Below are 55,617 nucleotides of genomic sequence, written 5' to 3'. Positions count from 1 at the left end.
ACCCTTGACGCGCGCGGCGCGACCTCGCGCGCGCCACCGGCTCAGGCCCCGCCCGCGCGGGGTGATCCGCGACGCGTCGACGCGAGTTCGCGTTCCGGCTCACCGCGCGGCAGCCGCAAGGTGAACAGCGATCCCTCCCCGTAGGTGCTCTCGGCGGTGACGGAGCCGCCGTGGGCGTGCGCGAGGTTGCGGACGATGGCGAGGCCGAGGCCGCTGCCGCCCGTGCCGCGGTTGCGGGACTTCTCGGCCCGCCAGAAGCGGTCGAAGACCCGGGGCAGGTCCTCGGGCCGGATGCCGCCTCCCGTGTCGGCCACGGCGATGAGCACCGCGTCGTCTTCCGGGCGTGCCGTGACCGTGACCGTGCCGCCGGGCGGGGTGTGGCGGACCGCGTTGGACACGAGGTTCGCCACGGCCTGACGGAGGCGTACGGGGTCGGCGACGACGCTGCCGATGCCGTCGGCGGCGACGTCGACGGAGAGGGCGACACCGGCGTGGTCGGCGCGTCCGCCGTGCGCGGTGGCGACCTGCCGGAGGAGTTCGCCGACCTCGCACGGCACCTTGTGCAGGCGCAGCGCCCCGGCGTCCGAGGCGGCGAGGTCCTGCAGGTCGTCGACGATGTGCTGGAGGAGCAGCGCCTCTTCGAGCAGCGAGCCGACGAGTGCGCGGTCGGCCGGGACGACACCGTCGTCGGCGGCCTCGAGCCAGCCGCGGATGTTGCTCAGCGGGGTGCGGAGTTCGTGGGCGATGTCGCCCACCATCTCGGTGCGCTGCCGTTCGAGATTCGCGCGCTCCTGGGACATCTCGTTGAACACCTCGGCGAGGCGCCCGATCTCGTCCTTGCCCGTCACCTGGACGCGCGCGGCGACGTCCCCGGCTTTCACGCGCTGGGCGGCCGCCGTGAGGGCACGCAGCGGCCTGACCAGTTGCAGGCCCAGGCCCACGGTCACCACGACGGTGAGCAGGAGCACGCCGGCGACGACCCCCGCCATGCGGAGGCGGTTGGGCGCGGAGAGGTCGAACGGGGACGCGGCGGCGTTCTCCGGGGAGCCGATGAACAGCAGCGCGGCCGGGGCGACGTACGGGGCGAGCTGCTCGCGGCGGGCGCTGTCCAGGCACGACGCGACGAGCCCCTCGTCCGCCGGTTCGCGGCTTCGCGACGCGGGTGTCCATGTCAGGTCCGGCGCGAGCCGTACGGGTCCGCTGCCCCGCCTGCTGAGGCACGCGTCGACCAGGGCGCCGAGCCGGGCGAGGGCACGGGACTCGGTGCGGGTGGGCCGGTCCAGCGCGTCCTCGGCGCAGCGGGTGCCGCTGTAGCCCGGCGTGGTCACCCGGGGCCGTCCGCCGGGTTCGGTGACGGCGGTGGCGTCGATGCCGATGTCGCGCAGGCAGGTGACCTGGCGCTGCGCGAGGGCGGTCAGCCGTGTCCGTTCCGCCTGCGGCAGACGGAAGGGGCCGGCGGCGCGGGAGTCGATACGGTCGCCGCCTCCGGACCCCGCGAGCGCGGCGTCGACGGCGAGCGGGTCGACGGTCGCCGAGGCCCGGTCCGGCAGCGGGGTGCGGTGGCCGGCGTCGGCGGAGTCGGCGATGGGCCGGCGGTCCTGGGTGGTGAGGACGACGCGGTGCCCGGTCTCGCGGGCGAGGCGGTCCACGAGCGGCCGCACACCCTCCCAGCCCGCGTGCGTGGCGGCCCGGCCGAGGAGGGCTTCGTAGATCCGGGCGTCGTCGGAGATGGCCTGGCCCTGCTCCTGCCGGATCGCCCGGGTGGTCGTACGGACCGCGAGCCAGGCGGTGGCCGCGATCGAGCACACGGAGACCAGCACCGACAGCGCGAGCAGCCGCACCACCAGGCTGCTGTGGAAGCGGCGGCTCATGCGGTGTCTGACAGGACGTAGCCCACGCCGTAGACGGTGAGCAGCCGTACCGGACGGGCGGGATCGGGTTCGATCTTCCGGCGCAGGTTCATCACGTGGGTGTCCACCGTCCGCACGGTGAAGTAGCGGCCCGTGCCGTGGAGCTGCCCGAGGATCTGCTCGCGGGTGAAGACCCGGCCCGGCTGGGCGGCGAGCGTCTCCAGCAGCCGGAACTCCCCGGGGGTGCAGTCCACGCTGGTGCCGTCGCAGATGACCTCGTGGCGGGAGGGGTCGACGCTCAGCCCGCCGACGGTGAGCGTCGGGTCGGCCTCCGCGGCGGGCGGCGCGGCGGGCCGGGCGCGGCGCAGCAGGGTGCGGACCCGGGCGGTCAGCTCCCGCGGGCTGTACGGCTTCGACATGTAGTCGTCTGCGCCCAGGTCCAGGCCGAGCAGGAGGTCGTCCTCGGTGCAGCGGGCGGTGACCATGAGCACCGGCAGGTCGGATTCACGGCGCAGGATGCGGCAGACGTCGAGTCCGTCGACCTTCGGCATCATCAGGTCCAGCACGAGCAGGTGCGGCGGGTCGCGGCGCAGCTCCTCCAGGGCGGCGCGTCCGTCGTGGACGACGGTGACCGAGTGCCCTTCGTGCTCGAGGTACACCCGCAGCAGCTGCGCCTGCTTCTCGTCGTCCTCCGCCACCAGTATGTGTGCGCTCATGGCCGGGAGTATAAGTACGCCAAGTGTCGTATTTGCGGTGTCGGGGCTCTGTCCGCGGGGGACCACGGTATGCCCATCGCTTCCTGACAGGTTTCCGACATTCACCGGCCACGATCAGTCGGCATGACCCACCCACACCTCCCTCACCGCGCACTCGGCGCGGCCGCCGCGGTCGTCTGCGCCGTCCTGCTCACCGGCTGCGGCGGCTCGGCCGGGGACACCGGCACGGCGTCCGGCACGCAGTCAGGTCAGCGGTCCGGGGAACAGGACGTCGCCTCGGTGGCGACCGGCACCCCCTCGGCCTCGCCGTCGTCGCCGTCCGGGGCGCCCGCCGCCGGCAGCGAGCAGGGCCGCCCGCAGCTCCGCCTCGACAGCTCCGACGCCGAACGCGACCGCTACTGGAACGCCTACGCCACCTGCCTGAAGGACCACGGCCACAAGATGATCCTGGCCCGAGGCCCCTACTCCATCGACCAGAACGACAACAGCCCCACCGCCAAGGCCGCTCAGAAGACGTGCGCCGGCAAACTCCCCCTCCAGCCGCCCGAGTTGCGCCGCGACTCGAACCCGCACTACGACGACGACTACCGCGCCTACATCAAGTGCCTGAACTCCCGCGGGCTCAAGGTCGTCGCGCTGCCCGACAACTCCGGCTGGACCTTCGACGGCCAGAGCACGATGAGCGACACCGAGCAGACCAAGGTGGACAAGAACTGCACGATGGAGGCCTTCGGTGGCAAGAACCGCTGAGCACCGCCTCCCCAGGCGGCGTCGGCGCCGGTTCACCGTGGCCCTGGCCGTCCTCCTGACGGCCGGCGGTGCCGGAGGCGCGACCGCCGCCTGGAACACGCGGCAGGGCAGCCCGCAGACGGCGCCGGAGCACCCGGTCGAGCTCGACACCGTCAAGGTCGCCAGGACCGACCTGTCCACCGACAGGACCCTGCCCGGCACACTCGGCTTCGGCCCGCTGCGCACCCTCAAGGGCACGGGCGCCGGAGTGCTGACCGAGCTGCCGCCGCCCGGCGCGGAGGCCGTACGGGGCAAGCCCCTGTACCGGGTGGACGACCGGCCCGTCACCGTCTTCTTCGGCGACACCCCGTTCTTCAGGGCCCTGGACAAGCCGGGGCTGCGGGGGCGGGACGTGACCGTACTGGCGGACAACCTGCGAGCCCTCGGCTACGACATCGGGCACACCGCGAACCGCGCGCCCACACGCACGGGGACCGGCGGCACCGAGTTCACACCCGAGCTGAGCGCGGCCCTGAAGCGGTGGCAGGGCGACACCGGCCAGGAGGCGACCGGGACCCTCACACCGGGCCGCGCGCTCGTACTGCCCGGGCCGGCGAGGGTCAACACCGTCACCGCCGCTCCCGGCGACCCGGTCGAAGGGGAGGTGCTGACGTACACCACCACCGCGAAGTCGGTGGCACTGACCGTGGACGCCGCCGGGGTCGGCGCCCTCCGCACCGGGCAGAGCGTCACGATCACCCTGCCCGACAGCCGGGAGGTCCCCGGTACGGTCACCGCCGTCGCGCGCGCCGTCCAGGGCGATTCCGCCGACGACCAGAGCGGACAGACGGGACCTCCCACGGTCGCCGTCACCGTCACACCGCGGCACGCCGGCGACGTGAAGGGGCTGGACTCCGCCTCCGTCCAGGTCCGCTTCACTGCCACCGACCGCAAGGGCGTCCTCGCCGTCCCGGTCACCGCGCTCCTCGCCCTGAGCGAAGGCGGCTACGCGCTGCAGCGCCCCGACTCCTCCCTGGTCGCGGTGGAGACGGGCATGTTCGCCGACGGAATGGTGGAAGTCAGCGGGGCGGGCGTCAGCGAGGGCATGACGGTGGTGACCGCCTCGTGAACACCACCGGGCGCCCGGCCCCCGCCCTCGCCGTGCACGAGGTGACCAAGACCTACGCGGGCGACGTCACCGCCCTGAACGAGGTGTCGCTCACCGTGGAGGAAGGGGAACTTTTGGCCATCCTGGGACCCTCAGGCTCCGGGAAGTCCACGCTGCTGCACATCATGGGCACCCTCGACCGGCCGACCAGCGGGACCGTCGAGATCGCCGGCCACGCCGCCGCCGGACTGTCCGACCGGCGGCTGTCCGCACTGCGGGCGCGACTGCTGGGCTTCGTCTTCCAGCACTTCCATCTCACCGACGGCCTCGACGCCACGGAGAACGTCGCGACCGGCCTGCTCTACGCGGGCGTGCCGCGACGGCAACGCCGGCCCCGCGCCGAGGAGGCGCTCGCCCGGGTCGGCCTGGCGCACCGCACCCGCCACCTGCCCCAGCAGCTGTCCGGCGGCGAACGGCAACGCGTCGCCATCGCCAGGGCCCTGGTCAACGAGCCCGCGCTCGTCCTCGCCGACGAGCCGACCGGAGCCCTCGACAGCGCCAACGGGCGCGCCGTACTCGACCTGCTCACCGGACTGAACCAGGAGGGCACCACCATCGCGGTCATCACCCACGACCGGGACATCGCCGCCCTTCTGCCACGCAGGATCCAGCTGCGCGACGGCCGGATCGCCTCGGACAGCGCCACCCGCGCGGACGCCTGGAGCCCGGCATGAACCGACCGATCAGACTCTCCCCCCTCGACGTCCTGCGGCTCGGCCTGCTGGGCCTGCGCACCCGCAGGACCCGCGCCGCGCTGTCCGCACTGGGCATCGCGATCGGCATCGCCACACTCGTCGTCGTCACCGGCATCCCCGCCTCCAGCCAGCGGGCCCTCATGGACGAACTGTCGGCGCTCGGCACCAACATGCTGCGCGCACAGCCGCAACCCGACGCCGAGCAGAAGGCCCTGCTCCCCGAGGCCGCCGACGCGATGGCGGCACGCATCGGTCCGGTCACCAGCGCCACGGCGGTGGCCAACACCCATGCCACGGTGCGGCGTTCCGACCTGGCCGACCCCAACGACTCGATCGGGCTCAGCGTGCTCGCCGCCAGGACCGACCTGCTGGCCACGATCGGCGGCACGGTCCGCTCCGGCCGGTTCCTCGACCGCGCCACCGAGCGCTTCCCGACGGCCGTCCTCGGCCGGCGCTCCGCGAAGCGGCTCGGCATCGACCGCGTCGTCCCGGGACGGGAGCCCCTGGTGACCATCGGCACGCACCACTTCTCCGTGGTCGGCGTCCTCGGGCCGATGCCGCTCACACCGGACCTGGAGAGCTCCGTACTCGTCGGCTGGGACGCCGCACGCGACGTGCTCGACTTCGACGGCCACCCCACCGTGGTCTACGTCAAGGCACGGGAGTCGCGGATCGAGGCGGTACGCGACGTCCTGCCCGGCACCGTCAATCCCGAACTGCCCGGACTCGTCCAGGTCAGCCGCCCCTCCGACGCCCTGGCCGCCAAACGCGCCACCGAACACACCTTCTCCGCCCTGTTCCTGGGGCTCGCCGGGGTGGCCCTGCTGGTCGGCGGCATCGGCGTGGCCAACACCATGTTCGTCTCCGTACTGGAACGACGCCGCGAGATCGGCCTGCGACGCGCCCTCGGCGCCAACCGCCGGCAGATACGCGGGCAGTTCCTGACGGAGTCCGTGATGCTGTCCGTCCTGGGCGGGCTGAGCGGGACCGTGCTCGGCGCGGCGGGCACGGCCGGTTACGCGCTCTCGCAGTCGTGGCCGCCCGTCCTGCCACCTCTCGCGCTCGGGACCGGTCTGGCCGGCGCGATCGTCGTGGGCGCCGTCGCAGGCGTCTACCCGGCCCTGCGCGCCTCGCGGCTGCCCCCGACGGAGGCCCTGTCCGCGGTCTGACGCCGGCCCCGCGGCGCCGGGAACGACCCCGGATGAAGCGGCGACCGGTCAGGACGGGCTCGGGCTCACCTGGATTATTCAGTGTGCGGACCCCGACGCGGTGTGCGGCGTGCCCTGTCCCTCCCCACCGTCTTCCTGCTCTCCGGGCCATGCACAGAGCAACTATCCAAGGCCTCATCGGAGTTGCCGCCGCTCTGGTGGTGGTGGCCGGCTTCACCGGGTTCGCCGACGACCGTCCCGCGGCGGGCATCGGCCTCGCCGCCGGCCGGAGCGGGAACGGCACCTCGTACATCTTCGGAGGCCCGGGACGGTCCGGGAGCACGGCCGCCGTCCGCGCCTACCGGGACGTGCTCGACCACGGCTCGAACCCCAAGATCCTCACCGTCGCGCACCGGGGCCAGTGGCGGGACGCCGGAGGTGAGTGGCTGACGTACGACGTGGACGTCCCGCGCTCCGGTACGTACGCGCTGTCGGCCCGGGTGTCGTCGCCGTACACGCCCGCGGGCACCGCTCGAGCCGGTTCGCCGCTGACCCGCGCCCGGCCGGGCCCCGGGGAAGGGCCGGCCGGGACCGGGCACCGGAACGTCCGAAGTGAGCTGCCGGTGACCGGCGTCCGTCCCCTCCGTGCCGGATGGCCGCGCGGACCGGCGTCGGCTACTGGAGGGCCAGGGCTCGATGGGCGTGTTGCGCACGTACTGGTAGTCCGCAGTGCCCTCTTCGAGGGCCTGCAGCCGGGTGAACATCGCCTTGGAGACCTGTCGGATGTCGAGCGGCGTCATGCTGTCCACCGTCTCGGGCGGCACCATCGCGGAGCCCGATTCCCGCTCCGCCGTGACACTCTCACCGGCCACTGCGATCCCCATGTCAGCAACCCTCCACGTAGCCGCGTTCACCAGCGCCTTCGGCGCAGCGGTCCGCCTACCCTCGCTGGACCCGGTCACTCCACATCTGCGTGCCGCGGCCGTCGGGTGTTTGGGACACGGCCCAGCGGTCAGACGTAGTCACGGAACATGATCTCGATGGCAGGAAGGTGATCAGCATGGCCGCGGACGAGAAGGCCAAGGCGAAGACCGAGCAGGCCGTCGGCAAGGCCAAGAAGACCGCCGGGGAGGCCGTGGGCAACGAGCGGCTGACCGCCGAGGGTCGCATGGAGCAGGCCAAGGGCGACGCCCGCCAGGCCAAGGAGAAGATCAAGGACATCGGCCGGGACTGACCACCGGCATCCGGACGGTTCAGCGTGTGGGGCGGCCTTTTCGGGGCTGCCCCACACGCGTGCCGAGAGCGGATCGAGCAGCGCACACCGACCCTGACGCACTGGGTCGCCAAGGTCGACGGCGTCACGCGCGAGTTCGACGCCCGGATCAGCGAGCAGATCCCCGACGAGAGGGTCGCCTGGGCCACGGTCGGCGGTGACGTGCACCAGGCGGGGGTGGTCACCTTCCACCGCCTGGACGACCGGCACACCAAGGTGATGCTGCAGCTCGACCACGAGCCGCACGGCGTGGCCGNNACNGTGGCCGACAAGCTCGGCGTCGTCAGGCGCCAGGCCAAGGGCGACCTCAAGCGCTTCAAGGCGTACATCGAGGCCCGCGGCATGGAAAGCGGTTCCTGGCGCGGCGAGGTGTAGGGGACACTCCCGACCCGCAGGTCCCGGACACCGTCGGGTGTCCGGGACCTCAGCATGACGCGGCAGCTCCTTTCCCAGTTAAGGCCGCTCCGGGTTCCCCATGATCACGGGAGCCGTGGCGGACGACCAGCCGCGGTAGTTCGACGCCACATCCCCGCAGAAGGTCACGCATGGCGACGAGTCGCCGGGGCAGACGCGTGGTCAGGAGGTAAACACAATGGTCCCCTTGCTTTTGGTCCTGTTGCTGGCGCTGATCCTCTTCGGTGCGGGGTTCGCCCTCAAGGCGCTGTGGTGGATCGCCATCATCGTGCTGGTGGTGTGGCTCCTCGGGTTCGTCTTCCGAGCGGCCGAAGGCGGCGGGCGCCGTCGTTGGTACCGATGGTGAGCTGATACCTCCCACCAGCCAGGGTGGGGTTCGCGATGCGGCCGCGGACCCCACCCTTCGCGCTGTCCGGCCGCGTTGCGGGTAGACGTACCGGAGGCGGCTCGCCGGTATCGCGTTCGGAATCAGCGCGGACCTCCCCGGCGAGCCGTCCCCCCGAGGCACTTCACCGCCGGCCCGGTTCAGGGCTCGGGGGACAGCTGTTCGGTCGCCATGGCCACGGACCTTACTCGGCGGCCCGTTCCGGCCGGCGTCCCGCGACACCGCATGAAGCTCGGGGACCAGACGCCCGCCCCACCGCCGTGGGGCGGGCGCCCGGCGGCTCCGCTGGGGGCGGCCGCGGCCCACGAGACGCGGACCCCAAGGCCCCCGTGCCCGGGTGCAGGCCGACCGGGCACCGGCACGGACTTCCGGCTCCGGGCCGGCCTGCGTACGTTGAGACCGGACAGCTCACGGTTCTGTGACGGCCGCCGAGGTCGTCGGGCCCTGCGGCGGCGGTGTGAAGCGGGGCGCGGGACGGTGACCGCGCTCCCGCGCCCGACCACGACACGGCTCCCGTAGTGCTCGGACAGTGTGCCCTTCGGTCTCCACGGGAACTGGTTCGCCGACGACGAGATCGGTCCCAGCTGACCGGTCGGTCGCAGAACGCAGGGGGACGGCTTCCGGTGGATTCCCCTGCGAGGGGAACAGGCACTCTCCGTGATGTGACCCAGTGCTCGCCGCACCGCGTTGCCTGCGGCGAGGACTCCGCACTAGATTCTCGGTAGAAAGAACGTTCTTTCTGCATCCTGAGTCCACCGCTGCGCCCGCATCACCGTTGGAGAATCGATGTCCCACCGCCGCCCCGTCCGCCGTGTCCGTCTCGCCGTCGTCGGCGCGGTAGGCCTCGCCCTGGCCGCCGGACTGGCCACGACCGCGTCCGCCACCCAGGAGCGGCACACGAAGCCGGCGGGCAAGCCCGCGCCCAAGCCGACCGTCGTCCTCGTCCACGGCGCCTGGGCGGACTCCGCCGGCTGGACCGGTGTCGCCAAGCGCCTGCAGGCCGACGGGTACCCGGTCGCCGCCCCCGCGACACCCCTGCGCGGCCTGGCCGGCGACGCCGCCTACCTGGCCGACTACCTCAGGACGATCAAGGGCCCGGTGGTCCTGGTCGGCCACTCCTACGGCGGCGCCGTCATCACCGGTGCGGCCACCGGCAACGCCGACGTCAAGGCCCTCGTCTACGTCGCCGCATTCGCTCCCGACAAGGGCGAGAGCATCGCCGACCTGGTGGGCAGGTTCCCCGGCAGCCACCTCAGCGACGACCCGAACGCCCCCGTGCCGACCGCCCTGAACGCCGTCCCCTTCACGCAGGCGGACGGCGGCACGGGCGTCGACCTCTACATCAAGCCCGACAAGTTCCGCGACGTCTTCCTGAGCGACCGCGTCAGCAGGAGCAAGGCCGCCGTGCTCGCCGTCACGCAGCGCCCCATCACCGCACAGGCGGTCGGCGAGCCCGCCGCGCAGGCCCCGGCCTGGAAGACCATCCCCTCCTGGTACCTCGTCGCCCGCGGCGACCGGACGATACCCGCGGCGGCCGAGCGGTTCATGGCGGCGCGCGCCCGCGCCCGCACCTCCGAGGTCGACGGCCCGCACGCCGTCCACGTGACCGACCCCGGGGTCGTGACGCGCCTCATCGAGAAGGCCGCGGCGGCCACGCGCTGACCCACCCGCTGTCCCGGTGTCCTTCCTATGGGGGAGGCCGGGACGCCTCGCGCGGTGCGGAACCATGCGGCGGCCATGAGCGCGGCGACGCCGTGCTCATGGCCGCGATCGGGGCGGATCAGGGCGCCGGTGAAGGTGCGTGCGGATCCCGAACGCACACAGCCGTCGTCCCGTCGTCCTTTCACCGGCGCTGTCTACGGTGTCCCCCCGGGCCGGCCGATGTTCATGACCGGCCCGGGGCAACGCCGGCTACTTCGGCATCAGGACGGTGTCGACGATGTAGACGGTGGCGTTGGCGGTGGGGACGTTGCCGCACACCACACGCGAGGTGTCGTTGACGGTGTAGTCCTCACCGGTGCCGGAGGTGGTGACCTTGCCCTTCTCCAGGGTCGCGAAAGAGCCGTTCGCCAGTTGGGCGGGCGCGAGCTTCTGCCCGACGACGTGGTAGGTCAGGATCTTTGTGAGGGTGGCCTTGTCATTGAGGACCTTGTCGAGGTCGGCCTTGGGGATCTTCGCGAAGGCATCGTTGGTGGGCGCGAAGACGGTGATGCCTTGGGCGTTGTTCAGGGTGTCCACCAGACCGGCCTTCTTCACGGCCGCCACCAGTGTGGACAGTACCGGGTTGTTGGACGCGGCCGTCGCCACGGGGTCCTTGGCCATTCCGTCGAAGCTGCCGGCGCCGTCCTCGGGCACCGCGGAACACGCGGTCCCGAAGGGCTTGTCCATGGCCGTCGAGTCGCCAGGGTCCGCACCTGCGGAGCCGTCCTCGGCGGCGTTGGACGGAGCGGCGCTGGACGAGGCGCCGGAGGCGTTGTCCTTGCCGTCGTCGCCGCAGGCGGTAAGTGCGAACGGCAGTACGGCGGCAGCGGTCGCCGCGATGGCGGCACGGCGAAGGCGCAGGGTGTTCATCAGGTTTCTCCTTGGCTGCTTCTGCTTCTGCTTCTGGGGAATGCCGGCTCGGCGAGCCGACGGGTTGCCGGGCGGGCGTCAACGGCCACTTGGTCAGTCCACGTTGATCACCACCGAATGCCGGCCGCTGGCCCCGTCGGGGACGGTGCGGGCACGATCCGCGGTCTGGACCCGGCCGGCGCCGTCAGTGGCGCGGACGGTGAGAGTGTGGGGTCCCGGCGCGGCCTTCCAGGACCAGGACCACAGGCGCCATGTGTCCGGACCGGCCTGCGCGGCGAGGTCGGCGTCCTTCCACGGTCCGTCGTCGACCTGAATCTCGACGCGGTCGATGCCCCGGTGCTGAGCCCAGGCGACGCCCGCGACGTTCACCGTCCCGGCCTTTGGGCGGGCGAACGGCTTGGGCGTGTCGATGCGGGCCTGGGTCTTGACGGGGGCTTGGCGTGCCCAGTTCCGTTTCACCCAGTACGGGTCGTAGGCCTCGAAGGTGGTCAGTTCGATGTCCTGGATCCATTTGCACGCCGAGACGTATCCGTACAGGCCGGGAACGACCATGCGGACCGGGAAGCCGTGCTCGAGCGGCAGCGGTTCACCGTTCATGCCGACCGCGAGCATCGCGTCGCGGCCGTCCATGACATCCTCGACCGGCGTCCCGATGGTCATCCCGTCCACCGACCGGGACACCAGCTGATCCGCCGGACCGCCCTGTGACGGCGGCCGCACACCCGCCTCACGCAGCAGGTCGTGCAAACGCACTCCGATCCACCGGGCATTGCCGACGTACGGGCCGCCGACCTCGTTGGAGACGCAGGTCAGCGTGATGTCCCGCTCGATCAGCTCCCGTCGCAACAAATCCCGGAAGGTCAGGTCCAGGGGCGCGACGACGCTCTTCCCGTGGATGCGCAACCGCCACCGGTCGGCGTCCACCTTCGGCACGACCAGCGCGGTGTCCACCCGGTAGAAGGACTCGTTGGACGTGACGAACGGACTGACGCCGGGGAAGCGCAGTGTCGCCCCACGCGGCACCGGGGTTGCGGGCGACGCCGGCGCGGGCAGTGCGACGGCCGCGCGGGAAGCCACCGCCTCCCTGCCGTCGGACGACGTCAGACCGCGCCCGAGCGCTCCTGCGGCTGTGGAGGTGGCGGCAGCGGCAGCCGCGGCCGTCAGGAAACCACGCCGGTCCCAGCCGGGAGCCTCCGCCGTATCCGGCGCAGGGCCGGACGCGAGGGCCAGGCGCCCGGTGAGGACGTACAGCAGCAAGCCCCCGACTGCCGCTCCCGCCAAGGACGGCAGTACATCCGGCACACCGCCGGTGTCCGGCCGGGTCAGTGCTGCCACCGCACCGACGACACCGGACAGGAGAACGCCGATCGCTCCCGCCGACCGGTGCCGAAGGCTCAGCAAACCCAAGGCGACGGCCAGGGCGACCAGGACGAGGAGGATGCCCAGTTGCAGCACCAGCTTGTCGTCGCTGCCGAACGACCGGATCGCCCAGTCCTTCACGGCGGCGGGGGTACGGTCGATCGCCGCCCCGCCCACCGCGAGCACCGGCCCGGCCTGCGGCCGCCCCACCCCGGCGACCACCTCCGCCACCGCGAGGGCGGCGAACGCAGCCAACAGACCGGACACCGCGCCGAGTCCACCGCGTGTCAGTCGCTGCTTGCTGAAGTTCTTCACGTGAGGTATTCGCCGCCAGGGCGGCCCCAGATTGGTGCATCACCCAGAAGAGTGAAGACCCCGCGCCGACGGACGGGGGAGGGCCTGGCCGAGACGCACTGGAAGAAGGGCTCGTGCTCGTCGAGACGTCTCGACTCGGTTTCGAGGTACCTCAGTCGTGCAGTCGGCGCCCGCCGGCATACGCCCGGACGGCACGCCCCCTCGGGCGCCCCGTCCGGGTGCGACGGCCGCGCGGGTCAGTCCCGGGCGGGTCGGTCCCGGGCGATTCAGCCCCGGGCGGCCCCGTGGCGCCGCTGGGTCCAGGCCAGGTGCCATGTGTCCGGCGGCGCCGCGGAGTTCAGCTCCAGGCCTGGCACCGGCGCCAGCCGTCCCTCGCGCAGTTCGGACAGAAGGCGCTGGGCATCGAGGGAGGGGTACTTCCGGGTAGCCGCGATCGTCACCACCGAAGAAGGCGGGCCGCAGCGCCTCGCGCGGCTCCGCGTCGCGGGCAAGGCGCTCGGGCAGGTCGGGGTTGGCGATGAAGTCGCGCCCGAAGCCCACGGCGTCGACGCTTCCGCTCTCGCCGGCGCGCAGGGCCTCCTCGCGTCCGTAGCGGCCGGTCGCGATCAGGCGGCCCGGGTAGCGCTTGCGGGCCCCCAGGCGCTGTCGATGTCGTCGTCCGGCCGCCGCTCGGCGGTGTGCGCGTCGCCGATCTCCAGCAGCAGGCGTGCGCGGTTCTCGACGCCGCCTCGTGGGGGAGGGCGGAGCGGAGGTGTGACCGCCGCGCCCGACCCGAGCCGGAAGGCACCCCGGGGGTTGTCGCACGCGAGGCGGCGGGGCGGTGAACGGACGGAGGCGGGGGAGGGGCGGCAGGGGGCCGATGTCCCCAGGACGTCACGGAAGAGCAACCACCCCATCCGCGGGCCCGGAAGATGCTGGTGAGGGGCCACATCATGGAACCGGCGAAGAACGACAAAGGGGGGGTTCGGCGCAATGGAGTTCACGGTCGGGCGCACGCTGCGAAGACGAGGGAAGCGGTGGACGTTCTGGGGGCTCGTCGTCCTGGCGGGCGCACTCGTCTGGCTGCTCGGGCCACGCGGCGGCGAAGTCATCGGCCCGGTGTCCGTGGGGGCCCTGGCCGTGGTGGCGGTCTGGCACGGGTGGAGGGACCTGCGTGATGCACGGCGGCCGTTCCGGCTGCGGATCGACGAGTTCGGGATCACCTTGCACGACGCCGAGCTGTCCTGGGAGCAGATCGACGCGGCAGCCCTGTGGCACTATGCCGCACCGAACAGTGAGAGCGCGGCGCCCGAGCCGCGGCTGATGCTCTGGACGGCGCCGGGCGTGACACTGCCGCGCCGGCGCGACCGCACCGCGGACGCGCGGACCCGCTACACCCTGGTGAAGTGCGCGGACCTGGACCAGAGCGTCCGGGAGCTCACCGCCGCGCTCGCCGAGCACGGCGGCGCCCACTTCGAGACGGCGCCGCGCGCCGTGCGAGCGCCGATCCCGGTGGCCGTCGAGGGCCCCCGGCCCGGCGTGCCCGGCGGGGAGCGGGTCTTCACCGCCGACGACGGCGCCGGCCGCCGGACGGCCACCTGGGCGTTGTCGGCGCTGGCGTGCAGCGCGGTGTTCGGCTCGCTCGTGCTGTACCTGGTCCTCCACCCCGAGCAGGCCGACTACGACGCGGGGACCGGGATCCCCGTCACGGTGGCGTTGCTCGCGGCGATCGTCTGCTGGATTCAGACCGCTTCCTCTCATGTCCGACTGCGCAAGCCGCTTCGGCTGCGGATCGGACCCAGCGGCATCGGCATGCGCGAGGTGGCCGGTGAGGAGAGCTACTTCCGGTGGGCGCAGATAGCCACCGTCACGGTCGGGTCGCATCCGAGCGGCCTCGACCCCCGTCCCTGCCTGACGGTGTGGCCGTTGCCGGGCGCCTACGGGCAGGAGGAGCCCAGCCTCCTGGTCGACGGCCACCGGGCCTACGTCCTGGACCGGGTGGACCGGCTGCCGGGCGGCGCGGAGGCGGTCGTGCCGGTGCTGCGGGCGTTCGCCGGGGAGCGGTACGCCGGGACGGCCTGACCGCCCCCGGTCGCGGTGGGGAACCGGCCGCTCAACCGCCGGCTGCTTCCGACCTTGCCTCACCTATCGAGATTCGATAGATTCCCATCGTAACTCGATGTAGGGATGGGGTCATGGGAAAGCTGACAGTGTGGGCGTTGCGTGCCGTCCTCGTGGTGGTGCTCGCCGGCACCGTGTTCGTACAGGTGGGGATGGTGTGGGCGCTGGCGAACGACCCGGAGGACGGGTCGCTCCCGCTGACCCCGCTGCGCCTGGTCACGATCCTGGGCATGGTGTCGGCCCAGGTCGCCCTGGTCTGCGTATGGCGGCTGGTGACGATGGTGCGACGCGGCACCGTGTTCTCCCACGCCGCCTTCCGGTACGTGGACGTCGTGATCGGCGCGATCGTCACGGCCGCCCTCGTGTGGTTCGCGGTCACGGCCATCAACGCGCCCGGCCAGAGTGAAGACCCGGGCGTCACCGTCATCATGGCCGGCATCGGCGTGGCCATCCTGGGGGTCGCGCTCCTCGTGCTCGTGCTGCGGATGCTGCTCGCCCAGGCCGTCGCGCGCGACGTCGAGGCGTCGCAGCTGCGGGCCGAGCTGGACGAGGTGATCTGATGCCGATCGCCGTCGACATCGACGTGATGCTGGCCAGGCGGAAGATGTCCGTGGGCGAACTCGCGGACCGCGTCGGGATCACCCCCGCCAACCTGGCGGTGCTCAAGAACGGCCGCGCCAAGGCGGTGCGCTTCGCGACGCTCGCGGCGCTCTGCGAGGTCCTGGAGTGCCAGCCGGGCGACCTGCTGCGCTGGGAGAGCGAGGGCGGCACCGTGGAGGGATGACGTGCCCGAGGGCGGGCGTGAGGTCGCCTGGCGACCGCGATCGGCACCCCGCGGACGGGTCGCACCGGTGGCCCGGCCGCGGGCCACCGCCGGAACGACACGCGGGACGCGCCCGTAATCACTGGCGCCGGGGGTGGGTTATCGGGTAAGTAAAGCCGGGGCCCAGCAAAGGGGTCCGACGGCGCACCAGGCGGTGCGCCGGCATCAGCAGCATGTGAGGGACGAACACAGTGGCATCTGGCGTCGTGAAGTGGTTCAACTCGGAGAAGGGCTTCGGCTTCATCGCACAGGACGGGGGCGGGCCGGACGTCTTCGCCCACTACTCCAACATCTCGGGCAACGGCTACCGCGAGCTGCAGGAGGGTGAGCACGTCACGTTCGACGTGACCCAGGGGCAGAAGGGCCCGCAGGCGGAGAACATCGTCCGCGGCTGACCGACGCAAACGCAGGCGTGATCCCGCCGTCGCACCCAGCGACGGCGGCTGCTTGCAGGCCCGAGGGCGGTACCGATCGCGATCGGTACCGCCCTCGGGCCCTCGGACCAGGCCCGGGATCCGGAACTCGGCCGCCGTCGGTGGGAGCGCTCGCAGCAGCTGACCCGGCGTCCGCCGGAGCGACGCCTAGGAGTTGTGCGCGCCGGCAGGCCTCAGGCACGGCCTCCCGTCAGCCTTCCGGCCGCGCCTGGGCGTGCGAGATCTCCCGTTCGCCGGTGGAGGAGGTGACGGACACGGGGCGGTGCTTCCGGTGCCCGAGGCGGGCGAGGCGTTTGCCGGGGTCGGGGAAGGTCGGGATCATGTGCCGTCCCCAGGTCGTGTTGATCACACCGGCGAAGGACGCGTACAGGGCGAGGGCCGCGGTGACGAGTCCGGTGGCCCCGCCGATCCGCCTCGCGGGGTCGGAGTCCACGAACTCGGCGATGGTGAGGACGGTGAGCGTCGTCGTGGCGCTCCCGAAGAGGGCGAGCAGGACGCCGGTGGTCCGCAGGGTCGCGACGGTCAGGTAGAAGGAGATGATCGTCCAGGGCAGCGCGAACATCCCCGTGGCCAGGTGTGCTTGGCCGGGCGGCAACGTCGGTTCGACGAAGTGGCCGTAGACGGCGTAGGCCATCCAGAACGCGCCGAAGGCGGAGAACGCCGTGCCGCCGAAGGTTCCCCCCTGTTTGAGTTCGAAGACGCCGGCCACCAGCTGGATGACGCCGCCGAAGAGGAAGGCGGTCGGGAAGACCGCGGCGGCCAGCTCCGGCCGGACTCCGGCGTTGAACAAGCTGACCATCAGGGTCGTGGCCCCGAAGGCGGCCAGTCCCAGCGGAGCGGGGTCGGCGACGGCACGGGCGGGGGGTGCGGACATGGCGACTCCTGTGTAGGCGACCTCGGCAGGATGGCACCGGCGATCAGGGAACCGCGCTCGCTCCTTCGCGTGGCGCATCGCTCCAGTCCTGATGGCCCAAAGGCGCTCGGCGGCACCGTCGCGGTCACTGGCGGTCGGTGTCCGGGCGGCGCCTCGTCCGGTGCGGGATCGCACCCCCGCGGAGCCGAGGGCACCATGGAGAGCGGGGCCGGTCCGAGCCGGCACCTCGCGGACGGGAGGCACGCGCATGCTCACGCACCAGCCCGGACAGGAGGTGTTCAGGTCGATCCTTCCTCAGGACCTCGACTGGCAGCCGTTTCCGGCGTTCCCGCCGGCGGCGCGCCTGGCCGTCGTCGTGGGGAACCCGTCCGAGCCCGCTCCCTATGTCGTCAGGGTCAAGCTGCCCTCGGGCGAGAGGCTGATGCCTCACCGGCACACGGAGGACCGGGTCTACCTGGTCGTCTCGGGCGTCTTCTACGTCGGCCTCGGCGACGCCTTCGACGAGGAGAGGCTGCGGGCGTATCCGCCCGGGGCCGTCATCGTGCTGCCGGGCGGGACCTCGCACTTCCACTGGGCGAAGTCCGGCCAGTACGTCACGCAGGTCACGGCGATCGGTCCGATCTCCCTGGAGTACGTCGACCCCGCGGACGATCCGCGGGCGGCCTGAGCGCCCACGTCGCGCCGACCCCGTCGGCATCAGCCGTTCAGCCGGCGCCGCGCGATGGCACGCCGCACATCGCCCGCCCTTGCCGTGTCGAGGGAGGGCGTACCGGCCGCGCGTGCCATCGCCGCCAGACGTGCGAACTGCTCGCCCATGCCCTTCGTTCCGTCCAACGGGGTCCGGGCGTGCGGCCACAGGGTCCTGGCCAGAGCGACGTGACGGGCACCGCCGAGGACGACGACGGGGTCGAGTCCGGTGATCCGCAGATCGGCCGCCTGCGTGTGGAGGAGGGCGGCGGTCACCGCTTCGGCGTGTCCGTGCGGGGTGTCGTAGGGCTCGATCTCGTCGTCGAGGTCCAGCAGGCCGTAGTGGGCGGAGAGGATCATGAGCCGGTCGGGGTGCAGTGCCTCGGCCGCCCTTCGGCACGCCCGGTGGTAGCTGCCCGTGTACATGTCGGCCGCCCTGGCCCGGTGGTCAAGTTTGCGAACGCCGCAGGGGACGACGACCAGTTCCGGTCGGAGGCCGCTGGTGTTCCGTGTCGAAGTCATGTGGTTCCTTCCGGGGCGTGTGGCGGTCCTGTCCGTGAAGGTGGAACGCGGCCGGGGACGGCCCCCGTGGCGGCATCGGAGGACATCGAGCCCTCAGATGTGGACGTGCCGTCGAGTGGACGGGAGGGCACCATGCGGCGGACGGTCCGTCAACCGGGCTGCTCTGGTGGCGAGTTCGGCCCCGGTGCCATCGCTCCGGAGTCAGGTTCGCCTTCCGCTTTCCTTAGGCGACCGGTCGTATAGTCGGCGTCATGGGACACACCAGTGATGCCGGAGAGAAGATTCTGCGCGCTGCCCACTCGCTGTTCGACCAGCGCGGATACTCGGCGCTGGGTCTGGCGGAGATCTGCAGGGCCGCCGGGGTGCCCAGGGGCAGTTTCCACTACTTCTTCGCCTCCAAGGAGGCACTCGCGCTCAGCGTCCTCGACGCGCACTGGGCCGCGCAACGGCGCGTCTGGCTCCGCCTTCTCGGCAGCGGCGCGGAGCCCCTGCCGCGCCTGCGGGCGCTGTTCGAGGCCACGGGCGTCCCGCAGCGTGACGGACGACCGGATCGCGGCACCGTCGCGGGCTGCATGTTCGCCAACCTCGCGGTGGAGACGGGTGAACAGACCGAAGCCGTCCGTCAACGGTTGCGCGAGATCTTCGAGGCACAGGTCGGCATGGTCGAGTCGGTCGTCAGCGAGGCCCGGCGGCGGGGTGAGGTGAGCGTCTCGGACCCGCGCGAGGCCGCCCGGTCCGTGATGGCCCAGCTCGAGGGACGGGTCCTGTTCGCCAAGCTGTACGACGACGCGGCGCGACTCGGCCCCTTGTGGGTCAACTGCCTTGCCCTGCTGGGTGCCCGCTGCCCGCAGGCGTCCGGCGCGGGAGACCTCGTACCCGCGGTGCCGGTGTGACGACTGGGAGGTTCAGCCTCTCAGGAGGGAGCCGGCCGGTCGTGGCATCGGAGCCGGCGGCGGGCGCACGATGAGGGGTGGAGGGCCGGGGAGCGGCCCTGGGTCCGGTGTGGCTCGGGGGATTGGGGTGACGCGCCGCGGCGAGCGTTCGCGCGCCGCACGACCGAGAGGTGGCTGATGGTGCACAAGCGCCCTGGAGCGGGTCCGCTCACGGTGAGGGTGTTCGTCTTCCCGGGGGTGCGCCTGCTCGATGTGACGGGCCCCATCGAGGTCTTCGCGTCGGCGAACGAATGGGGCGGAGCGTATCGGGTGCAGGTCGTGTCCGAGGACGGTGCGGAGGTGGTCACCGCCGCCGGGACGCGTCTCGGCGTCGACCTGTCCCTCGACGACGTACGTGACTCCTGCGACGTCCTGGTGATCCCGGGCGGCCCGGAGTGGGAGACCGTGATCAAGGACGACGCGCTGCTCGACACCGTACGGGAACTGAGCGGGAAGGCCCACTGCACGGCATCGGTCTGCACGGGCGCCTTCCTGCTGGCCGCGGCCGGGCTCCTGGACGGCCGGCGGGCGGCGACCCACTGGCGGCAGACGCGCGAACTGGGCCTGCGCTACCCGTCCGTGGACGTCGACCCCGACGCCATTTTCGTGCGCGACGGGAAGATGATGACCTCGGCCGGAGTCACCGCCGGAATCGACCTGTCGCTGGCCCTCGTCGAGGAGCACCACGGGGCGGAGGTCGCCCGCGCGGTGGCCAAGGACATGGTCGTCTTCATGCAACGACCGGGCGGCCAGTCCCAGTTCAGCGCCCGGTCGAGGCTTCCGCAGCCGCGTCAGGAGATGCTCCGCGGGGTCCTGGACTCGGTCGCGGAGAACCCCGGGGACAACCACTCGCTGTCGGCGATGGCCCGCCGGGCGGGCGTCAGCGTGCGGCACGTCACGCGGCTCTTCTACGACGAGGTGGGCACGAGTCCCGGCCGGTACGTGGAGGAGGTCAGGCTGGAGGCCGCGCAGGCGATGCTGGAGACCGGTGACGACCCCATGGCCGTCGTGGCGCGGCGCGCGGGCTTCGGCTCACCCGAGTCGCTGCGCAGGGCGTTCGTACGCCACCTGGGTGTGACGCCGGCAGCGTTCCGGGCCGGCTTCCGGACGACCGGCCCGGGCACCTCGGGCGTGCGGGAGTCCGAGACCGTGCCGGCACGTCACTCCTCCTGAGGGGGCGGGCCACCCAAGCGGACGAGCACGCCGGGGCCCCGGCATCGATGGCGTCGCCCTGCCGACCCGGCAAAGGTCCGGCCCGGATCGGACCGCGATGCCGGTCACCGCCGATGAGGAAGTGGCGCGGCGCGCGTCGCCGTGGCCCGCGGTGCGGCTGCGCCGCCGCTGCGCGGACGAGCAGATCGGCGCCGTGCACACCACGCCGAGCCGCCGGAGACCGCGGCCGATCCGGTGGTGGTGCCCGCGGCGCAGGAAGAGGTGGCGGCCGGTGCGGTCCACGGTGTCGTCTGCGACCGACGCCCTGCGGCAGCCGGCGCCGGGACGAGATGGCCGGCGCTCCACGCGCGCTCCGCCACGTTCCGGCCCGCGCCGTGCCGATCGGCCTCGCGACGCCCGCACCGTGCGCTCTCACCAGTGACGGCCGCCGGGGCGGGACCCGGCGGGGGGATCCCGTGCTGGACAGGGCGGCCCCGATCCGCCGGGCACCCCGCCGAGCCGGCCACACTCTTCTCATCGCCCCCATCACCGATGGGGCGCTCCCGGCGGTCCAGGTCCTGGGACCCGAACCGGCCCCGACCACCGCCATCCTCCGCAACATCCTGCGGGCCTGACCGGCCCGATCGCTCTCGGCGCCGTGCTGTGCGGGGCACACCACGCATGGACGCCGCCGACCACACGGGCTCGGTTCCGCCCTCCGCTTCCGAGAGCGGTCCAAGGAGCGGGAGGGCGAAACCGACCGGACTCGAACCGGCGTCCTCGCGATTGTGGAGACCGCGCGCGACTGCCTCTGCGCTACGGCTCCCCGTCCGGTGCGACATGGTAGCCCCGGACGGGGAGCCGGCCATCAGCGGAAGGCCGCCTCCACGAGTTCCCGCTGCTCTGCGGCGTGCCGCCGTGCGGAGCCCACCGCCGGGGCCGAGGCGGACGGCCGGCTGATCCGCCCGAGCGGGCGGTCCGCCAGGTGCTCCACCCGGTGCCTGACGAAGGACCACGCGCCCTGGTTCTCGGCCTCCTCCTGCACCCACCGCACCTCGGCGTCGGCGGGGAACCGGGCGAGCTCCGCGCCGAGTTCGGCGTCCGGGAACGGATACAGGCGCTCCAGCCGCACGATCGCCGTGTCCCGCAAGCCGGCGTCCCTCCGGTACGCGTCCAGGTCGTAGAACACCTTCCCCGAGCACAGCAGTACGCGCCGGACCCCGGCAGCGTCGACCGCCCCGTCCGGCAGGACCGGACGGAAGGAGCCGGTGGTGAAGTCCGCCAGCGCGGAGGTGGCCTCCTTCAGCCGCAGCATCGACTTGGGGGTGAACACGACCAGCGGCCTCCTGCGCTCCCCGAGCGCCTGCTGCCTGAGCAGATGGAAGTAGTTGCCGGGCAGCGTCGGGACGGCGACGGTCATGTTGCCCTGCGCGCACAGCTGGAGGAACCGCTCGATCCTGCCCGAGGAGTGGTCGGGTCCCTGCCCCTCCAGACCGTGCGGCAGCAGCAGAGTGACCCCGGAGCGCTCGCCCCACTTCTGTTCGGACGACGCGATGTACTCGTCGACGACGCTCTGCGCGCCGTTGGCGAAGTCGCCGAACTGGGCCTCCCACAGCACCAGCGCGTCGGGCCGCTCCAGCGAGTATCCGTACTCGAAGGCCAGGGCCGCCATCTCGGACAGCATCGAGTCGTAGGGGGAGAAGCCCGCGGCGCCCGGGCCGAGGGCGTTCAGCGGGGTGTGCTCCGCGCCGGTGCGCCGGTCGGTGAGCACCGCGTGCCGCTGGCCGAACGTGCCGCGGCGGGAGTCCTGTCCCAACAGCCGCACCGGCACCCCCTCCATCAGCAGGGAGCCGATCGCCAGGGTTTCGGCCGTGGCCCAGTCGATGGTGCCGGCGTCCGGCATCGCGGTGCGCCTGCGGAGCTGCGGCAGGACGCGCGGGTGCACGGTGAAGTCCGGGGGCTGCGCCGTCTGGGAGGCGATGACGTGCCGCGCGGCCGCCTCCGTGACGGCGGTCGGCACAGGAGGGGGCGTGCCGTCCCGCGGGACGGCCGCGGGGCCGGCGGGCTTCCGCGGGCCGGGCACCGGCAGGGCGCGCGTCTCGGCGAAGGCCCGGTCCAGCCGCTCCCGGTAGTCCCGCAGGGCGCCCTCCACCTGCCGTTCGTCGATTTCCCCGCGGTCCACCAGCGACTGGGCGTACAGCTTGCGCACCGAGGGCCGTGCGTCGATGCGGTCGTACATGGCCGGCTGGGTGATGGACGGGTCGTCGACCTCGCTGTGCCCGTGGCGCCGGTAGCAGACCAGGTCGATGACGACGTCCTTGTGGAACGTCCGGCGGTAGTCGAAGGCCAGCCGCGCGATCCGGACGACCGCCTCGGGGTCGTCCGCGTTGACGTGGAAGATCGGTGCCTCGACCGTCCGCGCCACGGCGGTGGCGTAGGTGCCGGAACGGCCGCTGGCGGGCGCGGTCGTGAAACCGAGCTGGTTGTTGATGACGACGTGCACCGTGCCGCCGGTGCGGTAGCCGGGCAGCTGCGACATGTTCAGCGTCTCGGCGACCACTCCCTGCCCGGCGAAGGCGGCATCGCCGTGGACGACGACCGGCAGGACGGAGAACACCTCGCCGCCCTCGCCGTCGGCCAGGTCCTGCTTGGCCCGCACGACGCCCTCGGCCACCGGCCCGACGATCTCCAGGTGCGAGGGGTTCGCCACCACGGAGACGGGGATCGCGCCGCCGTCCAGGGTGCGGTACGTCCCCTCCGCGCCGAGGTGGTACTTCACGTCGCCGGAGCCCTGCGCCGACAGGATGTCCGCGGCGTCCTCGAACTCGTGGAAGACGTCGCGGTACGACTTGCCGACGATGTTGGCCAGCACGTTCAGCCGGCCGCGGTGCGCCATCCCGATGACCGCCTCCCCCACCCCGTGCCCGACGCAGCGCTGCAGCAGGGCGTCGAGCAGCACGATCGCCGACTCGCCGCCTTCCAGCGAGTACCGCTTCTGGCCGACGTACTTGGTCTGCAGGAACGTCTCGAAGGCCTCCGCCGCTCCCAGCCGGTAGAGGACCTGCAACTGGTCGGCCCGGTCCAGCCGCCGCGAGGGCGCCTCGATCCGTTCCTGCACCCAGCGGCGCTCCTCGAAGGCCTGGATGTGCATGTACTCGGCGCCCACCGTCCCGCGGTAGGCGGTACGCAGGACGTCCAGCACGCCGCGCAGGGTCATCGTGGACCGCCCGGCGAAGCCGTCGACGGCGAACTCCGCCTCCAGGTCCTCCTCGCCCAGCCCGAAGGCCGTGATGTCGAGCTCCGGATGACCGGACCCCGGCGCGGCGGAGAGCGGGTCGATGTCGGCCGCCAAGTGCCCGCGGACGCGGTGGGCATGGATGAGCGCGGCCACGCGGACGGCCTTGATCGCGGCCTCCCGCGGGTTCGTGTCCGAGGCCGGTGCGCCCGGGTGCTCCTGCCGGCCCGCCGCGGAAGCCGGGGAGACGAAGAAGTCCCTCCACTCCTCGTCGACCGATCCGGGATCGTGCAGGTAGCGTTCGTACTGCTCGTCCACGAGCCATTCGTTGAGTCCGAACTCAGGCCCGTGCAGTGCGGGCCCTTCGGCGCTGGATGTCGACGCCACTGGGTGGATCGCCTTCTTTCCTCGTTCGGGGCAGCCGATGGAGGGCGCGGTCGCAAGGGCCTCGTCGTCCGGCGCATCGCTCCCGGCGGGGGAGCGTCCCCTCCACGAGTCGGAGGGGGCAGCGCACCGCTGACCGTGTGGCACCTTCGACGCTAGGCCGGTGCGGGCCCGAAGCGGAGGGCGGGACATGCCGGGCAGGCGTCATATCAGGACCTTTCACCGCGCCCTCCGCCTGCCCCGCCCCGGATTCCGCCCCGGCGCGAGAGGCCGGGGTCCTGATGTGAGGGCGGCGTGGCACACGCTGTGATGCCGTGGGAGCCGGGCGGCACCGTAACGTCGTAGGGCCAACGAGCCGACGGCTTCGGCCGCGGTCCGTGAGCTGACGGGCGGGCGTGCCGGTCTGCCGATGCCGCGGTGCACACCGATCCGAGGAAGAAGCGTTCTCCGCCGTGACACCCCACCCCAGCGACACCCGGACCCTCCTGCCCCGAAGGGAGCCGGGACCTCGGCACGCCATGCACGTGCGTCAGCGGCGGCCCGCGACGACCGGGACGCGGCGTCCGCACCTGACGCCCGGCTGGTTCGCCGCCGTCATGGGTACCGGGATCGTCGCCAACGCCGCCGCGACGCTGCCGCGCAGCTCGCCGTGGCTGCGCGACGCGGCCACCGTGGTCTGGGCGGGTGCGGCGCTGCTCCTGGTGCTCCTCGCCGGCGCGTACGTCCGGCAGCGGTCGCTGCGCTCGCACGCGACCGACCCGACGCAGGCGCAGTTCCTCGGCGCCCTGCCGATGGCGCTGCTCACCGTGGGCGCCGGGGCACTGCTGCTCGGCGGGCGGGTGCTCGGCGACCGCACGGCCCTGACCGTCGACTGGGTGCTGTGGTCACTGGGCACCGCACTCGGCCTCGCCACGGCCTGCGCGGTGCCGTACCTGATGGTCACCCGCCACCGCTTCGCCCCTGACGCAGCCTTCGGCGGCTGGCTGCTGCCGGTGGTGCCGCCGCTGGTCTCCGCCGCGACGGGCGCACTGCTCGTCCCGCACGCCCCCGCCGGCCAGCCGCGGCTGGCCCTGCTGCTCGCCTGCTACGCGATGCTCGGGCTCGGCCTGGTGGCGGTCCTGCTGGTGCTGGCGATGGTCTACAGCCGCCTGGTCCACCACGACGCACCCACGGGGGCCGTGGTGCCCACGGTGTGGATCGGCCTGGGCGCGATCGACCAGGCGGTGACGGCGATGGGCACCCTGGCGACGGCGGCGCCGAGCGCGCTGCCCGCACCGTCCGCGCGGGGCGCGGCGGCCTTCGCGCTGCTGGGCGGGATCGGGCTGTGGGGCTTCGCGACGCTGTGGCTGGTGCTCGCCGCGGCGCTCACCGTACGGCAGTTGCGGTCGGGCCTGCCGTTCGCGCCCAGCTGGTGGTCCTTCATCTTCCCGCTGGGCGCGTGCGTCACCGGGACCGGTGTCCTCGCCACCCGAACCGGGTCCCAGCTCTTCGTCTGGACCGCCGTCGCGCTCTACGTCCTGCTCGTCGCGGCCTGGGCGGTGGTGACCTGGCGCTCGCTGCGCCACAGCGCGGTACACCTCGGCAGGCGGTGAGCCCGGACGCGGGAAGGGCCCGGGGAGGCGCCGGTCCCGGGGCGGGCGCGCGGCCTCCAGGCGGAGGATCCCTGGGGTCCCGGCCGTGAGGCGTTCGCAGCCCCCGGGTCGGTCTGCCGGGCGTAGGGATCCGGCGTGCCGCAGCGGGCAGGGGGCGCCGGTCAGGTGGACGCCCTGGCGGAAGAGCTGCCCAAGCCGGTGGGTGCGTGCCCCCTCGACGTGAGAGGCGCGGCCCCCGGCCGCCTGCACGGTTCCCTCTTCCCGCCGAGTGGTCGCTCGGCCCTCGCCGTCCGACACTGGACTGAGGGATCTGCCTGCCCTCGCGTGGCGCACATCGGACAAGGCGGATGACAGCGTGGCTTCCTTCTCACCCGGATTCCGCGGCAGGGCTCACCCCCTGTCGGACCGGCTGCCGCCGGGCCAGTACCCGACCGAGTCGTTCCCCGTGCTCTCGACCGGCCCCACTCCCCGGATTCCGCCCGAGGAATGGACCTTCACCCTCACCACGGAACAGGGCGAAAAGCGGTCCTGGACGTGGGACGAGATGATGGCAATGCCGCAGGACGACATCACGACCGACATCCACTGCGTGACCCGCTGGTCGAAGTTCGACACCCGGTGGCGCGGGGTGCCGATCGAGGCGTTCCTCGAGAACGTGGACACGACCGGCCACTACGCGAGAGCGCACTCCTATGGTGGCTACAGCGCCAACTTTCCCCTGGAGGACCTTCTCAACGCGTGGATCGTCCACACCTATGAGGGCTACGCGCTGGCACCTGAACACGGCGGTCCTGCCCGCCTGCTGATGCCGCACCTGTACCTCTGGAAGTCGGCCAAGTGGGTACGCGGCCTGGACCTGACCACCCATGACGAGCCGGGCTTCTGGGAATCCGGGGGTTACCACAACTACGGTGACCCCTGGCGTGAGCAGCGCCGGTGGAACGACCCACCGTAGCCCCCTGCGTCTGTTCGGCCAGGACTGGACGCGGTCGCTCAGGTCGAGTTCGACGAGGGGCGCCCGGAGTCGCCGGTGCTCCGGGAGGGCAGGGTCGCTGGCACCAGGCCGAGGCGGACGCGGCTCAGGTGCCGGCGCTCCGCACGAGGGGTTCTACCGGACCATACTGCGCGGCTGCGACGCTGCAGGCGGCGCGCACGAAGGCGGCGACGGCCGGTGAGCGTGCGTCCTGCGGCCAGGCGACGGCCAGGGTGGCGTCCGGGAGGTCGCTGACCGGCCGATAGGAGATGCCGGGTCGCGGGTGCCGCCGGGCTACCGAGGCGGGTGCGAAGAACACGATGCTGCCGGTCTCGACGAGACTGAAGATCTCCGACAGGTTCGTCGCCGGCCGTGTCGCCCCGGGCTGAGGGGTGTGCTCGGTGGGTCGGCCGTGCCCGGCCGGGGAGCCGTCGGGGAGCTTGCGGCCGGCCAGGTCGTCCAGGCACAGCCTGGTCCGGGCGGCCAACGGGTCGGCGGCGGCCAGGGCGACCAGGACCGGCTCTGTCAGCAGCGGCTCGCTGTCCAGGCCGCGGCTGTCGAAGGGGCAGAGCACGAGTCCCACGTCAGCGAGGCCGTCGCGCAGTGCCTGCGGCTGCTCGCCGAACCCTCCGAGGACCAGCTCGGGCGGCAAGGACGCGTCGTCGGCGCTGTAGGTGTCCAGGACTTGCGGCAGCAGTCCGCCGTCGACGTCGGCCTTGAGAGCGACCCGCAGCCGCGGCGACGTACGGCCCGCCTGCCGGGCCCGGTGGGCGGCGGCGGTGACCGCTTCCAGGGCGGTGCGGGCATCGCGCAGCAGGACCTGCCCGGCCGCGGTGAGCTCTACCTGCCGGGTGGTCCGTCGGAACAGCGCCACACCGAGCTGCCGCTCGGTCTCCCTGATGGCCCGGGACAGCGGGGGCTGCGCCATGCCCAACCTCGCGGCGGCGCGCCCGAAGTGCAGCTCCTCCGCGACCGCGACGAAGTACCGCAGCTGCCGCACCTCAAGATCATTCATACCTCCAGGGTATCAATGGCGCCCGGATCGGTCCTTCACCCGCACCTTCGCGCCAGGTTGACTCGGAGGCGATCGGAAAGCCCCCCGGGCTTCCGCCGCCGACCGTCTTCCGTGGAGGAATTCATGATCGTCATCACCACACCGACCGGTGATATCGGCCGACAGGTCGTGGGCCGCGTCCTGGATCGCGGCGAGGCGGTCCGTGTGATCGTCCGTGACCCGTCCCGGCTGTCGGCGCAGGTGCGCGCGCAGGCCGAGGTGGTGCAGGGCTCCCACGGCGACGCCGACACGATCACGAAGGCGCTCGATGGCGCCGACCGGCTGTTCTGGCTCGTGCCCCCGGCCGGATTTCGCGATGCCGACAACGCCAGGCGCTACTACCTGGAGTTCACCCGGTCCGCCTGCCGGGAAGCCGCGAGCCGGGGCGTGCGGGTGGTGGGCGTCACCTCCCTGGGCCGCGGATACCAGGGCGAGGCGGGACTGCTGTCGGCCGCGCTGGCCATGGACGAGCTGTTCGAAGCCGGAGGCGTTCCCTACCGGGCGCTGGCGCTGCCGTTCTTCATGGAGAACCTGCTCCTCCAGGCTTCGACGATCAAGGAACACGGGACGTTCTCCATGGCGAACGCCGCAGACCGGACGCTGCCGACCGTCGCCACCCGGGACGCCGCCGCCGCCGCGGCCGCGCTCCTCCTGGACACCTCCTGGAGCGGGCAGGCCCGCGTTCCCCTGGCCGGACCCGACCGTCTGACCCCCGACGCCATGGCCGAGGTCATCTCCGACACGGTGGGCCGCACCGTCCGCTATCACCAGGTCCCGCTCGCGGACTTCCGGGCCGCGATGATGCGGCGCGGCGCGAGCCCGGCGCTGGCGCAGGACATGGCGGACATGGTCGAGGCGCAGAACAACGGGATCTACGACGCCGAACCCGGCAACCCGGGCTCTGTCACCGTCACCGGCTTCCGCCAGTGGTGCCAGGACAACCTCGAGCCGGCCGTCCGGTCCTGACGTCGCGCTGATCGGCCTCCGGCGTAGCGCGCGAGCGCAGCGGTCCGTACGGCGAAGGTGGCGGTCTGCGTGTCCACCGCCTGGTTGTCCGCTCCGGGACCAGGGTCTCAGGGCATCGACGGCAGGGCCGGAGCCGTCCAGGGGGTGGACGACTGGCGTTGCCGGAGACCCGCACACCTAGGGCTTCCGGCACCCCGGGTAACTCCTGCCCGTACCGCTGTATCCCCGACCGCACCGGGGCTGCGGCCGCTCGCGCGGCCGCGCCCGTGAGTCGGCCGGTGGCTCTGTACGCCGTCGCGCCAGTGCTGTTCGGCGGACGGGGGCGACCCGGCCCGTCGGGAGGGTGTCACGTTGCGCGGGACCGCCACCGCGGCCCCCGGGCCTCAGGCGGCGCCGCTGCCCTGTGGCTCGGCCGCCCGCGGCGGCGGCGCAGGCGGCAGGAGTTGGCGACGGGCCAGCGCCACCAGGGTCCGCAGGGCGATGCCGCCGATGAGTACGGTGATCGCGGCGAGGAGCGCATAGGTGTAGGCGCCCGCCCCGGGCGCGTACCGGCGCTCCACCCAGTGGATCGCGACGGCGGCGACCGCGGCCCAACTGAAGGTGAACGCCCAGGTGCTCGGCATGAAGGGCAGCCTCAGGTAGGCGGGGAGCAGCCGCAGTTGGGCCAGCACCATCAGCAGACCGTAGCCGCCGAGGAAGGCCGCGACGCCGTCGATGGAGTCGTCGAAGAGCGTGAAGTAGGCGAGGCTGGCCACGGCGGCGGGGGCGACCTCGATCGCGAGCGTCGGCAGCAGCGGCGGAGGCGGCAGCGGGCGGAACAGCAGCCGTCCCATGATCACCGAGCCGAGGATCATCCAGCAGACCGCGCCCAGGCCGAACATCACCCGGCCCAGCCGCTGCTGCCCCACCGTGCCCGCCGCCGCCGCGGCCAGCAGGCCGCCCGCGACCGTCGGCAGGAAGTAGCCGGGGTGGAAGCGGTCGACGTCGACCCGCCCGTAGATCCACTGGCCGGTGAACCAGGCGCCGAGCAGCACGGTGAGCACGAGGAACACGTCCACCACCACCCGGCCGGCCGTCGCCGCGTGGGCGTGCAGGCCGTTGGCGGCGATCACCATGGGGACGATCACGCACAGGGACGCGAACGGCCCGGCCGCCTGGTCGGTCAGGTCCCGTACCAGGGCGCGGTTCCGCAGCGCGTGGTTCAGGTAGGCGACCGTCACCACCACCCACACGGCTGCCGAAAGGATCAGCAGCGCGTCCCCCACCCCTCGCGGCACCCGACCCGCGTCGGCGGCGGTCAGCCAGGCGTCCGCCAGGCCGACGAGACCGAAGGGCATGCCGAACAGGTTCATGGGGATCGGTCGCTTCGTCATGGTACGGGCAACTATCTCACTGTTTGTCGCCGTGGGTTCCCCCGGCGGGCGGCCGCACAACGCCGTCCGCGCGGTGAGTAGGGCCCGGACGCCGCCCGGACCGCGGGTGCGCAGCCGCGTGCGGGCACTCCGCTCCGGCTACCTCCGGGTCGTGCCGGACGCCGGACGCCGGCCGCGGCGCCGGAGGGGCGGCGCGTGGCGCGTTCGGCGCGTCGGGTGCCGCCGCCGTCGTGGGAACGCGGTCGCGGGTGGGAACGCGGTCGCGGCGCCGGAGGGGCAAGCGGTGGAGCCCTGCCCCGAGTGCCGCTCCGAGGACCGGCGCGACCATGTAGCTCACGAAGTCGGTGGTCCGGCCGGAGAGGACCGCGGGACCGAACTGCCGGGCCGGGTTGACCGAGCCCCCGCTGAGCGGACCGAGCGTGGCGATCACCAGCCCCACCGACAGGCCGATGACGGGGGCCAGCCCGCGGGGGAAGCGGGGGTACGCCACGCTTCTGGTCCGGACGCGGCTGCCGGGGGGCGGCCCCATGAGAGAGCGGGCATATGACGAGCCTCGGCGCACGACACGGCCTAGCTAGTACTCCAGTCGTAGATCGTGATCTTCAGTGGTGTCAGTCAGTCTGGGCCGGGATGGTTGGCATGTTCGTCGGGGCAAGGTCGACACCGTGCTCGCACACGCGCGGTCGGTGGCATGGGCCGACGTTCATTGCTTGCCACAGCTGGTATCACTGGGTGTGTTGCCACCAGTAGCGTCCTACGATGAGTTCCTCGAGTTCACGGAGTCTCGCGGCAGCCATCTGCGCAGAGGTATCAGGGTGTTCCAGCGCGGTGCGGAGGTCGGAAGCGAGGTAGGTCGCCTCGCGGACCTCGCATTCTGCTCGGAGAGTTTCCGGAGAGGTCGTCGTCGCGCGGGCGATGACGTCGAGTACGGTCTCCATGTGCGGCCCGCTGAAGCGGGCCAGGAAGAACCAGTCATCGACCGGTTCGCCGAAGCGAGCCCATTCGAAGTCCAGCAGGGCCGTCACGCTTTGGTCGCACGCGAGCCAGTTGTCCCAGTGACAGTCCGCGTGAACCGGGACAACTGCTCGTGCATGCAGCGGTGCCCGCTCCGCGATCGCCGTCAGGCCGTCGAGCAGACGGCGAGGTACGGTTCCGTGCTGGTCCAGGACGGCGAGGCTCTCAACCTCGGCAAAGAGCGCGGCCCGGCTGGTGAACCCGCCGTGGTCGAGAGATTCTCTGAGCGTGCGTTCGGCGTGGCCCGTGGGCATCCAGCTGTGCAGTGCGTTGAGTCGCTGGACTGCTTCCTCCGCCAAAAGGCGCGCGGTCACGCCGTCGATGCCGGGCATGCCCATACCGGGAGCCGTCCCCGGCACGCGGGCGTAGCAGGCGTAGCGAACGGCTCGAGTCCCCAGGCGGTGAAGCCCGCTACCGAGCAGAGGGGCCGTCAGGCCGGCTGGCAGGTGGGGCGCAAGCGTGATCTCCCGGTTCAGTCGCGAGTGGCCGTCGGCATCGATGATCTTCACGACGACGTCCGAGCTGACATACACGTGATGGGAGCTGCTCTCAGCGGTGGTCATGACGCCGGGGTCGCGCCCGAGGGTCGCTACCGCGATCGCGCGAGCGGCATCGTGGGCTTGCCGCAAGTCGGTCATCAGTACTCCAGCCGTAGACGGTGATCTTGCTGGTGGGCTCGACTAACAGGCGGTGGCGCCACCATTGATCATCGGTGCGTGAAGACTGAAGATCAAGCGGTTGTCGCGGGTCACAGCGTAGTGCCCGCCCGTTGGCGGGGGATGTTCGATCAGCTGATGGGCCGCATCGCGGGCCGGTTCGTGCGCGTCGAACCACGTCGCCGTGCAACGGCCCTGGTGCTCGGCCTGCTGTCCGACGTGCCGAGGAAGAACTGTTGGACCCTGGCTGAGCATGCGGGCGACGCCACGCCGGACGGCATGCAGCACCTGCTGCACCGCGCGAAGTGGAACGCCGATTCCGTCCGCGACGACGTGCGGGCCTACGTGGTTGAGCGCCTGGCCGACGACCAGGCAGTGCTCGTGGTTGACGAGACCGGAGACCTGAAGAAGGGAACCGCGACCGTCGGCGTGCAGCGCCAGTACACCGGCACCGCCGGCCGGATCGAGAACGCCCAGGTCGCCGTCTACCTGGCCTACTCCGCAGCGCGCGGTCATGCCGCGATCGACCGGGCCCTGTACGTGCCGCGCTCGTGGACCGGCAACCCCGAGCGATGCCGCACCGCCGGAATCCCCGACGATCTGGCCTTCGCGACGAAGCCCCAACTCGCAGCCAAGATGATCGACCGGGCGCTGAAGGCGGGCACGCCCGCACGCTGGGTCGCCGGAGATGAGGTCTACGGGGACAACCCGCACCTACGGGCGGTACTGGAGGCCCGTCCGATCGGCTACGTCTTGGCGGTTTCCAGCACCCACCGAGTGACCACACGCGCGGGCAGGTTTCCAGTGAAGGACCTGGTCACGCGCATCCCGAAGCGGGCGTGGCAGCGATTGTCCGCCGGAGCGGGCGCGAAGGGCGTGCGGTTCTACGACTGGGCAGTCTTCGATACCGAGGGCCCGGCCGGGCGGCCCGGGCACTGGTGGATGCTGGTCCGTCGCAACCAGCGAAGCGGCGAGCTCGCCTTCTACCGCTGCTTCTCACCGCACCCCGTTTCGCTGTTCGAGCTCGTGCGCGTGGCTGGACGGCGCTGGACGATCGAGGAGACCTTCCAGGCCGGCAAGGGTTTGGCCGGCCTGGACGAGCACCAGGTCCGCCGCTGGAACTCCTGGCACCGCTGGGTCACCCTCGCCATGCTCGCCCACGCTTTCCTCGCCGTCGTCCGAGCTGACGAGCACGGCAAGCACCCCGGACCAACCGCCCTAATCCCTCTCACCTGCAACGAGATCCAGCGCCTGTTCACCACGCTCGTGGCCCGGACCGTCCACGACGTGACTCACCGGCTGAGCTGGTCCCATTGGCGACGTCGCCATCAAGCCCGCGCCCACGCGAGTCATTACCGACGACAAGCTGCGCATCAGGCATGAACATCACGATCTACGGCTGGAGTACTAGGCCGAATCGGTCCGCTGCGCGGTTCTGAAGCGGCGCTGATAGGCGGCCGGGCTGATCGCCATGTTCTTGACGAAAACCCTTCGCATGCTTTCGTAACTCGGGAATCCGGCGAGTGATGCCACCTGGGTCGCGGTATGCCCTTGGTCGAGCAGGGCTTTCGCCATGTCGAACCGGATCGCTTCCACGTACCGGGCCGGCGTGGTGGACATTTCCTCGCGGAAGAGGCGGGTGAGATGCCGGGAACTCACATTGAGGTGCCTGGCGAGCTCGCCGACCGAGTGGTCTCCCGTGGGATCGGCCGTCACCAGGTCGGCGATCCTGCGGACGGCGGGAGACCGCGGCGGTGGCCCCTGCAGCGGGGCGGAGAACTGCGACTGCCCGCCCGAGCGCTGCAGATAGACCACCAGGGAGCGGGCGACCTCGCGGGTCAGATCGGCGCCGTGGTCCTCCTCGACGAGGGCCAGCGCGAGGTCGATGCCCGCGGTCACGCCCGCCGAGGTGTACGTGGTGCCGTCCTGGACGTAGATCGCGTCGGGGACGACGCTGCTGGACCGGCACCTCGCGGCGAGTTCGTGGGTGACCTTCCAGTGCGTGGTCGCACGCTTGCCGTCCAGGAGGCCGGCGGCACCGAGGACGAACGCCCCGGTGCAGATGGACGCGGTGCGCCCGGCCCGCCCGGCCAGCGTCAGCGCGGCCTCGACCAGGTCACGGGCGACGGCGTTGCGAGGGTAGAGGTCCGCGCCGGCCACCAGGAAGGTGTCGGGCTCCGGTTCCGAGGCGGCGCCGTCGACCGCGATCCTGACCCCGATGGACGAGGTGACGTCGGCCCCGGTCGGTGACACCAGCACGACCCGGTAGTCGGCGCCGAACCGGTTGGCCTCCGCGAACACCTCCGCTGGTCCGGCGACGTCCAGCAGCGTCACCCCGTCGAAGACGAGGATCACGACCCGGTGCGCGGTGGGGCTCACACCCCCGTTCTCCGCCTGTCCGGATTCGCGGGACTCATGGCGGGACGGAGGTGGCGAGGAACGCGTGGCGGACGGCATTGTGGAAGACGGAAACACCTTCCATTCATAACACGCCGATGTCGGAGAGTACGGAGCAATGACCGAGATCATCGCCGGGGTGGAGATTCCCGAAACAGCCGCGGCCGCCGAAGCCACCCGTCACGTTCAGGAGATGACCAGCCCTCTCATCTACCACCACTCGCGGCGGGTTTTCGTCTTCGGCGCCATTCACGCCCGCCGACTCGGTCTGAAGCCCGACCCGGAACTTCTCTACCTGTCCGCCATGTTCCACGACACCGGCCTGATGACGCCCTTCTCCGACGCCGAGCAGCGATTCGAGGTCGACGGGGCGGACCACGCGCGCAAATTCATGCTCGACCGCGGATTCACGCCCGCGGCCGCCGACGTCGTGTGGACCGCCATCGCACTCCACACGACGCCGGGAATTCCGCATCGGATGGGCCCGGAAATCGCCATCACGAATCTGGGCGTTCTGACCGACGTGCTCGGCCTGGCCCTGGACGAGCTGGACGGCGCCCAGGTGGAGGAGGTCACCGCCGTCCACCCGAGGGGCGACTTCAAGAACCAGTTCCTGCAGGCATTCGTCGAGGGACTCGCGGACCGCCCGGAGACCGCGAACGGAACCGTGAACGCGGACGTGCTGGAGCACTTCGTACCCGGCTTCCAGCGCACGACCACGGTCGAGCGCATCATGGGCGCGCCCTGGCCGAGCTGACCGGAGCCTCTCGGGGCGGGTCGTCGCGGGGCTGTTCCTCGCGTGGGCCGGGTGTCGGCCTGACGTTCAACGGCGGCCCGCGCGCGGTCACCACGGCGGAAGCGCGCTCGGAGGCCTTCTCCGCCGTCCACCTGATCATCACGCGGTGTTGATCCTTCCCGCCCTTCCGCCCGGGCTCGCGGCGCCCGCATGGGGCCCGGAGACCACGGGCTGCGTGTACAGCGGGCGTCTCGGCATCGCGGCAAGGGGATCCGCGGCTGCGCGCACCGCGGCGGGCGGGCCGCGATCGCCCGCCCGCGCCGCACGGCTTGCGGGACCCGTCCCGCCCGCCGAACCTTCGAAGATCACCCCGGAAAGGATCCACCATGCAAGCCATCACCGTTCGAGACCGTGACGCCGGTGCCGGCGGGCTCACCCTCACGGACATGCCCTACCCGCACGCCGCCGAGAACGACGTGGTCGTGCGGGTGCATGCCGCCGGCTTCACGCCGGGGGAACTCGACTGGCCGGGCACCTGGTCGGACCGGGCGGGCCGCGACCGGACGCCGACTGTGCCCGGGCACGAACTCTCGGGCGTGGTGGCCGAACTGGGCTACGGGACCACGGGCCTGACGGTCGGCCAGCGGGTGTTCGGACTGGCCGACTGGACCCGCAACGGCTCACTGGCCGAGTACACCGCGGTGGAGGCCCGGAACCTCGCTCCGCTCCCCGCCGACGTGGACCACACGGTGGCCGCCGCACTGCCGATCTCCGGGCTGACCGCCTGGCAGGGCCTGTTCGATCACGGAGGTCTCACCACCGGCCGGACCGTTCTCGTCCACGGTGCCGCCGGCGGGGTGGGGTCGATCGCCGTGCAACTCGCCCACGAGGCGGGCGCCCGGGTGATCGGCACCGGCCGGGCCGCCGACAGGGACACGGCACTCGGCCTCGGCGCGGACGCCTTCGTCGATCTGCAGAACGACCGGCTCGAGGACATCGGCGAGGTGGATCTCGTACTCGACGTCTTCGGTGGCGACATCCTCCGACGCTCGACCGCGCTGGTCCGCGCCGGCGGCACGCTCGTCACCGTCGCCGAGCCACCCGTCGTCCAGCCCGACAAGGGGCGGGCCGTGTTCTTCGTCGTCGAGGTCGACCGGGCTTGCCTGGCGGACCTCGTCCGGCGTGTCCGGGACGGACGGCTCACGCCGCGCATCGGGGACGTGCGACCCCTGGCCGAAGCTCCCGAGGCCTACAACCGGATCGGGCGCCGCCTGCCCGGCAAGACGATCATCCGGATCGCCGAGGACTGAGCGCGAGCGCCGGACACCGCGGGCCGTCGGTCCCCGATCGGGGCCCGATCGGGGCTCGCTCCTCGTCGGTGAGCCGGTCGCGACAGGCCTCGTCCCTGGCCACGACGTTCACGCGATCGAACAAGGGCATGCAGGTGCGCACGCCCCGCCGGCACGCCCCGTGGGCCGCGTCCTCAGGGTGCGGCGACGGGAGCGGGCGGCAGGTGCACCGTCATGATCAGGTGGCACGTCCCGGTGCCCGAGCCGCGGTAGGTGTGGGCCGCGTCGCCTTCGAAAGTGGCGGTCTGCCCGGCTTCGACGGTGTGCTCGGTGCCGTCGACGACCAGGGTCATCCGGCCGCGGGTGACGCTGACGGTCTCCACGACGCCCGGCTGATGCGGGTGGCTGGGGTACTCCTCGCCCGGCTCCAGCTGCCAGCGCCACACCTCGACGGGCGCCGGCCCCGAGGTGGTCAGCATCAGGCGGGCCTGACTGCCCAGCGCGCCGGTCCACAGCGGGGTCAGCGCGTCGGCGGACACGACCCGGACGCGGCCTTCGGGCTTGCCCTCCATCAGCGCGGAGACCGAGACGCCGAGGGTGTCGGCCAGCCGGACCAGCGTCGCGAAGTTCGGGTTGCCCTGCGCCTTCTCCAGCCCCACCAGCGCGCCCTTGCTGACCTGGGCGCGGCGGCCGAGCTCATCGAGGGACAGGCCCGCGCGGGTACGGGCGGCCCGGACGTTGTGTGCGAGCGTCCGCAGTGCGGTCTCAGCGTCGGCCATCCGCTTTCCGTCCTCGTCGGTGTCCCAGTGGAATGAACCGTCCGGTCGGTTGACTGGCCTAGGCGGTCGATCCAATGTATGGTTCAGTCGTTCCACTGAATGGTAGGGGATGTCCTGTGATCGCTCTGCTGCTGGCCCTCGGCAGCTCGCTCGCCTACGGATGCGCCGACTTCCTCGGCGGTCTCGGCGCCCGCAAGGCCCACGTACTGCGCACCGTGACGGTCGCGGCCCCCGCCAGCCTCGCCGTGGAGCTGCTGCTCTGGCCGATCCTCGACGCCTCTTTCAGCGGCGGGGTCCTGGTCTGGGGCACGGCGTCCGGGGTCGCCTCCGCCGCCGCGTTCGCCCTGCTCTACCGCACCCTGGCGATCGGCCCGATGAACGTGCTCTCTCCCGTGACCGCCCTGGTCTCCGCGGTGCTGCCCGTGGGGGTGGGCCTGCTGCAGGGGGAGCGGCTGGGCGTGGCCGGCCTGGTGGGCCTGCCCCTGGCGCTGGCGGCCGTGGTGCTGGTCAGCGCGGGCCGCGGGGCCGGTGCCACGCGGCCCTCGCGCACCGCCCTCCTGCTGGCCTTCGGCGCGGGTGCCGCCATCGCGCTCCAGTTGGTCTTCCTGCACCAGGCGCCGTCCGGCAGCGGCATCGGTCCCCTGATCGTCGGCCGGGCGGTCTCCTCCGCCGTCACGCTGGCCGCGGCGGGCGCGATGTTCCGTCGCCTCGGGCCCGAGCGGCCCGCGTTCGCGATCTCGGCCACCGCCGGCGTGCTGGACTCGCTCGCGAACCTGCTGTTCCTGCTTGCCGTCCGCAGCGGCGATCTCGCCGTCGTCGCCGTGATCACCGCTCTCTACCCGGCCGGGACGGTCCTGTTGGCCCGGGGCGTGCTCGACGAGCGCATCCACCGCGGCCAGCTCATCGGACTCGGCACCGCCGCCGCGGCCGTCGGCCTCCTCGCCCTGACCTGACCGGGACCCGCCCGGCGGCGCCGCCGCATCGAGCGCGTCGGCGCCTGGAAGCCCCGCCCGACTTCGTCCTGACGCAGGAGACGGAAGCCCCGACCATGACCACCTTCAGCCTCGCCCCCGCCGTCGCCGACGCCTTCCCCGACACCCTCGTCGCCCTGGTCATCGCCACCGGTCTGCGCGGCCACGAACCCTGGCCCGGGTCCACCGAGGCCCTGGCGGACCTGGAGCAGCGGTTCGCCGACGGTACCTGGCGCCCCGCCGACGAGACCGACCCCCGCATCGATGCCTGGCACACCGCCTACCGCTCGTTCGGCACCAACCCCCGCCGTATCCGCCCCAGCGTCGACGCGCTCGGCCGGCGCCTCGCCAAGCGCGGTGCCCTGCCGCGCATCAACCCGGCCGTCGACTCGTACAACGCCGTCTCCGTCCACCACGGCCTGCCCGCCGGGGCCTTCGACCTGGACAACGTCACCGGCGACGTCGTCATCCGGCACGCCGACGGCACCGAGACCTTCACCCCGCTCGGCGAACCGGACACCGTCGAGCACCCCAGGCCGGGCGAGATCATCTACGCCGACGACGCCCACGTCCTGACCCGCCACTGGAACCACCGCGACGCCCACCGCACCCGCGTCACCGAGGACTCCACGAGGGTCGCCTTCATCCTCGAGACCGTCCACGCGTCCCGGGACGGCCGCCTCCTCGAAGTCGCGGCGGACGAACTGCGCGGACTGCTCGCGCCCCACGCCGGAGGAACCGCCGTACGGTACCTGGGCGCGGCACGACCGCAGGTCTCCGTCCGGGGGCCCCGAGCGGGCGCGAGTGCGGTGCCGGGCCGGACGCCGGTACGGCCTAGAGCGCGGTCATGACCCGGGCAGCGGCCTTGTCGCTGGCGTGGCCCTCCAAGGCGGCCCACTCCGCGACGTCGAACGGCCAGCGTGTGTTCGCGTAGGCGATCACGACATGGCGGCCGTCCTGCCGGACGGTGTGCAGCGGGTCGCCCGGTCCGGCACCGGCCGCCACGACAGCGGCGGCCGAGGAGGAGTTGCGGCACTTGAGGCGGGTCTCGGGCATGGTCAGCGCTCCATGTTCGCTGGTCGGCATGGTGAACGTTGCTTCTGGGGAGCCTAACCCGAGGGAAGATCGACTTCTGCCCGTAAGCCGCATTCGGCGCAAAAACATACCCATGGGCCGCAGGAGCGGTCACCGTGCGGGCTCAGCAGCAGGCGCCGACGACGCCGGGAGCCACCGGCGGAACGCTCGGGAGGATGCGGAACAGGTCCCGCGTCCCCGTCAGGGCGAGGACGCGCTCCGCCTGGTGCTGCAGGCCGGTGAGTTCGAGCGTGCCCCCTTCCGCTTCTGCGCGCAGGCGGAGGCTCAGCAGCATGTTCAGACTGGTGGAGCCGATGAACGTCACGCCCGAGAGGTCCACGCGAAGGGTCGTGCCCCGGAGCCGCAGTTCGTCGGTGACCGTCGTGACCTGGGGGCACGTCTCGAGGTCGAGTTCGCCGGTGAGGGCGATAGTCGTCCGCGGGGGTGCTTCGCTGACATTGATGCCGAGGGTCGACATGAAAAGCCACCGATCGGGTCGGAGCCCATCACGGTCGGCTTCGCGCGAGAGCGGCCGCCGTAAAGCAGGCGGCGACATGCCGCCTACAGTCGAGTAAGACCACCCGCGCCATCCGTCGGCCACCCGCGGTGACCGCTTGGTGGCGCGGGGTCTCTCACCAGGCCAGGCTGGTTGTCTCGAGCCTCGCACACCGCCACCGCAAGGACCAGGCCCGCGCCCGGACGGGGTGGCCCTCCCGGACGGGTCCGGCCATCGCCCCAGGGGGCACAGCCCGGCGCGGTCCGGCGGAGCGGGGGCCGCGCGCGGGTTGTTCACCGGCGCTCGGTCTCCTCGCGGGCTCCGGCTGCGTCCGCGCCGCGGGGGTCGTTCCGGCGGATCACGTCACACGGGGAGTCGGTGGTCGCGGCGCGGCCCAAGCGCGTCAGAGCGGCTTGATGCGGGCCTTCAGCAGGCAGAACTCATTGCCTTCGGGGTCGGCGAGGACGTGCCAGTGCTCGTCCCCGGTCTGGCCGATGTCGGCCCGGCGCGCACCGAGCTTCAGCAGGCGTTCGAGCTCGGCGTCCTGGTCGCGGTCCGTGGGGTTGAGGTCGATGTGCAGCCGGGACTTCCCCGGCTCCGGCTCTTCCCGGACGCTGAAGAAGATCGTCGGCTGAGGACCGCCGAAGCCTTCGGGGGTTCCGATCTCGACGCAGCCCTCCTCGCGGCCGACCACTACGTAGTCGAGGACCTCGCACCAGAACCGCGCCAGCAGTTCGGGGTCTCGGCAACCGAGCACGAGCTCACCGATACGACATGCCATGTGGACCTCCCAGTCGGCGAACAACCCCGCGACCGTACCGGACGGGGTACGCAGGGAAAAGATCTTTACGACTCCACCACCTGGCCGGGCCTCGGGCCGCGAGTGGATGCTGCTCCGACTCCGGTCGACCTCCTCCGCGGTCGCGAGGGGCCGCACTGAGAGATCACCTAGCATTGGCCCATGCCCCTCACGCCGTCACGGGTCGAACTGTGCCCGCTCACCCTCGCCGACCAGGACGAGTTCTGCTCGCTCGTGAGAGCCAGCAGCGAGCTCCATTCGCCGTACATGCAACTGCCCGCGACCGCGGAGGCGTTCCAGAGCTGGATGCACCGCTTCAGCGACGGCACCAACCGGGGCTATCTGATCCGCGTCCTGGAGACCGGTGAGGCCGCCGGCACGGTCAACATCAACTCGATCATCCGGGGCCGCTACCAGGGCGCGTCCCTCGGCTACGCGGCTTTCGCCCCCTCCGCGGGACGGGGTTACATGACCGAGGGGCTCACCGCCGTCCTGCGGCATGCCTTCGACGACCTGCGGCTCCACCGGCTGGAGGCGAACATCCAGCCGGGCAACGAGGCGTCTTCGGCCTTGGCCCGGCGCCTGGGCTTTCGTTACGAAGGTCTGTCGGCCGACTACCTGTACATCAACGGCGCCTGGCGCGACCACGAACGCTGGTCCATCACCGCCCCCACTCCGTGGACGCCGGACCCCTCCCTTCCCGAGGTCTAGGCGCGGGCGCGGGGATCAGAGGGGCCGCAGGCGTCGACGCAGGAGGCAGAACTCGTTGCCCTCCGGGTCGGCGAGGACGTACCAGCTCTCCGTGCCGCTCTGTCCCACGTCGGCGTGCCTGGCGCCGAGGGCGAGCAGCCGCTCCAACTCGGCGTCCTGGTCGCGGTCGGTGGCGTTGACGTCGAAGTGCAGGGGGAGCTTCGCGGCCCGGGGGCCGCCGCCGGAGCTGAGGACGAGAGTGGGCTGCGGACCGCCGAACCCGGCGTCGGGCGGCCCGATCTCGATGCTCCCGTCGTCCTCCCGGCCGAGTTCCACGTAGCCGAGGACCTCGCTCCAGAACGCGGCGAGCCTTTCGGGGTCGGAGGCGTCGATGACCAACTCACTGATACGGCATGCCATGCCCCGCAGTGTAGGCAGGCACCGGATGCCGGGTCGGGACATGCGCGAGGGCGGCCGCCGCCGCCGACCTGTCGCCCGCCCCTCGCGGAATCCTTCGGCGTCCCAGCGCCTCTGTGTCGGGGGCCTCGGTCCCGAAGCGCTGTGGCGCACAACCGAGCGCGTCTGCGGCGAGCACGATCTGGTGATGCTCGGGCTCCCGGGCGGCTCCTGGCACTTCGGGCTCACGCGCGACCCCGAACGGCCGCTGGAGCCCGCACCCGCAGTGGACGACCTGTTCGTCCTCCCTCTCGGTACCCCGGCCGACGGGGCCCTCGTCGACCGCCTCGTCGCAGCGCGCGGAACCCGCGCCGCCGCGCACAAACCCCTGCTTGGACCGGCACGGCGCCACCGCTGCCGATCCGGACGGCTACCGCCTGGTGCTCCGCCCGCGCGCCTGGAACGGAAGTCCGCTGCCGACGGACGGGCCGCGTCGCGGCGACGGCAGAACAGGTGAGCCGGGACGCGACCGCGTGATGTGCGCGGTGCGCGCCCTGGCACGATGCCTCGGGCCTATTTGAGGATCTCGAGCATCCGGTTGCCCAGCACTGCCGCGGAATGCGGGTTCTGCCCGGTGACGAGGTTGCGGTCCTCGACCATGTACGGCTCCCACATCGGGCCGCGGCTGTAGTCGACTTGGACCTTCTCCTTCAGTTCCGTCTCCAGCAGCCAGGTCGCCAAGGGCGCCAGCCCGACGGCTTCCTCTTCCTCGTTCGAGAAGGCGGTGACCCGGTAGCCCTTGAAGGGGGACACGCCGTGGATCCTGGTCGCCAGGATCGCCGCGGGGGCGTGGCAGACGATGAAGAGCGGGTTGCCCGAGGCGAGTTGCGCCGTCAGCAGGCGGCCCGCGTCGGCGTCGAAGGCCAGGTCCGACATCGGGCCGTGGCCGCCGGGGAGATAGACGCCGTCGTAGTCCTCCAGCCGGACGTCCGAGAGCTTGAGGGGGCGCCGCATCACCTCTGCCGACCGGATGATCCTCTCGAGCTCCAGGGCGCCGTCCTCGCCGCCGGCCATCGAGGGACGCAGGCTCATCATGTCGACGTTCGGGGTGACACCGCCGGGAGTCGCCACCACCACGTCGTGGCCGGCATCCGTCAGCAGCTTGTACGGACTCGCGAACTCCTCGGCCCAGTAGCCCGTCGCGTACCGGGTGCCGTCCTTCAGCACCCAGTACGTGGCCCCGCTCACGATGAACAGCACTTTCGCCACGGCGAGTCGCCTCCTCGTCCCACCCGAAGTTCGGGGACTGCGTGATTTTCAGGCTAATTGCTCCCGCGCCGCCTCGCATTCGGGTGACGTCCGGCCGCTCGATGAGGCGAACGACTCGCCGCGGTGACCTGGCGTGGTCGCGTCGGACGCTCCGCGTCCGGCCGCTGCTGCCGGGCGGCGGCGACTCCGCACACCGGGTGGGGCCTGCCGTCAGAGCCTGGCCCAGGTGAGGGCGGCGCTGCGTGCGGCCCCGGGGGATAGGCGTTCGCCGGGGTCGCTCGGCGTTTCCTCGCTCCGGTCTCCGGCGGCGGATCGGCCACGGGCCACTGGAAGATCCGTTCGCCGTGAAGAGGCGAACCGGTTCCAGTGGTCCACTCCATGGGTCGTTGCGCAGCTGCCGCGGGGAATCCGTAAAGGGGGCCGGCGCTGCTGCGAGCGCCGGCCCTCGGACTGTCCGCGCCGGCGGTCAACCGCGGCGGGTATCGATGGTGTGGCCCAGCACGTCGATGAGCGACTCCTTGCGGGCGTCGATGGAGGACGGCTCGATGCTGCTACTGCGGATGTCGATCTTCCCGTCGGGCGATGCCTTGTCGATGACCTCGGGCAGCTCCGCGGCCAGCGCATCGGGTTTCACGCCCGCCTGCTTGCTCGCCTCGGCCACCTTGTCGGCGCCGAACGCGTCCTCGATCTGCCTCGTCGTCACCGGCTCGTTGGGGCCGTTGCCGAGCCATGAGTCGACGATGCCCTTCAGCCCGCTGTCGTTCAGGAGCTTCGTCGCACCTTCGAGCAGCGCTTGCAGCTCGTCCATCATGCCGCCGCCGCTGCTCCTGGTGGGGTCAGCCATAGGTCACTCCCGTGGTTGCGGTCTGTGCGGGCGACGCGCGGCGCGATGGGATCCCGCGCCGGTCCGCCCAGGGGGCGGCCGGCATGCTGTTGTCGCAGGTCGCACGTGGTGTCGCCTCGCTCGTACACTCCCTTCCAGGCCAGCACGAGCCGCCCCGGGCCGCCGTGCCGATTAGGCCGAACGGGTGACGCGGGAGCCGGGAGGCCCCTGGCTCCGGGCCTGCGTGATCTCGCGCCGTTCACCTGTCCGAGCCGTTGCCGCCACCCAAATGATCTCCCGCGGATAAGGTCAGCACTGACGCAGGGGTGGTCGATCGAGGGGGCGCGGCGGTGGTTGGACGGTCCAGTGCCGATGCCGGCCGGCTCCCGGCGCTGTCGGCGCCGCGGTTCGTCGGCCGGGGCGGGGAGTTGGACGCACTCGGGTCGGCGCTCGGGCGGACCCCGGCGGTGGTCCTGCTCGACGGTGAGGCGGGCATCGGCAAGACCCGGCTGCTGCGCGAGTTCCTGGCGTCCCGGGCGGAGCAGGGCCGGCGCGCCCTGGTCGGGGCCTGCCCGGAGCTGCGGGTGCCGTACACGCTCGGGGCGGTCGTGGACGCGGTGCGGGACGGCGTAGACAACGTTGTCGGGCTGCGGCTGAGCGGTCTGGGCGGTGCGTTGCGACCACTGTTCCCCGAGTGGGCCGACGACCTTCCCCCGGCCCCGGAGCCGCTGGAGGACGCCACCGCGGCCCGGCACCGGCTGTTCCGGGCCTTCGCCGAGGTCCTCGGCCGGCTCGACGTGACGGTCCTCGCACTGGAGGACGTCCACTGGGCGGACGAGGCGACGCTCGAGTTCCTGCTGTTCCTGGTCTCCCGCCGACCCCAGCCGGTGAGCGTGGTGCTCACCTACCGGCGGGACGAAGTGCCGCCCGGCTCACTGCTGTTGCGGCTGCTCTCCCGGACCCCGGCCGACGCGCACCTGGTCAGGCTGACGCTGGATCCGCTGGACGTCGGCGAGACCGCCGCGTTCGTCTCGTCGATGCTGGCCGGCGGCCACGTCTCCACCGAGTTCGCGGCCTTCCTCCACGCACGCACCGAGGGCGTACCGCTGGCGTTGGAGGAGTCGGTGCGGCTGATGCACGACCGGGCCGACCTGGTCCGCCAGGACGGCGGATGGGCGCGCCGGCGGCTGGACCGCATCGACGTCCCGCCCACGATCCGCGACGCCATGCTCGAACGCGTCGGACGTGTCGGGCCCGACACCCGCACCGTCCTGTACGCGGTGTCGGTGGTGTCCGGACCGGCCGACTACACGACCCTGCGCGCGGTGAGCGGCCTGCCGGAGGAGCGGTTCGCCGCGCAGGCGGCCGAGGCGCTCGGCGGCGGCCTGCTGCGCGAGGGCAGGCCCGGCCAGTGGTCGTTCCGCCATTCGCTGGCATGCCACGCCGTGTACGACGCCATCCCGGCCGAGGAACGGCGTGCCATGCACCTGCGGGCGGGCCGGGCGCTGGAGCGGTGGCCGCGGCCGCCCGTGGCCCAGCTCGCCCGGCACTTCCGGCTGGCCGGTGACGCCGAGGCCGCGTGCCGGTACACCGAGCAGGCGGCGGACCTCTGCGTCCAGGCCGGGGACGTGGCCACCTCCGCGCTGCTGATGCACAGCCTGGTCACCACCTTCGCCCTCCCGGCCGAGGCGCTGGTACGACTCGTGACGAAGATCCAGTTCCAGGCGCTGTCCGGCTCCGATCCGCACTCGCAGATCATCGAATCGCTCCGCTCTGCGCTCGGCGGCCAGGTTCTGACTCCCGCCCAACAGGCTCTCGTCCGCTTCCAGATCGGCCGGGTGCTCATGGTGGCGGGCGAGATCGAGGCGGGCCGCGGGGAGATCCTCACCGCGGTGCCGCATCTTCCCCCGGACTCGCCGGAGGCGGCACGTGCCCGCATCCTGCTCGCCCTGCCCCTGGGAAACGCGCGGCCGGTGTCGGAACACCTGCGGTGGCTTCGGGAGGCACCGCCCCCGGACCGGTCGATGACCTCCCTCGACCGCCTGCGCCTGTCGGTGGAACGCGCCTTCGCGCTGCTCATGCTCGGCGAGGAGGCCGGCTGGGAGGCGGCCCGGCATTTCCCGGAGGACGTCTCCGATCCACGGGAGGCGTCCGTCATCGCGATCGGCCACACGAACGTCGGCGAGGAGGCGACGCGATGGGGACGGTACGACGAGGCGAGGGCGCGACTGGCCAAGGCCCAGGCCCTTGCCGAGCGCCATCAGTTCCTGGACTACCTCGACAGCATCGCCTCCTCAAGGGCCCACCTCGACTGGTTCACCGGCGCCTGGCCGGGCCTCGCCGAGCGGACGGCGCGCCTGCTCGACGACGACGGCGGGGTACGGCTGAAGGACCGGTGCGAGGCGGCCCTGGTGGCCGGGCTGATGCAGGCCGCCTCCGGTGACCTGGGGACAGCGCGGGAGCGGCTGCGTTTCGCCGGGCGCGACGACCAGCAACGCATCGAAGCCGCGGCCGCGCTGGCCCGGTTGTCCCTGCGCGAGGGCGACGTTGACGAGGCACTCCGCCTCACCGACCAGCCGGCCGAGATCGCCGTCGGCGGCGGAATCTGGTCCCGGGCCGTCGACTTCGCCCCCGCACGCATCGCCGCCCTCGCCGCCGCCGGCCGGCTCGACCGGGCCGCGGACCTCGTCGACACCTTCGAAGGAGCCCTGGGCGAGAGGGAAGCCCCCGCCCCGCAGGCGTCCCTGGTGCTGTGCCGCGCGATCCTGGCGGAGGCCGAGGGGCGCTTCGCGGACGCCGCGACGCTGTTCGCCGGCGCGGCCGCCGCGTGGGAGGCGCTGCCGCGCCCGTACGACGCCCTGCTCGCCCGGGAACGTCACGCCCTCTGCCTGCTCGCCGACGGCCGGGAGGAGGACGGGCTGCCGGTTTTGTCCGACGTCGCGCGGGCGCTGTCGGGACTCGGCGCCCTCAACGACGCCGACCGGATCGCGCGGTTCCTCGGCACGCGGGGAGGGGACGTTCCCGCGCCGACGCGTGGCCGGGGACGGCCCGGATACGGCGACCGGCTCTCGCCGCGCGAACTGGAAGTGGCCCGGCTGCTGGTCGAGGGCCTGACGAACCGCCAGATCGCCGACTGCCTGGTGGTGTCCGTGCAGACCGTCGCCAGTCAGGTGAGGTCCGCGATGCGCAAACTGCACGCGACGTCGCGAACGGCGCTCGCGATGAGGGTCGTCGAGTCGGGTCTCGTCGGCGACGTGCGGCGCCCGCCGCCGGGCGACGAGTAAATTCCGCACGCCGTCGCCGGGCACGAAGAAAAGCCGGCGGGCGGGCGGCGGGATTAAATCCCGCATCTGACCAATCGAGCCGGCCCCGGGCCCCGTCGCACACTCGTGCCCATGTTGCCCGCAGAACCGCTGACACCCGAACCGGCTGATGGCTCAGCCGTTTCGGCACGCCGTGCGAGGGACGAACCGGCACCGGAAGGACCGCGGGCCGAGCCGGCAGACGCCCCGACCACCGGGGACGCGGGTGATGCCGCCGCTGACGGCGAGTACGAACCGCTCTAGCGCGGAGGCCGTGTCCGGAATGTGAACGCCGACCTCCGGCACGCTCCACGCCGATCCTCCCCCGATGTTCCCCGTCACATCTCACAGGAGACTCATAGATGAGGCCAAGCGCAAGGAAGCGTCTCAACAGACGCCTTGGCGCGGTGACCGTCGGTCTGACCGTCTTCGGCATGGTCGTGTCGACGACGGCGACCCAGGCGGCCGAGCCGGGCCGGCAGACGCCGAAACCCGGTGTCGTACGGACCGACAGCCCGACCGTGATCGCCAGCACCGACCTGGCGCGGATCGTTGCCGCGTCCGGCGGGTCCGTCCCCGTCACGCTGATCACCGGCGACAAGGTGCACGTCGGCGTCGACGACAAGGGCAAGCCGGTCGTCCGCGACACCGAGAGCGCGGCGCGTCCCGACGGGACCCCGGTCGTGTTCCACACCATCACCCGCCAGGGCAAGGTGTACGTCGTGCCGGACGACGCCCTCGCGCTGGTCGGCAAGGGACTTCTCGACTGGGGGCTCTTCGACCTCACCCAGTTGGCGACGCTCGCCGCGGCGGGCAAGGGCGACACGGTTCCGGTGCTGGTCACCTACACCGACGCTGCGGGTGCCGAGAAGACGCGCAAGGTCGCCGGGGCGTCCGGCGGCAGGTCGCTCCCCATCATCAACGGCCGCTCGATGAACGTCGCCGACGGCGGACGGTGGTGGCAGGAGGTACGCGGCAAGACGGCCTCCACGTCCGCCGCCGCCCGGTCCGCCGGTTCCCTGGCCGGGGTCGAGAAGGTCTGGCTCAACGGCGTGTCCCACGTCGACCTCGAGCAGTCGGTTCCGCAGATCGGCGCGCCCGTCGCCTGGGAACGCGGCTACGACGGCACCGGCGTGACCGTCGCTGTGCTGGACACCGGCGTCGACGCCACCCACCCGGACGTGTCCGGAAGCATCGCCGGACAGGTCGACTTCACCGGCAGCCCCTCGGGCACCAAGGACGGGCACGGACACGGCACCCACGTGGCGTCCACCGTCCTCGGCAGCGGCGCCGCGTCCAAGGGGCTGCGCAAGGGCGTCGCCCCCGGCGCCAAGCTGCTGGTGGGCAAGGTATGCGACGACAACGGCCAGTGCCCCGACGACGGGATCATCGCGGCCATGGACTGGGCCGCCCACTCCGGGGCCAAGGTCGTCAACATGAGCCTCGGTGGCGAGCCCACCGACGGCACCGACCCGATGAGCCAGGCGCTCAACGAGCTGAGCCGCTCCACCGGAACCCTGTTCGTGGTCGCGGCCGGCAACTCCGGCTGGGTCCCGCAGAAGGTCGTCTCCCCGGGCTCCGCCGACGACGCGCTGACCGTGGCGGCCGTCGACAAGAACGGCGAGATGGCGACGTTCTCCAACCGCGGACCGCGGATCGGGGACGGCGCCGCCAAGCCCGACATCGCGGCTCCGGGCGTCGGCATCGTCGCGGCACGCGCCGCCGGCACGGCCATGGGCACGCCGGTGGACCAGTACTACACCGCGGCCGACGGGACCTCGATGGCCACCCCGCACGTGGCCGGCGCGGCGGCGATCGTCGCCCAGCAGCACCCGGAGCTGTCCGGTCAGCAGATCAAGGCGCTGCTGATGGACACCGCCACCGACCTGGGGCACGACATGTACGCCCAGGGCAGGGGCCTCGTGGACCTCGCGACCGCGACCAACCCGCGGATCGTCCCGAAGGGGAACCTGAACTTCGGCCGCCTGGCCTACCCGCACTCGCGGGTGACGAAGAAGATCACGTACACCAACCGCGGCGACGAGGCGACCACGCTGCACCTCACGATGCCGGTCTCCTTCGCCGACGGGAAACCCGCCGCGGCAGGGCTGTTCACCCTCAGCACGGACACGGTGGTCCTCCCCGCGGGCGGTTCCGCCGATGTGTCGGTGACGCTCGACGGCAGCGTGCTCGGCCCCGACGCGGCCTTCGGCGGCTACAACGGGCTGCTGAGCGCCCGTGACGACTCGGGCGACATACGGCTGGCCTCAGGGGTCCACACCTTCCTCGAGGCCCAGAAGTTCCCGCTGACCCTGAACGTCGTCGCCCCCGCGGGTGCCACCGACGTCCGCTACGGCACGGCCACCTTCATGCCGGTCGACGACAAGATCCACCTGCACGCGGGCCTGGTCACCGAAGTTGGCGCGGTCAGCGTGACCGAGCAGCTCTTCCGCGGCAGCTACGCGGTGCAGTTGCCGGTCACCTGGCGGGACGCGGCCGGCGAGTTGCAGCAGGCCGCACCGATCGCGCCGGAGGTGAGTCTCACCAAGGCGACCACGGTCACGCTGGACCTGCGCAAGGCCAAGCCGCTGCGCGTCCGGTACCCGGAGGCCACCGAGACCTACAGCGCGACCGATGTCGTCAACCGGGTCTCGGCGACCGGGGCCTGGACGATGGGCACGGTGCTCTCCTACGACTACAAGGGCGTCGAACCGAACTGGTGGGTGCTGCCCACCGGCAAGGTGAGCGAGGGCACCTTCACCCACGACTTCTACAGCTCACGGACGACCCCCGTCGTCACCATGCGGACCACGGGCGGCGGTGCCCCCTCCAGCCTGTCCGCACGCTACGTGACCCCGAACGCCACACTGGGCCAGACGCAGGCGTGGCTGCGCGACAACGGCGACCCGAGCACGCGTGAGGCCGCGACAGAGGTTCCGCGGCTGCCGGTCGAGGGCCGCCTGCCGGTGGTCCACGCGGGCACCGGTTCCGTCGCCGAACTCGCGGACGTCGACGCGCGGGGCAAGCTCGTCCTCCTGACACCGACCGACATCTGTCAGAGCACCTGCGACTACCCGAAGCTCCGGGACGAGCGGGTGGCCGCCGCTGCCGCCGCCGGCGCCGTCGGCGTGCTCGTCGTGGCACCGGCCCTCACCTCGCTGGGCAGCCCCTCGACCTTCGACCAGTGTCTGGACGGGCCGCAGAGCTGCCCGGCGATCCAGGCGTACGCCGCACTGCCCATCGTGACGGTGCCCTACGCCGAGGCCGAGGACCTGATCAAGCGGATCAAGGCCGACCGGTCGCACGTCAGGATCAGCCTCGGGGGCAGCGCCGTGCCGAGGGCGTACGCCGCCAGGTACCACGAGGACGGGCAGATCCGGGCGAACGACTACCGGGTCGGGAAGCGCGACCTCGACCGGGTCGACCTCCACTTCCACGCGGCCCGGCCCGGAACCGTCCACCAGCTGAGCTGGCGGCAGTTCCTCCAGGCCGCCCCGACCACGTCGTACGTGTCCCTGCCGCAGCCGTCCACGCAGCGGACCATGACCGTCTTCGTCAAGCGGCAGGAAGACGCCATCAGCGGCTTCACCGCCTCCTGGGCCGACCAGGGAGCGGACTCCTTCCTGGAGCACAACCGCACCGAGATGAACGAGCTGGTCCTCACCGGCAAGAACGAGATCCACTGGAACGCGGGGCCGGCCGTACCGGGGGCCGTGCCGCAGGTGCGGACCGAGTCGGGCTTCTCGGTGCCGGCCGGCCCGTGCGCGGGCTGCCGGCAGGGCGACACCTTCTACCCCACCGTCTACATGACGGGCAGCGGCGGCGGGCGCCAGGCGCTGATCGGCATCGTCGACGACGAGCTTCTCCAGCACGAGTTCATCGAGATCCCGTCCTGTGGGCGGGTTCCCCTGCCCACCGTGCCGAACCTCGACTCCACCTGCGACTTCAAGCTGCTGGACGCGTCGGGTGACGAGATCGAGGGTCGCAAGCAGCACCTCGCCGACCAGGACTGGACGACCCTGTGATGGCACTCGACACCGCTAAGGAGACCGACACGATGAAGACCGGTGTGCCATCGGCCCGGCGCCGCAGAGGGGCCCTCATGGTGCTCGCCGCCGCGGTGACGCTGGCGCTCTCCGGCTGCAAGGGCGGTGACCTCGTCTCCTACGACCTGCCGGCGAAGTCGGCCCGGTACACGTTCGAGGCGCGGACCAACGACGTCAATACGGTGTGGCATTACACCTCCGCCACGGCGACCAAGGACGACGCGCCGAAGCTGAGCCCGTGCATGGGTGAGGTGGTCGGCAGCGACGAGGCGGCCTGCCGTCCGGAGCCGCTGATCTTCCTGCGCTACGACTTCGATCTGGCCCTGGACAACACCGTCAAGGCCGGGGAAGCCCACGAGATCACCGTTGTCGGCTACTACCAGGAACGCCTCACCGCCCTGCCCAAGGTGACGTCCCTGAAGGCGGAGACCACCTTCGACGGGGGCAGGACCTGGCGCCCGGCGACCACCAGGGCCACCGGGAAGAACACCTTCACCACGACGGTCAAGAACCCCCGGCGGGACCAGGCCGCCAAGGGCGTCGGACTGAGGATCAGCGCGACGGACAGTCAGGGCAACACCGTTCGGCAGACCATCCCCACGGCGTACACGCTGCGCTGACGGGTGCCGCCGCGCACGGCTGACAGGACGGGGCGAGACCGAGTCTCGCCCCGTCCGCCCGTTCCCGTCCGGGGTCACCACACGACGGGAAGGGCCTGCAGGCTGTACACGTTCGGGCCGTCGCGGTGGAAGACCAGCTCCTCGTCCGGGACCGCGGGCCGCAGGCCGGGGAAGCGCCGGAAGAGGGCGGGAAGCGCCAGTTCCAGTTCCAGGCGGGCCAGGTGCTGCCCGGGGCACTGGTGGCTCCCGAACCCGAACGCCATGTGCGTGGCCGCCTCACGGGTCAGGTCCAGCCGGTCCGGGTCCCGCACGAGTTCCGGGTCGCGGTTCGCGGTGAGCGGCGACACCAGCACGCGCTCGCCGGCCTTCACCCGCGTCGTGCCGATCGTGAGGTCATCGGAGGCCGCGCGGGGGAACGTGCCCGAGATGCTCATGTAGCGCAGAAGCTCCTCCACGGCGTCCCCGGTGGACCGCGAAGCGTCCAGGAGCACGGCGAGTTGGCCGGGCTGCCGCATGAGCGCCAGCGCGCTCACCCCGATCATCGACGCGGTCGTCTCGTGACCCGCGACGACCAGCGCGCTGGACAGGCCGATGACCTCCTGGTCGCTGACCTCTCCGGGGCGTTCCCGCAGGAGGCTGCTGATCAGGCCCTCGGTGGGACGCCGGCGGATCTCGTCGACGAGGTTCTTCATGTACTCGCCGAACTCGCCGAGCAGGGCGAAGTATTCGGCAGGGGAGTTGGCGAAGTTGACGACGCCCGCGCTGATGCTGTGGAACTCGTGGTGCATCGAGGAGGGGACGCCGAGCAGTTCGCCGATCACGATCGAGGGCACCGAGACGGCGTACGCCTCGACGAGGTCGACGCCTGTCCGACCTCCTCCATGGCGTCCAGACGCTCGGAGATGATCTGCTCGGCCATCGGGCGCAGCGTCCTGACCCGCTTGGGCGTGAAGGCGCCGGCGATCATGCGCCGCAGCCTCGTGTGCTCCGCGCCGTGGAAGTCGGGGAGGAAGCCCGGCATGTAGGTGCGCGGACTGCCGTCGGCCAGGGGGAGGTGCCCGTACTGCAGCCGTGCATCGCCCAGCGCCGCTCGGACGTCCGCGTAGCGCGACAGGACCAGCACGTCGGCGTCCCCGAACCGCGGCTCGTACATCGGTACCCGGGCCGGTTCCTCCTGGCGGCCCATTTCGGCGAGCCGCGACGACGGGTCGAACGGGCATCCGGGTTCCCGGTCCGTGACGACGAAGCCACGCGTCATGCGTTCGGTCATGATCCGTCCTCGGGTAGACGTCGCCGGCGGAGTGCAGGAGCACCGGGTCGGGGCGGGTGGGACGCCCCGAAACTCCTTGCCAAGACAAGCAGTGAATGCTTGACGTGTCAATTTCCCGGTTCCCCGGTGGGCCCGCGTGGACGGCGACGGCCGGGAGACGGCCTACGGCCGGACCCGGCCCGGACGCCTGAGGTTCCCTACGGCTGCGGCCAGAGCGGCTTCTGCACCTTGAGGTCGACGACCGACACCCACTCCGACGACGGGATCGCCCGCTCCACGACGAACCACTCGTCGGGCCGCTCACCGAAGTGCGTCGCCGTCAGTACGTGGACGGTCTGGGCCGGCAGCCTGGTGCCCGCCCATGCGTGCCATCGCTGCGCCTCCGGAGCCGGCACCTCCACGGTGAACCGCACCGTGCAGTCGCGGAAGGGTTCCGGGAGCGAGGCGGGGCTGGGATCGGACGTGAGGTGCACCGTCCGCGCCAGCTCCGGGATGTCCTCGTGATCCGTCGGCCAGGTGGCCTTGATCTCTGCGTCTGCCAGGATCAGCGGCCACCGCTCCGGCCGCGTGAAGTGGAAAAGCAGCATGCCAGGACTTTACTGGGAGGCCGCCTCTCCCCGTCACGGGCGGGACGCCGCGCGCACCTCCTACGATTCCGGCCATGGCGCGCTTCGAGGATCTTCGCAGCTCCCTCTGGGACCCCGGGAACCGCCACGGGGTGCGGCCGCCCCTGACCGGCCGGCTCATCGCGGAGGCCGAACGCGCGCTGCGTGTCACGCTCCCCGGTTCCCTGCTCGACCTGCTCCGCCACCAGAACGGGGGCGTGGTCGCGGCCGAGTGGGACGCCTTTCCCACGAGCCGGCCGACCTCGTGGAGCGCCGACCACGTCCCGTTCGAGACGGTCATGGGAATCGGCCGCCGAGAGGAAGCACTCTCCATGCTCGACAGCCCCTACCTGGTCGGGGAATGGGGGCTGCCCACTCCGGTGGCGTTGATCTCGGGCGGCGGGCCCTGCTCGATCGCACTCGACTACCGGGTGCGCGGGCCCCGCGAGGAACCCTCCGTGACGTGGTTCGACGCGGAACTCGGGGAGGAGCTGCTCCTCGCCCCGGACTTCCGGACCTTCGTCGAGGGCCTCGCGTCGTCCGCGGACTTCGCGTGACCGCTGGCGCGGGGCGCCCGTCCGCACGACACAGCGGCAGGGCCCGCCGGTTCCGGCCGGCGGGCCCTGCCACGGGGTTGTGCGGGGCTACGTGAGCAGGTAGGCCTTGACGACGGTCTGCTTGAAGGTGTTGCCCGCGGCGTCCTTGACGTACGTGCGGAGGCTGACCGAGCCGCCCGAGGCGTGGCGCGGGTGGTCGACGGTGCAGAAGCTGCGGCCGGGGGCTTGTGACGCCCGCCCGCCATCTGTTGTCCATGTGCATGGGGGGCAGCCTGACGCCGGTGTCGCCCGAGGTCAGCCCCATGGCCCTGGCGTTCTGAGGACAAGTCACCTTTGCGCCACGACGCGGTGCGGCCGATAAACGTCAAGCGGTCGGTAAGCCGACGCGGTCGGGTGTGCAGCCGCCGACGGCGTCGAACCGTCACCACCGTGCGGGCGGCCTCGTCTACGTGACGTCAGGGCCCGCCGCGGACGCGCGCCCGTCCCCCTACCGGAAGAGGACGCACGATGACCGGCCAGTCGACCACCGAGGGCCGGATCGACCCGGCAGGCGTGGAGGAGTCCGCGATCGGCGACCTCGCCCGCCTCGTGGAAGCCGTCGCGCGCTCCACCGCCGAGTCACCGGACTCGATCCTGGCGGACCTGTCGGACGGCATCGTGGCCGGGCTGTTCGTCTTCCTGCGGGCACACCACGAGGACGAGGCCCGCCGACGAGTGGTGGGCCGGCCCGGAGCGCTGTGAGAGCCGTCCCGTCCGGGCCGTCGCGATCGTCCTGTCATACAGCGCGTGTATGGGAAGATGATATCTATCATCTACATCCGGTGATCCGGAGAGGGATCAGACAACGTTGTCAAGCACGGGGAGTCAAGCGGTGAAGGACCTCGAGGCACTGGTCGGCGGCCGGGTGGAGGCCACGTCGTACGACGATCGGGTACGTCTGCGCCTCGGCGCCGCGAGCGGGGACGGGGGATCGGGCGTCGTCGCGGAACTCGTCCTGGAAACGGAGTTCCGCCTGCGGGACACCGACGGCGAGTACCACGAGATGCGCCCCGGGACGGGTTCGGCCCTGGCCCCGGTCCTCGACCTCTTCGGGCAGTCGGTCACCCGCGTCGGCGTGAGTGCCGACGGCTCCTTCGTCGTCGACTTCGACGCCGGTTCGCTGCTGTGGATCGGCGCGGACGCGGGGTACGGCGTGCGCCACGCGCCGAGCGCATGAGGCGCCGACGGACCGTCCCCGGTCCGGCGCCCGGCATGCGGCGGCGAAGTGACCGCCGCCGCAGCCGCTGGGTCCGCGATCAGTCGAAGAGTCCCTCGACGATGTCCTCGGCGACCTCCCCGCCGAGCTCCTCGGCGGTCTCCTCCACGATCTCTTCCATGATCTCCCCGAAGATGTCGTCCATGTGCTGAACCTCCCTGACTGTCACGCGATGCGCTGGCCGTCGACCCGGACCGTGCCGGTCCCCGGGGCCCGCGGCACCGTGAAGGGGTGCGAGCCCGTGGTCATCCGCTCAACGTGCGCTTTCCGCGGGGGAGTTCCCACATCCGGGCAGTAGATCGCGAGAGTCGCGGGGGTGCCCGGCCTCGGGCCGCTGCTCATTCGGTGGTGGTGGGTGGGGTGGTGAGGAGGGGGCGGAGTTCGAGCCATTCGTGGATGGGCTTGCCGCCGGCGCCGGGGGCGGCGGAGAGTTCTGCGGCGAGTTCGAGGGCGCGTGGGTGGGTGTCGACGTCGATGATCATCCAGCCGGCGATGAGGTCCTTGGTCTCGGCGAAGGGGCCGTCGGTGACGGGTGGGCGGCCTTCGCCGTCGTAGCGGACCCAGGTGCCTTCGGGGGCGAGGGCCTGGGCGTCGACGAACTCTCCGGTCTTCTCCAGTCGGGCGGCGAAGTCGTGCATGTACTGGATGTGGTCGGTGATCTCCTGGGGGGTCCACTGGTCCATGGGTGCGTCGTTCACCGCCGCCGGTGCGCCGCGGTAGTGCTTGAGCAGCAGGTACTTGGCCATCGTGGCTCTCCTTGGTGCCGGTGCGACCCCATTGTGGCCGCCTTCACCACGGGGACGGAGCCGGCCGCGGGTTCTCGACACCACCGCCCGAGTCTTTTCCGCG

Annotated in this window: 54 protein-coding genes and 1 tRNA gene; 30 read left to right on the top strand and 25 right to left on the bottom strand. The window is 72.0% G+C overall.

Annotated features, from left to right (window positions below):
• Positions 1 to 41: 41 nt before the first annotated feature.
• Entirely contained in the window at positions 42 to 1,871 is a 1,830-nt protein-coding gene (locus B085_RS44025; RefSeq protein WP_018561965.1) for a sensor histidine kinase, read from the bottom strand.
• The gene (locus B085_RS0128200; protein WP_051102187.1) at positions 1,868 to 2,566 is read right to left on the bottom strand and encodes a response regulator transcription factor; all 699 of its coding nucleotides are present in this window, start codon (positions 2,564 to 2,566) and stop codon (positions 1,868 to 1,870) included. The genes B085_RS44025 and B085_RS0128200 overlap by 4 nt, the downstream gene beginning before the upstream one ends.
• A 123-nt stretch (positions 2,567 to 2,689) precedes the next feature.
• Between B085_RS0128200 and B085_RS0128195 the strand changes: the two genes are divergently transcribed.
• From B085_RS0128195 to B085_RS0128160, 8 genes are all read left to right on the top strand, one after another.
• Positions 2,690 to 3,316: a hypothetical protein gene (locus B085_RS0128195; protein WP_018561963.1), complete on the top strand. Its 627-nt coding sequence runs from the start codon at positions 2,690 to 2,692 to the stop codon at positions 3,314 to 3,316.
• Entirely contained in the window at positions 3,300 to 4,424 is a 1,125-nt protein-coding gene (locus B085_RS0128190; RefSeq protein ID WP_234018672.1) for a hypothetical protein, read from the top strand. Before B085_RS0128195 ends, B085_RS0128190 begins: the two co-directional genes overlap by 17 nt.
• A complete protein-coding gene (locus tag B085_RS0128185) occupies positions 4,421 to 5,137 on the top strand; it encodes an ATP-binding cassette domain-containing protein (RefSeq protein ID WP_018561961.1) in 717 nt (238 codons plus the stop codon). The genes B085_RS0128190 and B085_RS0128185 overlap by 4 nt, the downstream gene beginning before the upstream one ends.
• Positions 5,134 to 6,327: an ABC transporter permease gene (locus B085_RS0128180; protein ID WP_018561960.1), complete on the top strand. Its 1,194-nt coding sequence runs from the start codon at positions 5,134 to 5,136 to the stop codon at positions 6,325 to 6,327. The genes B085_RS0128185 and B085_RS0128180 overlap by 4 nt, the downstream gene beginning before the upstream one ends.
• 1,039 nt (positions 6,328 to 7,366) lie before the next feature.
• Positions 7,367 to 7,540 carry a CsbD family protein gene (locus B085_RS47420; protein WP_018561959.1) on the top strand — a complete coding sequence of 58 codons (174 nt, stop codon included), beginning with the start codon at positions 7,367 to 7,369 and terminating at the stop codon, positions 7,538 to 7,540.
• Positions 7,541 to 7,564: 24 nt separating this feature from the next.
• Positions 7,565 to 7,954 (top strand): SRPBCC family protein, encoded by a 390-nt coding sequence (locus tag B085_RS44020; RefSeq protein WP_018561958.1) that lies wholly within the window; start codon positions 7,565 to 7,567, stop codon positions 7,952 to 7,954.
• Positions 7,955 to 8,171: 217 nt separating this feature from the next.
• Positions 8,172 to 8,339 carry a hypothetical protein gene (locus B085_RS0128165; protein WP_018561957.1) on the top strand — a complete coding sequence of 56 codons (168 nt, stop codon included), beginning with the start codon at positions 8,172 to 8,174 and terminating at the stop codon, positions 8,337 to 8,339.
• Between the two features lie 825 nt (positions 8,340 to 9,164).
• On the top strand, positions 9,165 to 10,040 hold the full coding sequence (locus B085_RS0128160) for an alpha/beta fold hydrolase (RefSeq protein ID WP_018561956.1): 876 nt from the start codon (positions 9,165 to 9,167) through the stop codon (positions 10,038 to 10,040).
• Positions 10,041 to 10,289: 249 nt separating this feature from the next.
• Here the strand turns inward: B085_RS0128160 and B085_RS0128155 are convergent, their stop codons facing one another.
• The 3 genes from B085_RS0128155 to B085_RS51060 form a co-directional block, all read right to left on the bottom strand.
• Positions 10,290 to 10,949 carry a fasciclin domain-containing protein gene (locus B085_RS0128155; RefSeq protein WP_018561955.1) on the bottom strand — a complete coding sequence of 220 codons (660 nt, stop codon included), beginning with the start codon at positions 10,947 to 10,949 and terminating at the stop codon, positions 10,290 to 10,292.
• A gap of 93 nt (positions 10,950 to 11,042) precedes the next feature.
• The gene (locus B085_RS0128150; RefSeq protein WP_018561954.1) at positions 11,043 to 12,623 is read right to left on the bottom strand and encodes a molybdopterin-dependent oxidoreductase; all 1,581 of its coding nucleotides are present in this window, start codon (positions 12,621 to 12,623) and stop codon (positions 11,043 to 11,045) included.
• 266 nt (positions 12,624 to 12,889) lie between these two features.
• Positions 12,890 to 13,063 carry a hypothetical protein gene (locus tag B085_RS51060; RefSeq protein ID WP_018561953.1) on the bottom strand — a complete coding sequence of 58 codons (174 nt, stop codon included), beginning with the start codon at positions 13,061 to 13,063 and terminating at the stop codon, positions 12,890 to 12,892.
• A gap of 532 nt (positions 13,064 to 13,595) precedes the next feature.
• Here B085_RS51060 and B085_RS49595 point away from each other — a divergent pair.
• The 4 genes from B085_RS49595 (at position 13,596) to B085_RS0128120 (ending at position 15,941) form a co-directional block, all read left to right on the top strand.
• The gene (locus B085_RS49595; protein WP_018561951.1) at positions 13,596 to 14,684 is read left to right on the top strand and encodes a hypothetical protein; all 1,089 of its coding nucleotides are present in this window, start codon (positions 13,596 to 13,598) and stop codon (positions 14,682 to 14,684) included.
• 113 nt (positions 14,685 to 14,797) lie between these two features.
• The gene (locus B085_RS0128130) at positions 14,798 to 15,283 is read left to right on the top strand and encodes a DUF2975 domain-containing protein (protein WP_018561950.1); all 486 of its coding nucleotides are present in this window, start codon (positions 14,798 to 14,800) and stop codon (positions 15,281 to 15,283) included.
• Positions 15,283 to 15,507, top strand: a complete 225-nt coding sequence (locus B085_RS0128125) for a helix-turn-helix domain-containing protein (RefSeq protein ID WP_018561949.1) — start codon at positions 15,283 to 15,285, stop codon at positions 15,505 to 15,507. Before B085_RS0128130 ends, B085_RS0128125 begins: the two co-directional genes overlap by 1 nt.
• A gap of 230 nt (positions 15,508 to 15,737) precedes the next feature.
• On the top strand, positions 15,738 to 15,941 hold the full coding sequence (locus B085_RS0128120; RefSeq protein WP_018561948.1) for a cold-shock protein: 204 nt from the start codon (positions 15,738 to 15,740) through the stop codon (positions 15,939 to 15,941).
• Positions 15,942 to 16,170: 229 nt separating this feature from the next.
• Here B085_RS0128120 and B085_RS0128115 read toward each other — a convergent pair whose 3' ends face one another.
• A complete protein-coding gene (locus B085_RS0128115) occupies positions 16,171 to 16,854 on the bottom strand; it encodes an acetate uptake transporter (protein ID WP_018561947.1) in 684 nt (227 codons plus the stop codon).
• 247 nt (positions 16,855 to 17,101) lie between these two features.
• Between B085_RS0128115 and B085_RS0128110 the strand changes: the two genes are divergently transcribed.
• The gene (locus B085_RS0128110; protein ID WP_018561946.1) at positions 17,102 to 17,521 is read left to right on the top strand and encodes a cupin domain-containing protein; all 420 of its coding nucleotides are present in this window, start codon (positions 17,102 to 17,104) and stop codon (positions 17,519 to 17,521) included.
• A 29-nt stretch (positions 17,522 to 17,550) separates the two neighbouring features.
• Here the strand turns inward: B085_RS0128110 and B085_RS0128105 are convergent, their stop codons facing one another.
• Positions 17,551 to 18,063 (bottom strand): DUF6884 domain-containing protein, encoded by a 513-nt coding sequence (locus B085_RS0128105; RefSeq protein WP_018561945.1) that lies wholly within the window; start codon positions 18,061 to 18,063, stop codon positions 17,551 to 17,553.
• Positions 18,064 to 18,314: 251 nt separating this feature from the next.
• Between B085_RS0128105 and B085_RS0128100 the strand changes: the two genes are divergently transcribed.
• Together B085_RS0128100 and B085_RS0128095 are read left to right on the top strand one after the other, a co-directional pair.
• A complete protein-coding gene (locus B085_RS0128100; RefSeq protein ID WP_018561944.1) occupies positions 18,315 to 18,956 on the top strand; it encodes a TetR/AcrR family transcriptional regulator in 642 nt (213 codons plus the stop codon).
• Between the two features lie 177 nt (positions 18,957 to 19,133).
• Complete coding sequence (locus B085_RS0128095; RefSeq protein ID WP_078620096.1) at positions 19,134 to 20,168, top strand: GlxA family transcriptional regulator; 1,035 nt, start codon at positions 19,134 to 19,136, stop codon at positions 20,166 to 20,168.
• A gap of 730 nt (positions 20,169 to 20,898) precedes the next feature.
• Here the strand turns inward: B085_RS0128095 and B085_RS0128085 are convergent.
• Together B085_RS0128085 and B085_RS0128080 are read right to left on the bottom strand one after the other, a co-directional pair.
• Positions 20,899 to 20,973, bottom strand: a tRNA-Trp gene (locus tag B085_RS0128085).
• A 42-nt stretch (positions 20,974 to 21,015) separates the two neighbouring features.
• Positions 21,016 to 23,958 (bottom strand): multifunctional oxoglutarate decarboxylase/oxoglutarate dehydrogenase thiamine pyrophosphate-binding subunit/dihydrolipoyllysine-residue succinyltransferase subunit, encoded by a 2,943-nt coding sequence (locus B085_RS0128080; protein WP_078620095.1) that lies wholly within the window; start codon positions 23,956 to 23,958, stop codon positions 21,016 to 21,018.
• A 326-nt stretch (positions 23,959 to 24,284) separates the two neighbouring features.
• On the opposite strand from B085_RS0128080, the gene B085_RS0128075 reads away from it, so the two are divergent.
• Positions 24,285 to 25,358: a TDT family transporter gene (locus B085_RS0128075; RefSeq protein WP_018561940.1), complete on the top strand. Its 1,074-nt coding sequence runs from the start codon at positions 24,285 to 24,287 to the stop codon at positions 25,356 to 25,358.
• A 355-nt stretch (positions 25,359 to 25,713) separates the two neighbouring features.
• On the top strand, positions 25,714 to 26,313 hold the full coding sequence (locus B085_RS0128070; RefSeq protein WP_018561939.1) for a molybdopterin-dependent oxidoreductase: 600 nt from the start codon (positions 25,714 to 25,716) through the stop codon (positions 26,311 to 26,313).
• 124 nt (positions 26,314 to 26,437) lie between these two features.
• On the opposite strand, the gene B085_RS44015 is transcribed toward B085_RS0128070, so the two are convergent.
• Positions 26,438 to 27,346, bottom strand: coding sequence for a LysR family transcriptional regulator (locus tag B085_RS44015; RefSeq protein WP_037732611.1), 909 nt, complete (start codon positions 27,344 to 27,346; stop codon positions 26,438 to 26,440).
• 123 nt (positions 27,347 to 27,469) lie between these two features.
• Here B085_RS44015 and B085_RS0128060 point away from each other — a divergent pair, with 123 nt between their 5' ends.
• Positions 27,470 to 28,351, top strand: coding sequence for an NmrA family NAD(P)-binding protein (locus tag B085_RS0128060; RefSeq protein WP_018561937.1), 882 nt, complete (start codon positions 27,470 to 27,472; stop codon positions 28,349 to 28,351).
• 383 nt (positions 28,352 to 28,734) lie between these two features.
• Here the strand turns inward: B085_RS0128060 and B085_RS0128055 are convergent, their stop codons facing one another.
• The 3 genes from B085_RS0128055 to B085_RS0128045 form a co-directional block, all read right to left on the bottom strand.
• Positions 28,735 to 29,724, bottom strand: coding sequence for a TDT family transporter (locus tag B085_RS0128055; RefSeq protein ID WP_106435053.1), 990 nt, complete (start codon positions 29,722 to 29,724; stop codon positions 28,735 to 28,737).
• 16 nt (positions 29,725 to 29,740) lie between these two features.
• On the bottom strand, positions 29,741 to 30,253 hold the full coding sequence (locus B085_RS51050; RefSeq protein WP_078620094.1) for an aquaporin: 513 nt from the start codon (positions 30,251 to 30,253) through the stop codon (positions 29,741 to 29,743).
• A 196-nt stretch (positions 30,254 to 30,449) separates the two neighbouring features.
• Positions 30,450 to 31,376, bottom strand: a complete 927-nt coding sequence (locus B085_RS0128045; RefSeq protein ID WP_018561934.1) for a phosphotransferase — start codon at positions 31,374 to 31,376, stop codon at positions 30,450 to 30,452.
• A 156-nt stretch (positions 31,377 to 31,532) separates the two neighbouring features.
• Here B085_RS0128045 and B085_RS0128040 point away from each other — a divergent pair, with 156 nt between their 5' ends.
• A complete protein-coding gene (locus tag B085_RS0128040) occupies positions 31,533 to 32,777 on the top strand; it encodes an IS701 family transposase (protein WP_078620099.1) in 1,245 nt (414 codons plus the stop codon).
• A 24-nt stretch (positions 32,778 to 32,801) separates the two neighbouring features.
• Here B085_RS0128040 and B085_RS0128035 read toward each other — a convergent pair whose 3' ends face one another.
• Positions 32,802 to 33,773 carry a GlxA family transcriptional regulator gene (locus tag B085_RS0128035; RefSeq protein WP_018561932.1) on the bottom strand — a complete coding sequence of 324 codons (972 nt, stop codon included), beginning with the start codon at positions 33,771 to 33,773 and terminating at the stop codon, positions 32,802 to 32,804.
• A 136-nt stretch (positions 33,774 to 33,909) separates the two neighbouring features.
• Here B085_RS0128035 and B085_RS0128030 point away from each other — a divergent pair, with 136 nt between their 5' ends.
• Complete coding sequence (locus B085_RS0128030) at positions 33,910 to 34,548, top strand: HD domain-containing protein (protein WP_018561931.1); 639 nt, start codon at positions 33,910 to 33,912, stop codon at positions 34,546 to 34,548.
• A gap of 365 nt (positions 34,549 to 34,913) precedes the next feature.
• Positions 34,914 to 35,837, top strand: a complete 924-nt coding sequence (locus B085_RS0128025) for an NADP-dependent oxidoreductase (RefSeq protein WP_018561930.1) — start codon at positions 34,914 to 34,916, stop codon at positions 35,835 to 35,837.
• A 173-nt stretch (positions 35,838 to 36,010) separates the two neighbouring features.
• Here the strand turns inward: B085_RS0128025 and B085_RS0128020 are convergent, their stop codons facing one another.
• The gene (locus B085_RS0128020; protein WP_018561929.1) at positions 36,011 to 36,595 is read right to left on the bottom strand and encodes a helix-turn-helix domain-containing protein; all 585 of its coding nucleotides are present in this window, start codon (positions 36,593 to 36,595) and stop codon (positions 36,011 to 36,013) included.
• Between the two features lie 116 nt (positions 36,596 to 36,711).
• Between B085_RS0128020 and B085_RS0128015 the strand changes: the two genes are divergently transcribed.
• Positions 36,712 to 37,548, top strand: a complete 837-nt coding sequence (locus tag B085_RS0128015) for a DMT family transporter (protein WP_018561928.1) — start codon at positions 36,712 to 36,714, stop codon at positions 37,546 to 37,548.
• A 95-nt stretch (positions 37,549 to 37,643) separates the two neighbouring features.
• Positions 37,644 to 38,417 (top strand): B3/4 domain-containing protein, encoded by a 774-nt coding sequence (locus B085_RS0128010; RefSeq protein WP_018561927.1) that lies wholly within the window; start codon positions 37,644 to 37,646, stop codon positions 38,415 to 38,417.
• Here the strand turns inward: B085_RS0128010 and B085_RS0128005 are convergent.
• From B085_RS0128005 to B085_RS0127995, 3 genes are all read right to left on the bottom strand, one after another.
• Positions 38,401 to 38,622: a hypothetical protein gene (locus B085_RS0128005; RefSeq protein ID WP_018561926.1), complete on the bottom strand. Its 222-nt coding sequence runs from the start codon at positions 38,620 to 38,622 to the stop codon at positions 38,401 to 38,403. The genes B085_RS0128010 and B085_RS0128005 overlap by 17 nt on opposite strands.
• A 142-nt stretch (positions 38,623 to 38,764) precedes the next feature.
• A complete protein-coding gene (locus B085_RS44010) occupies positions 38,765 to 39,118 on the bottom strand; it encodes an STAS domain-containing protein (protein ID WP_018561925.1) in 354 nt (117 codons plus the stop codon).
• Positions 39,119 to 39,539: 421 nt separating this feature from the next.
• Complete coding sequence (locus B085_RS0127995) at positions 39,540 to 39,917, bottom strand: VOC family protein (RefSeq protein WP_026251523.1); 378 nt, start codon at positions 39,915 to 39,917, stop codon at positions 39,540 to 39,542.
• A 180-nt stretch (positions 39,918 to 40,097) separates the two neighbouring features.
• On the opposite strand from B085_RS0127995, the gene B085_RS0127990 reads away from it, so the two are divergent.
• Positions 40,098 to 40,646, top strand: a complete 549-nt coding sequence (locus B085_RS0127990) for a GNAT family N-acetyltransferase (protein WP_018561923.1) — start codon at positions 40,098 to 40,100, stop codon at positions 40,644 to 40,646.
• Positions 40,647 to 40,661: 15 nt separating this feature from the next.
• Here the strand turns inward: B085_RS0127990 and B085_RS0127985 are convergent, their stop codons facing one another.
• The 3 genes from B085_RS0127985 to B085_RS44005 form a co-directional block, all read right to left on the bottom strand.
• A complete protein-coding gene (locus B085_RS0127985) occupies positions 40,662 to 41,045 on the bottom strand; it encodes a VOC family protein (RefSeq protein WP_026251522.1) in 384 nt (127 codons plus the stop codon).
• 549 nt (positions 41,046 to 41,594) lie between these two features.
• A complete protein-coding gene (locus tag B085_RS0127975; protein ID WP_018561920.1) occupies positions 41,595 to 42,290 on the bottom strand; it encodes a type 1 glutamine amidotransferase domain-containing protein in 696 nt (231 codons plus the stop codon).
• 466 nt (positions 42,291 to 42,756) lie between these two features.
• Positions 42,757 to 43,134 (bottom strand): YidB family protein, encoded by a 378-nt coding sequence (locus B085_RS44005; RefSeq protein WP_143681630.1) that lies wholly within the window; start codon positions 43,132 to 43,134, stop codon positions 42,757 to 42,759.
• Positions 43,135 to 43,439: 305 nt separating this feature from the next.
• On the opposite strand from B085_RS44005, the gene B085_RS44000 reads away from it, so the two are divergent.
• From B085_RS44000 to B085_RS0127955, 3 genes are all read left to right on the top strand, one after another.
• Complete coding sequence (locus tag B085_RS44000; protein WP_078620091.1) at positions 43,440 to 46,397, top strand: helix-turn-helix transcriptional regulator; 2,958 nt, start codon at positions 43,440 to 43,442, stop codon at positions 46,395 to 46,397.
• A gap of 425 nt (positions 46,398 to 46,822) precedes the next feature.
• Complete coding sequence (locus B085_RS43995; protein ID WP_051102185.1) at positions 46,823 to 50,440, top strand: S8 family peptidase; 3,618 nt, start codon at positions 46,823 to 46,825, stop codon at positions 50,438 to 50,440.
• Between the two features lie 32 nt (positions 50,441 to 50,472).
• Positions 50,473 to 51,081, top strand: coding sequence for a hypothetical protein (locus B085_RS0127955; RefSeq protein WP_158689840.1), 609 nt, complete (start codon positions 50,473 to 50,475; stop codon positions 51,079 to 51,081).
• 74 nt (positions 51,082 to 51,155) lie between these two features.
• Here the strand turns inward: B085_RS0127955 and B085_RS46295 are convergent, their stop codons facing one another.
• The 3 genes from B085_RS46295 to B085_RS0127945 all read right to left on the bottom strand — a co-directional run bounded on the left by B085_RS46295 (position 51,156) and on the right by B085_RS0127945 (position 52,938).
• Positions 51,156 to 51,914 carry a cytochrome P450 gene (locus tag B085_RS46295; RefSeq protein WP_018561917.1) on the bottom strand — a complete coding sequence of 253 codons (759 nt, stop codon included), beginning with the start codon at positions 51,912 to 51,914 and terminating at the stop codon, positions 51,156 to 51,158.
• Positions 51,899 to 52,351, bottom strand: coding sequence for a hypothetical protein (locus B085_RS49590; protein WP_051102184.1), 453 nt, complete (start codon positions 52,349 to 52,351; stop codon positions 51,899 to 51,901). Before B085_RS49590 ends, B085_RS46295 begins: the two co-directional genes overlap by 16 nt.
• A 197-nt stretch (positions 52,352 to 52,548) precedes the next feature.
• Positions 52,549 to 52,938, bottom strand: coding sequence for a hypothetical protein (locus B085_RS0127945; RefSeq protein ID WP_018561916.1), 390 nt, complete (start codon positions 52,936 to 52,938; stop codon positions 52,549 to 52,551).
• Positions 52,939 to 53,012: 74 nt separating this feature from the next.
• On the opposite strand from B085_RS0127945, the gene B085_RS0127940 reads away from it, so the two are divergent.
• The 3 genes from B085_RS0127940 (at position 53,013) to B085_RS43985 (ending at position 54,729) form a co-directional block, all read left to right on the top strand.
• Positions 53,013 to 53,513: an SMI1/KNR4 family protein gene (locus B085_RS0127940; protein WP_018561915.1), complete on the top strand. Its 501-nt coding sequence runs from the start codon at positions 53,013 to 53,015 to the stop codon at positions 53,511 to 53,513.
• A gap of 507 nt (positions 53,514 to 54,020) precedes the next feature.
• Entirely contained in the window at positions 54,021 to 54,254 is a 234-nt protein-coding gene (locus B085_RS0127930) for a hypothetical protein (RefSeq protein ID WP_018561913.1), read from the top strand.
• A gap of 130 nt (positions 54,255 to 54,384) precedes the next feature.
• Positions 54,385 to 54,729, top strand: coding sequence for a DUF6188 family protein (locus B085_RS43985; RefSeq protein WP_018561912.1), 345 nt, complete (start codon positions 54,385 to 54,387; stop codon positions 54,727 to 54,729).
• A 377-nt stretch (positions 54,730 to 55,106) separates the two neighbouring features.
• Here the strand turns inward: B085_RS43985 and B085_RS0127910 are convergent, their stop codons facing one another.
• Positions 55,107 to 55,514, bottom strand: coding sequence for a YciI family protein (locus B085_RS0127910; protein WP_018560820.1), 408 nt, complete (start codon positions 55,512 to 55,514; stop codon positions 55,107 to 55,109).
• Positions 55,515 to 55,617 lie beyond the last annotated feature (103 nt).

Source organism: Streptomyces sp. BoleA5 (assembly GCF_000373665.1).
GTDB lineage: Bacteria > Actinomycetota > Actinomycetes > Streptomycetales > Streptomycetaceae > Actinacidiphila.
The sequence above is the reverse complement of the archived record's forward strand: the minus strand, read 5'-3'. Positions and strand labels throughout refer to the sequence as shown.

Excerpts from the sequence above, each read along its gene's own strand:
- B085_RS0128180 (WP_018561960.1), top strand. The coding sequence starts at position 5,134 with ATGAACCGACCGATCAGACTCTCCCCCCTCGACGTCCTGCGGCTCGGC.
- B085_RS44005 (WP_143681630.1), bottom strand. The coding sequence starts at position 43,134 with ATGGCTGACCCCACCAGGAGCAGCGGCGGCGGCATGATGGACGAGCTG.
- B085_RS49590 (WP_051102184.1), bottom strand. The coding sequence starts at position 52,351 with ATGACCGAACGCATGACGCGTGGCTTCGTCGTCACGGACCGGGAACCC.
- B085_RS0128115 (WP_018561947.1), bottom strand. The coding sequence starts at position 16,854 with ATGTCCGCACCCCCCGCCCGTGCCGTCGCCGACCCCGCTCCGCTGGGA.
- B085_RS0127910 (WP_018560820.1), bottom strand. The coding sequence starts at position 55,514 with ATGGCCAAGTACCTGCTGCTCAAGCACTACCGCGGCGCACCGGCGGCG.
- B085_RS0128080 (WP_078620095.1), bottom strand. The coding sequence starts at position 23,958 with ATGTCCCGCCCTCCGCTTCGGGCCCGCACCGGCCTAGCGTCGAAGGTG.
- B085_RS0127940 (WP_018561915.1), top strand. The coding sequence starts at position 53,013 with ATGGCGCGCTTCGAGGATCTTCGCAGCTCCCTCTGGGACCCCGGGAAC.
- B085_RS0128030 (WP_018561931.1), top strand. The coding sequence starts at position 33,910 with ATGACCGAGATCATCGCCGGGGTGGAGATTCCCGAAACAGCCGCGGCC.
- B085_RS49595 (WP_018561951.1), top strand. The coding sequence starts at position 13,596 with ATGGAGTTCACGGTCGGGCGCACGCTGCGAAGACGAGGGAAGCGGTGG.
- B085_RS0128010 (WP_018561927.1), top strand. The coding sequence starts at position 37,644 with ATGACCACCTTCAGCCTCGCCCCCGCCGTCGCCGACGCCTTCCCCGAC.
- B085_RS0128025 (WP_018561930.1), top strand. The coding sequence starts at position 34,914 with ATGCAAGCCATCACCGTTCGAGACCGTGACGCCGGTGCCGGCGGGCTC.
- B085_RS0128105 (WP_018561945.1), bottom strand. The coding sequence starts at position 18,063 with ATGACTTCGACACGGAACACCAGCGGCCTCCGACCGGAACTGGTCGTC.
- B085_RS0128165 (WP_018561957.1), top strand. The coding sequence starts at position 8,172 with ATGGTCCCCTTGCTTTTGGTCCTGTTGCTGGCGCTGATCCTCTTCGGT.
- B085_RS0127990 (WP_018561923.1), top strand. The coding sequence starts at position 40,098 with ATGCCCCTCACGCCGTCACGGGTCGAACTGTGCCCGCTCACCCTCGCC.
- B085_RS0128005 (WP_018561926.1), bottom strand. The coding sequence starts at position 38,622 with ATGCCCGAGACCCGCCTCAAGTGCCGCAACTCCTCCTCGGCCGCCGCT.
- B085_RS0128130 (WP_018561950.1), top strand. The coding sequence starts at position 14,798 with ATGGGAAAGCTGACAGTGTGGGCGTTGCGTGCCGTCCTCGTGGTGGTG.
- B085_RS44010 (WP_018561925.1), bottom strand. The coding sequence starts at position 39,118 with ATGTCGACCCTCGGCATCAATGTCAGCGAAGCACCCCCGCGGACGACT.
- B085_RS0128020 (WP_018561929.1), bottom strand. The coding sequence starts at position 36,595 with ATGGCCGACGCTGAGACCGCACTGCGGACGCTCGCACACAACGTCCGG.
- B085_RS0128075 (WP_018561940.1), top strand. The coding sequence starts at position 24,285 with ATGCACGTGCGTCAGCGGCGGCCCGCGACGACCGGGACGCGGCGTCCG.
- B085_RS0127985 (WP_026251522.1), bottom strand. The coding sequence starts at position 41,045 with ATGGCATGCCGTATCAGTGAGTTGGTCATCGACGCCTCCGACCCCGAA.
- B085_RS0128040 (WP_078620099.1), top strand. The coding sequence starts at position 31,533 with ATGGGCCGCATCGCGGGCCGGTTCGTGCGCGTCGAACCACGTCGCCGT.
- B085_RS44025 (WP_018561965.1), bottom strand. The coding sequence starts at position 1,871 with ATGAGCCGCCGCTTCCACAGCAGCCTGGTGGTGCGGCTGCTCGCGCTG.
- B085_RS47420 (WP_018561959.1), top strand. The coding sequence starts at position 7,367 with ATGGCCGCGGACGAGAAGGCCAAGGCGAAGACCGAGCAGGCCGTCGGC.
- B085_RS0128110 (WP_018561946.1), top strand. The coding sequence starts at position 17,102 with ATGCTCACGCACCAGCCCGGACAGGAGGTGTTCAGGTCGATCCTTCCT.
- B085_RS0128125 (WP_018561949.1), top strand. The coding sequence starts at position 15,283 with ATGCCGATCGCCGTCGACATCGACGTGATGCTGGCCAGGCGGAAGATG.
- B085_RS0128055 (WP_106435053.1), bottom strand. The coding sequence starts at position 29,724 with ATGACGAAGCGACCGATCCCCATGAACCTGTTCGGCATGCCCTTCGGT.
- B085_RS0128095 (WP_078620096.1), top strand. The coding sequence starts at position 19,134 with ATGGTGCACAAGCGCCCTGGAGCGGGTCCGCTCACGGTGAGGGTGTTC.
- B085_RS44015 (WP_037732611.1), bottom strand. The coding sequence starts at position 27,346 with ATGAATGATCTTGAGGTGCGGCAGCTGCGGTACTTCGTCGCGGTCGCG.
- B085_RS0128045 (WP_018561934.1), bottom strand. The coding sequence starts at position 31,376 with ATGACCGACTTGCGGCAAGCCCACGATGCCGCTCGCGCGATCGCGGTA.
- B085_RS0128100 (WP_018561944.1), top strand. The coding sequence starts at position 18,315 with ATGGGACACACCAGTGATGCCGGAGAGAAGATTCTGCGCGCTGCCCAC.
- B085_RS0128160 (WP_018561956.1), top strand. The coding sequence starts at position 9,165 with ATGTCCCACCGCCGCCCCGTCCGCCGTGTCCGTCTCGCCGTCGTCGGC.
- B085_RS0127955 (WP_158689840.1), top strand. The coding sequence starts at position 50,473 with ATGAAGACCGGTGTGCCATCGGCCCGGCGCCGCAGAGGGGCCCTCATG.
- B085_RS0127930 (WP_018561913.1), top strand. The coding sequence starts at position 54,021 with ATGACCGGCCAGTCGACCACCGAGGGCCGGATCGACCCGGCAGGCGTG.
- B085_RS51050 (WP_078620094.1), bottom strand. The coding sequence starts at position 30,253 with ATGGGGCCGCCCCCCGGCAGCCGCGTCCGGACCAGAAGCGTGGCGTAC.
- B085_RS0127995 (WP_026251523.1), bottom strand. The coding sequence starts at position 39,917 with ATGGCATGTCGTATCGGTGAGCTCGTGCTCGGTTGCCGAGACCCCGAA.
- B085_RS0128155 (WP_018561955.1), bottom strand. The coding sequence starts at position 10,949 with ATGAACACCCTGCGCCTTCGCCGTGCCGCCATCGCGGCGACCGCTGCC.
- B085_RS0128195 (WP_018561963.1), top strand. The coding sequence starts at position 2,690 with ATGACCCACCCACACCTCCCTCACCGCGCACTCGGCGCGGCCGCCGCG.
- B085_RS0128060 (WP_018561937.1), top strand. The coding sequence starts at position 27,470 with ATGATCGTCATCACCACACCGACCGGTGATATCGGCCGACAGGTCGTG.
- B085_RS0127945 (WP_018561916.1), bottom strand. The coding sequence starts at position 52,938 with ATGCTGCTTTTCCACTTCACGCGGCCGGAGCGGTGGCCGCTGATCCTG.
- B085_RS0128200 (WP_051102187.1), bottom strand. The coding sequence starts at position 2,566 with ATGAGCGCACACATACTGGTGGCGGAGGACGACGAGAAGCAGGCGCAG.